The organism is Rhizobium sp. P2_G2 (assembly GCF_056403555.1).
In genome coordinates this window covers 1-41,722 of record NZ_JBFUFF010000063.1, presented here as the reverse complement: position 1 = coordinate 41,722, position 41,722 = coordinate 1, and the positions used below count along the sequence as shown (strand labels likewise).

At 59.6% G+C, this 41,722-nt stretch carries 46 protein-coding genes; 18 read left to right on the top strand and 28 right to left on the bottom strand.

The features are described from left to right. Positions 1 to 286: 286 nt before the first annotated feature. From AC1D06_RS29615 to AC1D06_RS29600, 4 genes are all read left to right on the top strand, one after another. The gene (locus AC1D06_RS29615) at positions 287 to 865 is read left to right on the top strand and encodes a hypothetical protein (RefSeq protein WP_477989468.1); all 579 of its coding nucleotides are present in this window, start codon (positions 287 to 289) and stop codon (positions 863 to 865) included. A 238-nt stretch (positions 866 to 1,103) separates the two neighbouring features. Then, entirely contained in the window at positions 1,104 to 1,490 is a 387-nt protein-coding gene (locus AC1D06_RS29610) for a hypothetical protein (protein WP_477989467.1), read from the top strand. Positions 1,491 to 1,499: 9 nt separating this feature from the next. Further along, positions 1,500 to 2,330 carry a competence protein CoiA gene (locus AC1D06_RS29605; RefSeq protein WP_477989465.1) on the top strand — a complete coding sequence of 277 codons (831 nt, stop codon included), beginning with the start codon at positions 1,500 to 1,502 and terminating at the stop codon, positions 2,328 to 2,330. 149 nt (positions 2,331 to 2,479) lie between these two features. After that, entirely contained in the window at positions 2,480 to 2,908 is a 429-nt protein-coding gene (locus tag AC1D06_RS29600; protein WP_477989463.1) for a hypothetical protein, read from the top strand. Positions 2,909 to 3,226: 318 nt separating this feature from the next. Here AC1D06_RS29600 and AC1D06_RS29595 read toward each other — a convergent pair whose 3' ends face one another. Continuing rightward, positions 3,227 to 3,361 (bottom strand): hypothetical protein, encoded by a 135-nt coding sequence (locus AC1D06_RS29595; protein ID WP_477989462.1) that lies wholly within the window; start codon positions 3,359 to 3,361, stop codon positions 3,227 to 3,229. 289 nt (positions 3,362 to 3,650) lie between these two features. Between AC1D06_RS29595 and coaD the strand changes: the two genes are divergently transcribed. The 5 genes from coaD (at position 3,651) to tgt (ending at position 7,635) form a co-directional block, all read left to right on the top strand. After that, positions 3,651 to 4,145: a pantetheine-phosphate adenylyltransferase gene (coaD, locus tag AC1D06_RS29590; protein WP_477989460.1), complete on the top strand. Its 495-nt coding sequence runs from the start codon at positions 3,651 to 3,653 to the stop codon at positions 4,143 to 4,145. Between the two features lie 22 nt (positions 4,146 to 4,167). Continuing rightward, positions 4,168 to 4,737, top strand: coding sequence for a peptidylprolyl isomerase (locus tag AC1D06_RS29585; RefSeq protein WP_477989458.1), 570 nt, complete (start codon positions 4,168 to 4,170; stop codon positions 4,735 to 4,737). Positions 4,738 to 4,812: 75 nt separating this feature from the next. Beyond that, complete coding sequence (locus tag AC1D06_RS29580; RefSeq protein ID WP_477989456.1) at positions 4,813 to 5,325, top strand: peptidylprolyl isomerase; 513 nt, start codon at positions 4,813 to 4,815, stop codon at positions 5,323 to 5,325. A gap of 100 nt (positions 5,326 to 5,425) precedes the next feature. After that, complete coding sequence (queA, locus tag AC1D06_RS29575) at positions 5,426 to 6,505, top strand: tRNA preQ1(34) S-adenosylmethionine ribosyltransferase-isomerase QueA (RefSeq protein ID WP_477989454.1); 1,080 nt, start codon at positions 5,426 to 5,428, stop codon at positions 6,503 to 6,505. After that, positions 6,505 to 7,635, top strand: a complete 1,131-nt coding sequence (gene tgt, locus AC1D06_RS29570) for a tRNA guanosine(34) transglycosylase Tgt (protein ID WP_477989452.1) — start codon at positions 6,505 to 6,507, stop codon at positions 7,633 to 7,635. Before queA ends, tgt begins: the two co-directional genes overlap by 1 nt. A gap of 95 nt (positions 7,636 to 7,730) precedes the next feature. On the opposite strand, the gene gfa is transcribed toward tgt, so the two are convergent. Beyond that, positions 7,731 to 8,303: an S-(hydroxymethyl)glutathione synthase gene (gene gfa / locus AC1D06_RS29565; RefSeq protein ID WP_477989450.1), complete on the bottom strand. Its 573-nt coding sequence runs from the start codon at positions 8,301 to 8,303 to the stop codon at positions 7,731 to 7,733. Between the two features lie 211 nt (positions 8,304 to 8,514). Here gfa and AC1D06_RS29560 point away from each other — a divergent pair, with 211 nt between their 5' ends. After that, a complete protein-coding gene (locus AC1D06_RS29560; protein ID WP_477989448.1) occupies positions 8,515 to 9,168 on the top strand; it encodes a dihydrofolate reductase family protein in 654 nt (217 codons plus the stop codon). Between the two features lie 25 nt (positions 9,169 to 9,193). On the opposite strand, the gene AC1D06_RS29555 is transcribed toward AC1D06_RS29560, so the two are convergent. Further along, entirely contained in the window at positions 9,194 to 9,622 is a 429-nt protein-coding gene (locus tag AC1D06_RS29555; protein WP_477989447.1) for a DUF4864 domain-containing protein, read from the bottom strand. 566 nt (positions 9,623 to 10,188) lie between these two features. Between AC1D06_RS29555 and AC1D06_RS29550 the strand changes: the two genes are divergently transcribed. After that, the gene (locus AC1D06_RS29550) at positions 10,189 to 11,823 is read left to right on the top strand and encodes a nidogen-like domain-containing protein (RefSeq protein ID WP_477989445.1); all 1,635 of its coding nucleotides are present in this window, start codon (positions 10,189 to 10,191) and stop codon (positions 11,821 to 11,823) included. Positions 11,824 to 12,229: 406 nt separating this feature from the next. Next, complete coding sequence (locus AC1D06_RS29545; RefSeq protein WP_477989443.1) at positions 12,230 to 12,811, top strand: DUF805 domain-containing protein; 582 nt, start codon at positions 12,230 to 12,232, stop codon at positions 12,809 to 12,811. Between the two features lie 7 nt (positions 12,812 to 12,818). Here the strand turns inward: AC1D06_RS29545 and AC1D06_RS29540 are convergent, their stop codons facing one another. Further along, complete coding sequence (locus AC1D06_RS29540) at positions 12,819 to 13,811, bottom strand: AraC family transcriptional regulator (protein WP_477989442.1); 993 nt, start codon at positions 13,809 to 13,811, stop codon at positions 12,819 to 12,821. A 99-nt stretch (positions 13,812 to 13,910) separates the two neighbouring features. Here AC1D06_RS29540 and AC1D06_RS29535 point away from each other — a divergent pair, with 99 nt between their 5' ends. Beyond that, positions 13,911 to 14,891, top strand: coding sequence for an SDR family NAD(P)-dependent oxidoreductase (locus AC1D06_RS29535; RefSeq protein WP_477989440.1), 981 nt, complete (start codon positions 13,911 to 13,913; stop codon positions 14,889 to 14,891). A gap of 19 nt (positions 14,892 to 14,910) precedes the next feature. On the opposite strand, the gene AC1D06_RS29530 is transcribed toward AC1D06_RS29535, so the two are convergent. The 14 genes from AC1D06_RS29530 to AC1D06_RS29465 all read right to left on the bottom strand — a co-directional run bounded on the left by AC1D06_RS29530 (position 14,911) and on the right by AC1D06_RS29465 (position 29,235). Then, complete coding sequence (locus AC1D06_RS29530; RefSeq protein WP_477989435.1) at positions 14,911 to 16,092, bottom strand: lipid-A-disaccharide synthase; 1,182 nt, start codon at positions 16,090 to 16,092, stop codon at positions 14,911 to 14,913. Continuing rightward, positions 16,089 to 16,961 (bottom strand): LpxI family protein, encoded by an 873-nt coding sequence (locus tag AC1D06_RS29525; RefSeq protein WP_477876916.1) that lies wholly within the window; start codon positions 16,959 to 16,961, stop codon positions 16,089 to 16,091. Before AC1D06_RS29525 ends, AC1D06_RS29530 begins: the two co-directional genes overlap by 4 nt. Before the next feature lie 12 nt (positions 16,962 to 16,973). Next, the gene (lpxA, locus tag AC1D06_RS29520; protein ID WP_477876915.1) at positions 16,974 to 17,789 is read right to left on the bottom strand and encodes an acyl-ACP--UDP-N-acetylglucosamine O-acyltransferase; all 816 of its coding nucleotides are present in this window, start codon (positions 17,787 to 17,789) and stop codon (positions 16,974 to 16,976) included. Further along, positions 17,786 to 18,253 (bottom strand): 3-hydroxyacyl-ACP dehydratase FabZ, encoded by a 468-nt coding sequence (fabZ, locus tag AC1D06_RS29515; RefSeq protein ID WP_477876914.1) that lies wholly within the window; start codon positions 18,251 to 18,253, stop codon positions 17,786 to 17,788. Before fabZ ends, lpxA begins: the two co-directional genes overlap by 4 nt. After that, positions 18,250 to 19,305 (bottom strand): UDP-3-O-(3-hydroxymyristoyl)glucosamine N-acyltransferase, encoded by a 1,056-nt coding sequence (gene lpxD, locus AC1D06_RS29510; protein WP_477989434.1) that lies wholly within the window; start codon positions 19,303 to 19,305, stop codon positions 18,250 to 18,252. The genes fabZ and lpxD overlap by 4 nt, the downstream gene beginning before the upstream one ends. A 48-nt stretch (positions 19,306 to 19,353) precedes the next feature. Further along, positions 19,354 to 21,681: an outer membrane protein assembly factor BamA gene (bamA, locus tag AC1D06_RS29505; protein ID WP_477876912.1), complete on the bottom strand. Its 2,328-nt coding sequence runs from the start codon at positions 21,679 to 21,681 to the stop codon at positions 19,354 to 19,356. Positions 21,682 to 21,876: 195 nt separating this feature from the next. After that, positions 21,877 to 23,004 (bottom strand): RIP metalloprotease RseP, encoded by a 1,128-nt coding sequence (rseP, locus tag AC1D06_RS29500; protein WP_477876911.1) that lies wholly within the window; start codon positions 23,002 to 23,004, stop codon positions 21,877 to 21,879. A 38-nt stretch (positions 23,005 to 23,042) separates the two neighbouring features. Next, positions 23,043 to 23,885 (bottom strand): phosphatidate cytidylyltransferase, encoded by an 843-nt coding sequence (locus AC1D06_RS29495; RefSeq protein ID WP_477989432.1) that lies wholly within the window; start codon positions 23,883 to 23,885, stop codon positions 23,043 to 23,045. Next, complete coding sequence (locus AC1D06_RS29490) at positions 23,885 to 24,616, bottom strand: isoprenyl transferase (RefSeq protein WP_477989430.1); 732 nt, start codon at positions 24,614 to 24,616, stop codon at positions 23,885 to 23,887. Before AC1D06_RS29490 ends, AC1D06_RS29495 begins: the two co-directional genes overlap by 1 nt. A gap of 39 nt (positions 24,617 to 24,655) precedes the next feature. Next, the gene (gene frr, locus AC1D06_RS29485; RefSeq protein WP_477989429.1) at positions 24,656 to 25,222 is read right to left on the bottom strand and encodes a ribosome recycling factor; all 567 of its coding nucleotides are present in this window, start codon (positions 25,220 to 25,222) and stop codon (positions 24,656 to 24,658) included. A 42-nt stretch (positions 25,223 to 25,264) separates the two neighbouring features. Next, complete coding sequence (gene pyrH / locus AC1D06_RS29480) at positions 25,265 to 25,987, bottom strand: UMP kinase (protein ID WP_477876907.1); 723 nt, start codon at positions 25,985 to 25,987, stop codon at positions 25,265 to 25,267. 197 nt (positions 25,988 to 26,184) lie between these two features. Continuing rightward, positions 26,185 to 27,111 carry a translation elongation factor Ts gene (tsf, locus tag AC1D06_RS29475; protein WP_477989427.1) on the bottom strand — a complete coding sequence of 309 codons (927 nt, stop codon included), beginning with the start codon at positions 27,109 to 27,111 and terminating at the stop codon, positions 26,185 to 26,187. Between the two features lie 247 nt (positions 27,112 to 27,358). After that, entirely contained in the window at positions 27,359 to 28,123 is a 765-nt protein-coding gene (gene rpsB / locus AC1D06_RS29470) for a 30S ribosomal protein S2 (RefSeq protein WP_477879966.1), read from the bottom strand. Between the two features lie 197 nt (positions 28,124 to 28,320). Then, entirely contained in the window at positions 28,321 to 29,235 is a 915-nt protein-coding gene (locus tag AC1D06_RS29465; RefSeq protein WP_477989426.1) for a hypothetical protein, read from the bottom strand. A 129-nt stretch (positions 29,236 to 29,364) separates the two neighbouring features. Here AC1D06_RS29465 and AC1D06_RS29460 point away from each other — a divergent pair, with 129 nt between their 5' ends. Together AC1D06_RS29460 and AC1D06_RS29455 are read left to right on the top strand one after the other, a co-directional pair. Further along, positions 29,365 to 29,946 (top strand): nitroreductase family protein, encoded by a 582-nt coding sequence (locus tag AC1D06_RS29460; protein WP_477879962.1) that lies wholly within the window; start codon positions 29,365 to 29,367, stop codon positions 29,944 to 29,946. Between the two features lie 4 nt (positions 29,947 to 29,950). Beyond that, on the top strand, positions 29,951 to 30,556 hold the full coding sequence (locus tag AC1D06_RS29455; protein ID WP_477989424.1) for a flavin reductase family protein: 606 nt from the start codon (positions 29,951 to 29,953) through the stop codon (positions 30,554 to 30,556). A gap of 5 nt (positions 30,557 to 30,561) precedes the next feature. Here AC1D06_RS29455 and AC1D06_RS29450 read toward each other — a convergent pair whose 3' ends face one another. Continuing rightward, positions 30,562 to 31,056 (bottom strand): aldolase/citrate lyase family protein, encoded by a 495-nt coding sequence (locus AC1D06_RS29450; RefSeq protein WP_477989422.1) that lies wholly within the window; start codon positions 31,054 to 31,056, stop codon positions 30,562 to 30,564. A gap of 131 nt (positions 31,057 to 31,187) precedes the next feature. Between AC1D06_RS29450 and AC1D06_RS29445 the strand changes: the two genes are divergently transcribed. After that, positions 31,188 to 32,327: a DUF2336 domain-containing protein gene (locus tag AC1D06_RS29445; RefSeq protein WP_477879956.1), complete on the top strand. Its 1,140-nt coding sequence runs from the start codon at positions 31,188 to 31,190 to the stop codon at positions 32,325 to 32,327. Between the two features lie 100 nt (positions 32,328 to 32,427). Here the strand turns inward: AC1D06_RS29445 and AC1D06_RS29440 are convergent, their stop codons facing one another. The 7 genes from AC1D06_RS29440 to AC1D06_RS29410 form a co-directional block, all read right to left on the bottom strand. Further along, complete coding sequence (locus tag AC1D06_RS29440; RefSeq protein WP_477989420.1) at positions 32,428 to 33,057, bottom strand: Fic/DOC family protein; 630 nt, start codon at positions 33,055 to 33,057, stop codon at positions 32,428 to 32,430. Positions 33,058 to 33,119: 62 nt separating this feature from the next. Next, positions 33,120 to 33,323, bottom strand: coding sequence for a hypothetical protein (locus AC1D06_RS29435; RefSeq protein ID WP_477879954.1), 204 nt, complete (start codon positions 33,321 to 33,323; stop codon positions 33,120 to 33,122). A 143-nt stretch (positions 33,324 to 33,466) separates the two neighbouring features. Then, positions 33,467 to 33,889, bottom strand: a complete 423-nt coding sequence (locus AC1D06_RS29430; RefSeq protein WP_477879952.1) for a hypothetical protein — start codon at positions 33,887 to 33,889, stop codon at positions 33,467 to 33,469. A 69-nt stretch (positions 33,890 to 33,958) separates the two neighbouring features. Further along, the gene (locus tag AC1D06_RS29425; protein ID WP_477879950.1) at positions 33,959 to 34,396 is read right to left on the bottom strand and encodes an HIT family protein; all 438 of its coding nucleotides are present in this window, start codon (positions 34,394 to 34,396) and stop codon (positions 33,959 to 33,961) included. Positions 34,397 to 34,478: 82 nt separating this feature from the next. Beyond that, positions 34,479 to 35,651, bottom strand: a complete 1,173-nt coding sequence (locus tag AC1D06_RS29420) for a GNAT family N-acetyltransferase (protein WP_477879948.1) — start codon at positions 35,649 to 35,651, stop codon at positions 34,479 to 34,481. Positions 35,652 to 35,660: 9 nt separating this feature from the next. Then, positions 35,661 to 36,377, bottom strand: a complete 717-nt coding sequence (locus AC1D06_RS29415; RefSeq protein WP_477879946.1) for a glycerophosphodiester phosphodiesterase family protein — start codon at positions 36,375 to 36,377, stop codon at positions 35,661 to 35,663. After that, entirely contained in the window at positions 36,377 to 36,844 is a 468-nt protein-coding gene (locus tag AC1D06_RS29410; RefSeq protein ID WP_477879945.1) for a RidA family protein, read from the bottom strand. The genes AC1D06_RS29415 and AC1D06_RS29410 overlap by 1 nt, the downstream gene beginning before the upstream one ends. Before the next feature lie 112 nt (positions 36,845 to 36,956). On the opposite strand from AC1D06_RS29410, the gene AC1D06_RS29405 reads away from it, so the two are divergent. Next, the gene (locus AC1D06_RS29405; RefSeq protein ID WP_477989470.1) at positions 36,957 to 37,787 is read left to right on the top strand and encodes a cell envelope integrity EipB family protein; all 831 of its coding nucleotides are present in this window, start codon (positions 36,957 to 36,959) and stop codon (positions 37,785 to 37,787) included. Between the two features lie 240 nt (positions 37,788 to 38,027). On the opposite strand, the gene AC1D06_RS29400 is transcribed toward AC1D06_RS29405, so the two are convergent. Beyond that, entirely contained in the window at positions 38,028 to 38,861 is an 834-nt protein-coding gene (locus AC1D06_RS29400; RefSeq protein ID WP_477879943.1) for a lysophospholipid acyltransferase family protein, read from the bottom strand. A gap of 99 nt (positions 38,862 to 38,960) precedes the next feature. Next, positions 38,961 to 40,952, bottom strand: a complete 1,992-nt coding sequence (gene thrS, locus AC1D06_RS29395) for a threonine--tRNA ligase (protein ID WP_477879941.1) — start codon at positions 40,950 to 40,952, stop codon at positions 38,961 to 38,963. A 329-nt stretch (positions 40,953 to 41,281) separates the two neighbouring features. Here thrS and AC1D06_RS29390 point away from each other — a divergent pair. Then, a partial coding sequence (locus tag AC1D06_RS29390) for a hypothetical protein (RefSeq protein ID WP_477989418.1) occupies positions 41,282 to 41,722 on the top strand: 441 nt, incomplete at its 3' end.

Below are 41,722 nucleotides of genomic sequence, written 5' to 3'. Positions count from 1 at the left end.
GTCATAGACCCTACTTCTCACGAGTTGGGGTCTCCGGCAAATCCGGCGCGGTTCACATCCCCAATATTGCAGACATCACCACTTTGGCCTCGTGTGGTCGGTAAGCGAGGTTGAGGGAGACCGCCAAGGGGGTACGCCACTCTCCCCGTAACGGTGTCTCTGCTACCAAGGCAGGATCACCCAACCGGACCGGCGATTTCCCGGTTGTCATGACGGTCAAATTAAGGTTACGCCTCCRATCACTCGCGAGCAAGCGCTCAGCGTAGAACCAATTTCGGAGGTGAAGATGGACGCTGTTGAGAACCTTGCTGAAGGACTGTCGGAAATATACGGCAGTATCAGTGAGATCACTTTTGCTCTCGGCCAAGGGCGCAAGGCTTTATCGTCAGTTGCGGCGCGACACTCAACCGCCACCTCCAAGATTTTTATGGGCAAAGGGAACCCAAATGATGAAGGCGCAACGTTCCAGCATCAAAGCTCGGTGAACGATGTCTTGAGCCGGCTGGCAAAAGACGAGGTACATGAGCGCTGGCTTCAACGTAGCGGAATAGTTCTAGCGTTTGAGCTTTGGGAACATGAAGCCAGACCGGCTATTGCCTCCGAAACCAAAAGGCTGAAGAAAGAAATTGTCTCCGACACATGGGGCGATATGCGGCATTTTAGGAACGCATGTGCGCACTTTAATACGAAACTCGAAGAGCAGCCGCTAAAGCTTGCCTATGGAACGAAAGGATTCCCGTTCAGCCTCACGCGTGATCAGTTTCATGATCTGTTCGACCAGCTTTTTGTGGAGTGCGGCAGGCTCTCAACTAGCTATTATGGTGTTGAGCGCGACTTCAATTTTTCGCGCCCGGCTCCTAAGTGATCGGTACGCCTTCCACGAAGAGGTAGGGCAGCCACTCCGACCCGGCCGCCCGCCGTCAGACTTAAGGACGCGGGCCGGCCGCTCATTTGACTTGCGGCGCAGAGCATGACAGCGGCCGGCTCAAATGCAACCCTTTCGAATGTTGCTCAAAAAGGTTTTTTCGCGAACTTAGTTCGGCTTTTGTTTTTGGTTCGTTTCCTGTAATTTGCCGCGTGTCATGCTTTGAAAGAAGGCCAGCGTGGTTACGAAAATCAAGCTTCCGAAGTCGCATCGAACCACGAAGGTCGCGGGCATCGATTTCGTTGTCGTGCCGTTTGACGATTATATCGAAATGATGAAGGCGCGGAAGTTCCTTGAGGCCAACAACCTTGCTCGGGTGAAACAGCAATTCGCCGGTAGACCATCTCGGATTGATCATACGCCGGGTATGGCTGACTTCATCAAGGCCCGCCTCGGCAAGATGATCTTAGGAGATATCCTCTCCGCCTTGGTCGAAGAGTTCGGACAAGAGGCGTGTCCGTCTTTGGCAGCACTCAGCCGTTTTTCAATCCGTTGCCGCGCGATCGCCGCAACCGAGGCTGGTTTGGCGGCTTTACAGAGCGATGCTGTTGAGGTCGTAGCTTAGGATTGCGCGTTGCTCACGGCTGGATACAGCGGCGGCCGAATAGAGGCGAGATTTGCGCCACGGAAGGGCAAATATCACTGCCCGGAGTGTGAACAGGCTGTCATCTTACACCAAGGCACCAAGATCGCAGCACATTTCAAGCATAAGCGCGCGGATCGGTGTCTTTGGGCTGCGGGTGAAACCCTCGCTCATCTTCGAGCGAAACAGATTGTCGCCGACGAATTTTCAAAGCGGGGGTTGGTCACCAAAATTGAATGCGTCGTGGACACGATGCCCGGAGATCGGCGGGCGGACGTGATGATATGGACGGCAGGCGAAACACGGCTGGCCTTTGAAGTCCAGCACACCGCGCTTGACCCTAGGGAGATTTCAATTCGCGCCGGGGCATATGCAAGGACAGGAATTCGGCAGTGCTGGATACCGTTCCTCCGGCAAAACGTGTGGGAAAAGGGCAGGGCCGTTGAAGGCGGCTGGAAGATGGCAAGATATTTGCCAAGGCCTTATGAAAGCTGGCTTCACACGTTTTATCGCGATGGTGTTTGGATGTATGACCCTGCAACGGAAAGCTTTTGGCTTGCCACACTTGCCCCGCATATGCTGCACAAGCCGGAGCGGTCCTATATCGATCAGAGCGGCGATGAAGTTTGGGGTGGCGGCTATGATTACGAGGCTGAAAACCTGCGGGACCTTTCGCTTGCCGGTCCCTACAGATTGAGCGACTTGGAAGTTGTCCGAAAGCATGTCCCTGATCGGCTCATCAGGCCGCACCATTGGCCCGACGCGTGGGTTGCTTTCTTCCGACCTCGGGGAAATGACGGCGGAGCGCAGTCGGAGGCTTAAAACTTGTTCGAATGGCTTGTGAAACGCCTTCGATAGCCTGTCGAATCATCCTTTACTGAGCTATACGAGTTCGTCTTTTGTTTTCCCTTCGTTTCGTGTATCTTCCCGGCCCGCACGTTGGGTGATGATAGTGAACCCCGGCTTCCCTGATGGAGTCGGACGGGCAGAGGAGCGATATCAGGGACCGCGATATTCCGGTATCTGATGGAACGGAGACTTTTATGGAGCAAGAGTCCAGGCGATCGGTGGTCGAGGTTTGTGGCACATGCGGCAAGCTCGCCTTCGCCGACGATTTGGTGACTATTCCAGCATCGGAATATCTCGCTCTGCGATCGGCTGCGGAGGCCGGCCGCGCACGCAAGAGTTTGTCGACCTATCGCGCTGTCTCTCAAAATACCATTGCTCGCCGGCCGGAGCTCGCCGATTTCATCGTGGAGTGTGCCGCGACGATGACGACGAAAGAAGTCTATGAAGCCTGTCTTAGGCGGTTTGGCAGCGAAACGCCGTCACGGTCCACCATTGTTCGCTTCATCGCGGACATGAAGAGCGCCGCGATTTTGCCCGCTCTCCGCCGCTAATTTTCGCCCGCTCGTGAACCTTCCCGAACATCCGTGAATAATCCCGGACATTCCCAGAAATCGGCCTCCATTCCAGAATAAATAAAACAGGTACAGCGGAGGCCGATAAGCGGCTTTTGCTTATATGCCGGGAACCGCCCACCCACGTTCAATCCGCCGGTCTAAGCCGGCTCGCCCGAGGCATCGGATCTTTGCTTAGGTGGCTATGGCAGGGTCGCACAACGAAAAAACCGGACGGCAGGGGAGCCGTCCGGTTTTTACACATGAGCGCGGGCTTGCGGGGAGGGGGTGGGGAGGGGACGCCCGCGCGTCTGGAACTTAGAACTGGAACGCGACACTGCGGGACTGCGCGTCCCTCGTGGCGTTGTTTTCACGCACTGCGTTAATGATCGAGGAAACTGCGGTCGCCACGAACATGACGGAAATCAGGCCTGCCATCAGGGTCAGCGTCATGTACATCATCGTCGTCGTCCTTTTCGTCTCTCGTCCGGGTGCGCTGTCGATGGAACCTTTATCCCACATCGCGCACCCGGTTTCTGTTTCCTTGGGAACATGCGCTTCTTGTTATCATTGCGCTGTCCTCCGAACTTGACGCTATATAACCATTGATGATCCGAACCGGCCCTGAATGGGGCGTTCATCCGCCGTTCAGGTTTCTGGCTCACCCGGAAACCATGGATTTTCGGTTGCGCCGATACCACATCCATGACAAAAGGCGGGACCATTTTCGGCAGCGCGCGCAATGACAACAGCCTTCTATCCCGGTTCCTTCGATCCCCTGACCAACGGGCATCTGGACGTGCTGATCCAGGCGCTCAACATCGCCTCCAAGGTCATCGTCGGCATCGGCGTCCATCCCGGCAAGGCACCGCTGTTCTCCTTCGAGGATCGCGCCTCGCTGATCCGCCTGTCGCTCGAGGACGTGTTGCCGGACCGGATCGGCGACATCCAGGTGATCTCCTTCGACAATCTCGTCGTCGAGGCGGCGCGCGCGCATGGAACCAAAGTGCTGATCCGTGGTTTGCGCGACGGAACCGATCTCGACTACGAAATGCAAATGGCCGGCATGAACCGGCAGATGGCGCCGGATATCCAGACGGTGTTCCTGCCGGCCGGCACGGCGTCCAGGCCCATAACCGCCACATTGGTGCGCCAGATCGCCGCGATGGGCGGCGATGTCAGTGCTTTCGTGCCGAAGCCGGTGCTCGCCGCGCTCGAGGAAAAACGCCAACGCTGAGCCCTAAAACAACGGAGCTTCCATGATCTTCCTGAAATCCATCGCCGCGGCTGCATTTCTGCTGTTCGCCGGCCTTGCCGCCCAGGCATATGCCAATCCCAACCAGATCACCATCCAGCTCAAGAACGGTCCGGTGGTGATCCAGCTGATGCCGAATATCGCGCCACAGCACGTCAAGCGCATCGAGGAACTGGCTGCCAAGCACCAATATGACAATGTCGCCTTCCACCGCGTCATCGACGGCTTCATGGCCCAGACCGGCGACGTCAAGTTCGGCAATCTGAAGAAGGGTTTCGATCCGAACGCGGTTGGCACCGGTGGCTCCGACCTGCCMGACCTGCCGGCCGAGTTTTCGCAAGTGCCGTTCGAGCGCGGCACGATCGGCATGGCCCGTTCGCAGGATCCCAATTCGGCCAATTCGCAGTTCTTCATCATGTTCGCCCCGGGCGATTTCCTCAACGGCCAGTACACGGTGGTCGGCAAGGTCGTTTCCGGCATGGAATTCGTCGACAAGATCAAGCGCGGCGACCCGAACAATAACGGTTCGGTCAGCGATCCCGACCGGATGATCAAGGTCACGGTCGGTAAATAACACCAGGCATTTACGGAGGGTTGCTGAGCAGCCCACGTTCAGAATGCGTCGAGACAACAAGCAAGGAGAAAACCCATGGCCGAGATCAAGGATCCGGAAAACACGCTCATCATGGAAACCACCAAGGGCAAGGTCGTCATCGAGTTGATGCCGAACGCCGCGCCCGGCCATGTGGCGCGCATCAAGGAACTGACCCGCGAAGGCGCCTATGACGGTGTCGTCTTCCACCGCGTCATCAATGACTTCATGGCCCAGACGGGCGATGTCGAATATGGCAAGAAGGGCGGCAAGTCCTTCGATCCACGCCGCGCCGGCATGGGCGGTTCGGAAAAGCCGGATCTGAAGGCGGAATTCTCGGCGATCAGCCATGTGCGCGGCACCTGCTCGATGGCCCGCTCGCAGAACCCGAATTCTGCCAATTCGCAGTTCTTCATCTGCTTCACCGATGCGCCGTGGCTCAACAAGCAATATTCGGTCTGGGGCCAGGTGATCGAAGGCATGGACAATGTCGACAAGATCAAGAAGGGCGAACCGGTGGTCGACCCTGACGAGATCGTGTCGATGAAAGTCGCCGTGGACGTCAAGTAATCCGTTTTCGATGGACATCGGCCGCTCCGGGGCTTATGCGCCGGGGCGGTTTTCTTTTATGGCTATACTCCCTTAGCAGGGGAGCGCCTTCGAGTTTCTCATGCGTGTTGACCTTTTCGATTTCGAGCTTCCCGAGGAGCGGATTGCCTTGCGGCCGGCAAACCCGCGCGATTCTGCACGCCTGCTGGCGGTCGATCCGAACACCGAAACGCAGTTCTCGGACCTCGTCGTCCGAGACCTGCCGGATCTGCTGAATCCCGGTGACGTTCTGGTCTTCAACGATACCAAGGTCATCCCTGCGCAGCTTGAAGGCACGCGCATTCGTGATGAAGGGGCGGCGTCCGTCTCCGTCACCCTGCACATGCGCGTTGGCCCAAACGCATGGAAGGCCTTTGCCCGCCCAGGCAAGCGTATCAAGGAAGGTGACCGGCTGCAGTTCGGCCATTCCGGCAATGCCTGCCTGCTCGGCGCACTCGACGCTACCGTGACGGAAAAAGGCGAGGCGGGTGAGGTGACGCTGACCTTCGATCTGTCGGGCCCTGCGCTGGACGAGGCGATCGCCACGGTCGGCCATATTCCGCTGCCTCCTTACATTGCTTCGAAGCGCCCCGAGGACGACCGGGATCGCGCTGACTATCAGACGATTTACGCCAGGGAAGAGGGCGCCGTCGCAGCCCCTACCGCCGGCCTTCACTTCACGCCGCAACTGTTTGAAAGACTGGATCAAAAGGGCATTGAGCGCTGCTTCGTCACGCTGCATGTCGGGGCAGGGACCTTCCTGCCGGTCAAGGCCGACGATACGACCGAGCATCGCATGCATCACGAGATCGGCCACATCGATGGCGCCACCGCTGCAGCGCTCAATGCCGCCAAGGCGCGTGGCAATAAGGTGATCTGCGTCGGTACGACGTCGCTGCGGCTGCTGGAAAGCGCGGCGGACGATAACGGGCGTCTCTCCGCATGGTCCGGCAGCACCGACATCTTCATCACGCYGGGTCACCGCTTCAAAATCGTCGACCGGCTGATGACCAATTTCCACCTGCCGCGTTCGACGCTGTTCATGCTGGTCTCGGCCTTTTCCGGCCTCGAGACCATGCGCAGCGCCTACGATCACGCCATCCAATCCGGCTATCGCTTCTACTCCTATGGCGATGCCAGCCTGCTGACACGGAAAGACTGATGTCCGAAAAATTCGAATTCAAGCTGATCAAGACCGACGGCAAGGCACGGCGAGGGGAGGTGCGCATGCCACGCGGCACCATCCGCACGCCTGCCTTCATGCCCGTCGGCACCGTCGGCACGGTCAAGGCCATGTATCTCGATCAGGTGCGCGACACCGGCGCCGACATCATCCTCGGCAACACCTATCACCTGATGCTGCGGCCCGGCCCGGAGCGCGTCGCGCGCCTCGGCGGTCTGCATGAGCTGATCCGCTGGCCGTATCCGATCCTCACCGATTCCGGCGGCTTCCAGGTCATGTCGCTGTCGGGCCTGCGCAAACTCGACGAAAAGGGCGTGACCTTCAAAAGCCATGTCGACGGCTCGCTGCATTTCATGTCGCCGGAGCGTTCGATCGAAATCCAGGGCATGCTCGATTCCGATATCCAGATGCAGCTCGACGAATGCATAGCGCTGCCCGCGGAATCCAAAGAGATCGAGCGCGCCATGGAAATGTCGGTGCGCTGGGCCGAGCGCTGCAAGGTGGCCTTCGGCGACCAGCCAGGCAAGGCCATGTTCGGCATCGTCCAGGGTGGCGACCAGGCCGGCCTGCGGGTGAAAAGCGCGCAGGCGCTCGCAGCACTGGACCTCAAGGGCTATGCGATCGGTGGTCTCGCTGTCGGTGAGCCGCAGGATGTGATGCTGGAGATGATCGACACGGTCAACCCGCATCTGCCGACCGAAAAGCCGCGTTACCTGATGGGCGTCGGCACGCCCGACGATATCCTGAAATCGGTGGCGCGCGGCATCGACATGTTCGATTGCGTGATGCCGACGCGTTCCGGCCGCCACGGCCTGGCCTTCACCCGCCGCGGCAAGATCAACATCCGCAATGCCCGCCACGCCGAAGATATGCGGCCGCTCGACGAGGAATCATCCTGCCCGGCAGCGCGCAACTATTCCCGCGCCTATCTGCACCATCTCGTGCGCTCCAACGAGGCGCTCGGCGGCATGCTGCTGACGTGGAACAATCTGAGCTATTATCAGGATTTGATGAACGGCATTCGTGCGGCGATAGAGCAGGGTCGGTTCGCCGAATTCGCAGCGGAGACCCAGGAAAACTGGGCGAGGGGTGATCTGGCCCCGGTTTGAGCCGCGTCCGCCGCCGGCCCCATAAAGCATAGGGCGAGAGCAATTGCCTCGCCCTCGCCCAAGCTGTTTCCCTCATTCGGGAAAAATGATCCCGCTTATTCCTGGAATGTGCCGGCGTTCTTCGCGGCAACAGTCGCCAGGTAGTCCATCAGCGGCGGGTTGAGGCAATCATAGGGCTCGAGGCCAAGTTCTTTGAACCGGGCGCGGATGCCATCCATTTTCGACGGGCCGACGCCGGATTCGATCACCGACGAGACGAATGCCGCGAAGCCCGGTGCAGACCAACCGCTTTCGGCAAAACGTTCCGGATGGATGAAGCTCAGGCCCTTGAAGGCATGTTCGCGCTCGACCGGGCCATACATGTGCACGCCGCATTCCGTGCAGGCATGGCGCTGGATCAGCGCCGAGGGATCGACGACTTTGAGCTTGTCGCCGTTCTCGACCACTTCGACATTGTCCGTGCCGGTCACGGCAACGACGGAGAAGATCGCGCCGGCCGGCTTCCAGCACTTGGTGCAGCCGCAGGCATGGTTATGAGCGACGTCACCCTTGATCTTCAGCCGCACGGTGCGCGTCGTGCAGAGGCAGGAGAGCGTGCCGCCGGCGAAAGAGCCGCTGCCGGCCTTGACGCCGCCGTCGATAGAGGGATGCAATGCTACGGATGCCATGGAAAATCCTCCCAGATTTGCTTTTGAATATACCGTCCCAACAGGCACTCTTTCATGAGAGCCGATGTTTGGCAACATCATCCTCAGCACCAAAAAGGATGGCATGACGTCGCGCATAGACAAAATTCTCGGCAAGCGTTGTCGGGCAGGGTGCTTCGCCACCGTCCTTGAGCCGTGAACGGTCGAGACGGGCCGGAAAAGGAGAAACAAGATGCGTAGAATTGTTGCAGCGACATTCGTCAGCCTCGACGGCGTCATGCAGGCGCCCGGTGGGCCGGAGGAAGACCCGACAGGCGACTTCAGGTTCGGCGGCTGGACGTTCCCCATCTTCGATGAGGAGACGGGCGCCGCGCTCGGCGGCATATTCGAAAAACCGTTCGACCTGCTGCTTGGCCGCAAGACCTATGACATTTTCGCCGCCCATTGGCCGCATGCCGGCGACGACCCGATCGCGACCGCGTTCAACAGCGTGACGAAATATGTCGCAACCCATTCGCACGCCACGCTTGCCTGGCAGAACAGCAAGTCACTGGGTGATGACATTGTAGCTACACTCAAATCAATCAAACAGAGCGATGGTCCGGACCTGCTGATCCAAGGTTCAAGCAATCTCATCCAGACGCTGCTGCAGCATGCCCTGATCGACGAGTTCACACTTTTGATCTTTCCCGTCGTGCTGGGCAACGGCAAGCGGCTGTTCGGCAACGGCACCACGCCGTCGGCAATGAAGCTCACCAAATCGCGAAGCTTCGGCAGCGGCGTGATCGTGGCCACCTACGAACCTGACGGCGAGGTCAAGACCGGCTCGTTCCAGCTCACCGATCCGTCGCCCGAAGAAATTGAGCGACGCAAGAATTTGGCCTGAACAGCGCAAGGATCGGCATCCGGTCTCAAATATCCTTGCTGACCGTGTCCGCCACGATGGCGACGCCGTCGATCTTATAGCTGCCATCCGGCTGGCGCGACAGCTTATAGAGCGCGCGCCAGTTCCTGCCGTCCGTGCCGGTGATCAAAAGTTCATGGATGACGGTCGCACCGTCATCGACGGACTTGCTGCGGCCGAAAGCATAGTTGCCGGGATGATAGACCGGCGCGTAGCTCTTCTTGACTATGTCGAAGAAGACGGTCTTGTCGGGGAACTTTGTCTTGATGCCGGGCGCGGCAAAGGAATAGGCCGTGTCGGCATCATTCTTCAGAAAGGCATCGATCTGGGCTTCGATCACCTTGCGCGATGCGGTGATGGCAACGTCTTCGGCGTGGAGCGGCACAGCAGCAAGTGAAAGGGTGAAAGCGATGAGACAGGCAGGCATTGCACGCATGGCGGACCTCCAAATCATTTGCTCGTCGAAACCAGATCACAGGGAGCCGGCGAGCATTGTATACGGAGAGGCGGATATTCAAGATCACTGTCGCGTGATTGGACAATCGACGCCGAGTGCCACAGCCTATACGCAGGGTAGGGGATCAGCCACCGTCCTGCAAATGTATCACGAACACTTCGGTTGGCGTTATAGCCAACGAATTTTGGTGACAACGCGTTGAGATAATGCGCCTCCAAATAAATAGCTGCCAAAATAACTATTTGTGGTCACCATCGCTCGCAAGTGTAGCCTCCCTCGCCATTGAATTTTCCTTGACTGGCTTTCTGAAATCGACTGCACTTTACTACAGAGGTGCCAGTCGAGACGCGGCGGGATTACTCAGTCAAAACACAATCAAGGAGCGACAATAACTATTTTTTCGCGCCCGTACTCTCGATCTGGACATTGGGGCGGTCATGGTGCGATAGTTAAGCATTAGCTAACTTACCGACCAGCCGCCTTGAGCTGCATCATCGGTTTGCGGCGGTCGCGCTGGAGGGTTCCAACCTGGGGAGGATTGGAGCATGACCGCTAGGAGCATCGGAGGGCATATCCATCTGGGCGGTGGCTTTACGCCAGAGGAAAAGGCAAAGATCAGGACCGTAATCAAGGACGCCTATGAGAATTCGGCGAGCGCCAAGGCCATGTTTAACCGCCTGGGTGTCTCGGAGCCAGATCTTACGATCAAGAAGGGCGACGGTTTCCATGGCAACCCGGATACCAACGTCGTTACCATCGATCTCGGCAACTATCTCACGGATCGCACCGTCATCGATGCACATGGAAAGGCGGTAAACTATACTCTGCAATTCGCGCTGCTTCATGAAATCTCGCATGCGCTGAACAATCTTCACGATCCGACGCCGCAGCAATTGGCAGCACACGATTATGTCGGGGACAATGTGCGCTACGAAAATCTCATGCGCGACGAACTCGGCAAGGACGCGAGAACGTCCTACTACAATATCATGAAGAACAATGAGTTTGCCGACCGGCAACCCGGTTTCGACAACGGCTATACGCACGGAGCGAAGATCGACCTCGGGGTCATTTCAAATCACACGACCGGTGCAGTCATCGATACAACGAGCCTGGGATCGTCCAGCGACCTCCTGATAGGMGGAAGCGTGGCGAACAACATGTTCACGTCCGGCGCGGGCGTGGATTTCCTGTATGGTTTCAAAGGCTTGGACAAATTGGACGGAGGCGACGGAGACGACTTTCTGTTCGGTGGCGACGACAACGATATCCTGATCGCCGGCACGGGCAGCAACACGCTCGATGGCGGCACCGGCAAGGACCTAGCCGAACTCACCGGCTTCAAGTTCACGAATACGCTCACCGTGGCCGGTGACACCCGCACCTTCGTCAATCAGATCACTGGCGAGCAAAATGTCCTCAAGAATGTGGAAACCGTTCGCTTCACGGCATCGAGCTTACCGTTGCCCACGGCAATCACGTCCACCTTCGTCGCCCCCGACAGTGCAACAACGCTTGTGCAGAACGATGACGGCTCGCAGGAAGCCTCTTTGACGCAAGCGTTCGAAAAGGGGTTCAAGTTCTTTGGCACGAAATACACGTCGGTCTTCGTCAACAACAATGGCAATCTGACATTTGGCGGCGCGCTGAGCGGCTACACGCCCGGCACGATCGGCGGGAATTCGGGTTTGCCGATCATCGCCGCTTTCTGGGCGGACGTAGATACCCGCGGCGGCGGCGGGACTGTGTCTTACGGCTACAACGCTTCCCATGACAGCTTCGTCGCCACATGGAGCAACGTCGACTATTTCAACGCAACGGCCACGGACCATGCCAGCCTCAAAAACTCCTACCAGATTGAGATCTTCGACCAAGGGGCCGGCGATGCCGAAATCGTCATCCGCTATGGCGACCTCAATTGGACGACCGGCGATGCCTCCGGCGGCTCGGGCGGCCATGGTGGCACGGTCGCACGTGCTGGCGTCAATTCCGGCAACGCGGCCTTCCAATATGAAATGCCCGGGTCGGGAACTGAGGCCGCAATGCTCAGCCTCAACGCGACGAGCAATTGCGATCGCGCCGGCGTCTGGCGGTTCTCCGTTCACAATGGCACGATCATAGAGGATGCGGGCGCGCCCGACGCCCACCACAGTGTGGATATGGACTGGGCCATTCTCTGAGCCTCTCGCTGCAGCTGCAGTTAGCAGCGGTTATGCCTCAGACCACGAGAGCGTCGTACCACGTCACTCAAATGCGGGGAGAGTGACATTCTTACTTTGCTGAGTCAGGACATTCTAACTTTGCGCCTACATCCAATGATCGCATAAGATAGATTATGGAACTTACGGATGGTTCTGATCCCATTGCTTTTTCACCTGAGCCGCCGTTTGCAACGTTGTGAATGTCTTCAAGGTTCGTATTGGCATCTCAACACGGGTCATCACAGTTTCGCGATAAACCTATCCGGGCCTCTCGCGTTCTGCGTTATCATGATCGCGGAGCCCAAAACGGCACACCCGGAAATTTTTGCTTCACGACTATTCAATTCTTTTGCCGCAGACTAGCCGGAAATAACAGGGCCATTTCATGCTCGGTTTTATTTTCGGCTTTAACGCCCGTCTTGGACGCCTGGCCTATTTTCTCAGCTGCATTGCCTTCGGCGTCGGCGTGACCGTCCTTGCCATTCTTCTTGTTGTGGGTCTTTCTCGCGACGGCGCTGCGGACGCCGCACACCGTCCAGACATGGCAGTGGCGATCGCCATCATCGTCCTCGTCATACTGGCGATATGGTTGGGAACTTGCCTTGTGTCCATGCGCGTCCGGGATATTGGCTGGAACCCGGCAATCGTCCTGCCGGTCTTGTGGGCAATCATTGCTGCCGACGCCTGTGTTGCCGTGCTTGTCCCCGATTGGGCCTTGCCCGGCGAGCGATTTGGAACAGTCTTCGGCGCGGCGATCAACTTCGTGTTCAATCTTACACTGACCTTCTGGCCGGGTGCCGGCTATGACGCATCGGCAGTCAGCGTCCCCGACGCATTCAAGCCGCGCAGCGAGCCCGCCATGCACCCCTCCGCCGCCGCGGCAAAGCCGGCGCAGCAGCCCGCACCGGCGACGCGACAAGCACCAGCCGGCAGGAAAACCTTCGGTCGCCTCGGGCAGCAGCACTGAGACGGCGTCAGGACGCCATTGGCAGCGGTCCATATTTGGCTGGCGCGACGATCACCTGTTCGCTTGCCATTTCAGCCGTCGTCGACTCGTTTTGTCGCCGGGCCGTCCGATAGCGGTTCGGCGCCACGCCGACCACGCGCTTGAAGGCGTTGCTGAACGCGCTTTCCGATGTGTAGCCGAGCTGGTAGGCCAACGCCGAGACCGGCAGGCTCGCATCGCGCAAGGCGCGTTCTGCAAGCCGCATCCTCCAGGCGATCAGATAGCTGAGCGGCGCCACGCCGGTCACCGACTTGAAGCGCAGCGCAAATGTCGTGCGCGACATGCCGACAGCCTTGGCGAGTTCGCCGAGTTGCCAATTGCGGCCAGGATCGCCATGCATCATTCTCAGCGCCGGCGCAATCTGCCTGTCGCCGATGGCTTTCAACCAACCGACCGGCAGCTCGGCCGCCTCGATATGGGTCCTGAGAACCTGCACGAACATCAGCTGCGCCAGCTGCCGCGACGCCACGACCGACCCCGGCTGGTCGGCAACCATTTCACGATAGAGCTGGTCGAGGATCCAGCGTAGCGCCACCGCTTCGATCGAGCCGGCGCGGACGTGGATCATGGCCGGCAACATGTCGAGCAGCAGATCGCTGGCATCTGCATCGACCGCGACATGGCCGCCTAGATAAAAGAAATCCTCGCCCTCGCCGACCCGCGCGATCCGGTCGACACGATTGCGGAATAGCGTGACAGCATCTGCAGGCGGAAGCGCAAGATCGCTCGCGAGACGGAACGGATGGCGGCCGTCGAACAGCACGACATCGCCCGCTTCAAGCCGGACCGGCTCCGCCTGGCGGTGAATCTGCAGCCAGCAGCTGCCCTTGACGATCGCGCCGCATTTGATGGCGCTCGGCTTTGGAAATTGCAGTGACCAGTTCTGCCCGGCGAAGAAACCGCCGGACATCAGGCAGCGCGCGTCGAGAAGCGTGAGCATGTCGGAAAGTGGATCGGACATCATAAGCTGAACGATGGCGCAAGTAATTCGGATTTGCAAGCATTCAGAATCCCGACGCGGAGGCGTAAACAGGCTCCCAGGACGAAAGGAGACCAATTCATGACCACACCACAGGCGCCTATCGGTTCCGGTTTCGGAGCCGCCTCGACCGCAGAAGAAGTGATCCGTGGCATCGATCTCGATCTGACCGGCAAGACGGTGATCGTCACAGGCGGCTATTCCGGCATAGGACTGGAAGCAGCCCGCGTCTTCCTGGCGGCAGGCGCCGAAGTGATCGTACCGGCGCGCGACCAGCAGAAGGCTAGGGCGGCTTTAGCCCCCTTCCCTGCGATCAAGCTCGAAACGCTCGACCTGATGGACCCATTGTCGATTGATGCGTTTGCCGCCCGCTTCCTCGCGTCGGGCCGACCGCTGCATATCCTGCTCAACAACGCCGCCGTGATGATGAACCCATTGACGCGCGACGCTCGCGGCTATGAATCGCAGTTTTCGACCAATCATCTCGGCCATTTCCAGCTGACGGCGCGGCTTTGGCCGGCGTTGAAGAAGGCATACAAGGCGCGCGTCATTGCCGTTTCATCACGCGGCCATGTCTTCTCGCCGGTCGATTTCGACGATCCGAATTTCGAGCGCCGCGCCTATGATCCACGCGTCTCCTACGGCCAGTCGAAGACCGCCAATGCCTTGTTTGCGCTGAAACTTGCCAGCATCGGCCTGCCCTATGATGTCAGCGCCTTTTCGCTGCATCCGGGCGGTATTCTTGCCACAAACCTGGCGCGGCATCTGCCGCCCGAGGCGATCAAGGCGTCGGGCTATGTCGATGAAGAAGGCAATTTCATCATCGATCCTGAGCGCAACATGAAGACGATCGAACAGGGCGCTGCGACCAGCGTCTGGTGCGCGACGAACCCGATGCTCGAAGGCAGGGGTGGCGTCTATTGCGAGAATTGCGATATCTCCGCCGCCCACCCGGCCGACTCCACCGACTTGCTCGGCGTCCGGCCCTGGGCCATTGATCCGGTCGCAGCCGATCGGCTATGGACGTTGAGCGAGCAGATGACTGGTGCGCGCTTCGACTAGAGTTCGCTGGCCGGCGCCGTCATTGCGACGGCACTGGCTTTCTGTTCGCGAGAAGATCGAGGACAATGCCGGCGCCATGCAGGCCCGGCGGTTCGATCGTCGACATGCGCTCGAAGATCGTGTCGAAGCCGGAGAGCATGGCGGCGCGTTCCGGCGTATCCGTGCTCAGGCGCTCCATCCAGCGAGCCAGCGCCGTCGGGCGGATGAACTCGTCGAAATATTCCGGCACGACCGGATAGTCTGCGATCAGGTTCGGCAGCGCGCCGCTCCACGCCTTGATTCGGTTCAGGACCATGCGGATGAGCACATCGGTCTTGTAGGTGGAGATCGTCGGGATGCCGGTGAGCGCCAGTTCGAGCAGCACGGTGCCGGATGCCGCGAGCGCAGCGTCTGCCTGCTCGAACACCTGCCACTTCGCGGCTTCGCCGACGAAAATCTCCGGCTTTTCGGACCAATCGGCGGTGATATCGCGGACATTGCGTTCCTGGTGCGGCACGGTCGCGAGCAGAAGCCGGAAGCGATCGCCCCTCTCCCGCATGATCCGCACCGTTTCGCCGAACAGCGGCAGCAGACGCTTGACCTCGTGGTTGCGCGAGCCAGGCAATAGCAGGATGTTCTTTTCTGCAGGCAACGCCTTGCGACGCTCGATCAGCGTTGTCCGCGCCGCCAGCAGTGACGGCAGCGCGCGCAAGCGGTGGCCGATATAGGTGGTTGGCGGTCCACCAAGCCGCACCATGGCCTCGGGCTCGAAGGGCAGCACGGCCAGCACATGGTCGACATAGCCGCGCATGCGCGGCGCGCGATATTCCTTCCAGGCCCAGACGCTCGGACAGACATAATCGACCACAAGCAGGTCCGGCAGCRTTTCCCGGACCTTCTTCGCGACGCGATGGGTGAAGTCGGGGCTGTCGATGATCAGCAGCATGTCGGGCCGCGCCGCGATGATCGCATCGGCTGTCTTGCGGATGAGCGATAGAAGCCGCGGCAGGTTCCTGACCACGGCGACGAAGCCCATGATGTTGATCTCTGCGAAATCGAAGAGCGACACCAAGCCCTGCTCGGCCAGCGCCGGCCCACCGACGCCAACAAGCGCGACTTCCCGCCCGGTCCTGGCTTTAAGCGCTGCAATCAGGTCGGCGCCCAGCAGGTCGCCCGAGGATTCGCCGGCAACCACGGCAACCTTCAGCGCCGGCCCAGTCATGGCTCACCGCCGATCGATGCCGGATCGATGCCAGTGACGAACATGCCATGGCTATCCGCGAAGGCCCTCACCTCCTGAGCGTCGAGCAGCAGCGATCGCCCAGCCTCGAGCGCCACGCCAGCCAGTCCGGCAGCCTCGGCATTGCGGATGGTCGCCAGACCGGCTGAGGGCAGGTCGACACGCACATCCTGTTGCAGCTTGCAGAGTTTTACCAGCACCCCGCGGCGACTGGCCGAAATGCGTCCCGCCGCCTTGAGATCAGCGACACGCCCCACCATGGCGTCGGTGCCTTCCGGCCCTTCGAGCGCCACCACCCTGCCCCCGACGGCGACGGCCCCCTGCCCTATGTCGAGGCTGCCGATCATTCGCGCCGCTTTCACGGCGGCAGCGATGTCCCTGGCGTCGGCGTCGGACGGCGCAATCTTTCCAACGGGCCCGATTTCGGCGAGCAGCGACGGTGCCACGTCCTGGACGCTGATCACCTTGCGCTTGCCGTTTTCGAGCAGCGCGATCACCGCGGTGAGCACGGCATTGTCGCCGCCGCCGGCAAGCAGCCGGATCATTCGCGGGATCCTGAACAGGCTGCCGATGCCGAGCCGCATTTCGCGGAGTGGCGGGCGACGCGATACGCCGCCGGACATTATGATCCGGTCGACGCCAAGCCTGTCTGCTTGTTGCTTGAAATGCGAGATTTCGCCGATGCCGATCTTCATGTGGTCGAAACCAGACCAGTCCACTGCCGGTTCGCCCTTGAGCACGAAGATAAAAGGATTGTCGTCCCTGTCGCGCGCCGCTTCGGCGACATAAAGCGGCAGCTTGCCGCTGCCCGCGATGATCGCCAGCCGGCCGCGTTCAACCTGCTGGCCCATCAGGTTCTCCGGTCAGGGTTTCGGCCGGTTGGGTGACGACAGCGCCCGCTCGGCGTCAGCCGCGATGAAGTCGAGGATTTCAAGCACTTCCTTGCAATCGAGATATTTTTCTCGGATCGCGGCTGCGGCGACACGAACGGCTTCCTCGCCCTCGAATATCTCCTTATAGGCCTTGCGGACCTTGTGAATCGTCTCGCGCGAAATGCCGGCGCGGCTCATGCCGACAACGTTCAGGCCGCTCAGCACGCCCGGATTGCCGTTCAGAATGCCGTAGGGGATCACGTCATAGGCCACGCCGGTCAAGCCGCCGATGAAGGCCTGGCGGCCGACGCGGCTGAACTGATGCACGGCCGAACCGCCGCCGAAGATCGCCCTGTCCTCGACCGTCACATGGCCGGCAAGCAGGACATTGTTTGAGAGGATGATGTGATTGCCGAGCTTGCAGTCATGGGCGACGTGGCTATAGGCGAGAAACAGGTTGTTGTCGCCCACGGTCGTGATGCCGCCGCCATCAACCGTGCCGGTGTTCATCGTCACACCTTCACGGATCGTATTGTTGCTGCCGATGACAAGGCGCGTTTCCTCACCACTGTGATGGACGCTTTGCGGATCGGCGCCGATCACTGCATTCGGGAAAATCCTGTTGCTGTTGCCCAGCGTCGTCAGGCCGGTGACAACGACATGGCTCACGAGCTCCACATCATTGCCGAGCACGACTTTCGGGCCGACATGACAGAAAGGGCCGATCGTCACATTGTCACCGATCACCGCGCCGTCTTCGACGATCGACAGCGGATGAATACGCGCCGACTGAGATATAGTGGTCATTCTTTGCCCTTGGCCATCATCATGGCACCGACATCAGCCTCGGCGACGAGCTGTCCGTCGACCTTCGCGTCGCAATGATACTTCCAGATATTGCCGCGCTGCTTCTGCTTCGTCACATGGAATTCGACGCGGTCGCCGGGAACGACCGGCCTGCGGAAGCGGGCATTGTCAATGGTCATGAAATAGACGAGATCGGAACCGCCGCCGCGTTTGAGTGCGCAAATCGCGCCCGCTGTCTGCGCCATGGCCTCGACGAGCAAGACGCCGGGCATGATCGGCTGATCCGGAAAGTGGCCGGTGAATTGCGGCTCGTTGAAAGTGACGTTCTTGATCCCAATCGCAGAATCATCGCCGTTGATCTCGATGATCCTGTCGATCATGAGAAACGGATAGCGATGCGGCAACAATTTCATGATTGCGGTAATATCCAATGCGGTGAGGACTTTGCCGTTTTCCTCGCTCATTTGGTCCGTTCCCCCTTACCCTTGTAATCCGATCTCTGCATGATCTCCGCGATGTCGCGCATGAAACTCTTGTACGGCCGCGCCGGAATGCCTCCGTATTGCTGTCCAGCCGGAATGTCGGTGATCACGCCGCTCATCGCCGCGATCTGCACGCCCGAGCCGATGGTGATATGGCCCTTGATGGCGCAGGCGCCGCCGATCTGTACCCCATCGCCGATGATGGCGCTACCGGCAATTCCGACACCGGAAACAATGGCGCAATGCCTGCCAATCCGGACGTTGTGCGCGATCTGCACCTGATTGTCGATCTTCGTGCCTTCGCCGATGACGGTGTCATCCATGGTGCCGCGGTCGATGGTGGTGTTGGCGCCGACCTCGACATTGTCCTGAATGATGACCCGGCCGATCTGGACGATCTTCTCCATGCCAGCACGGCCCGGCGCATAGCCATAACCGTCCTGGCCGATGCGGGCACCGTTGTGGATAATAACGCCGTTTCCAAGATAAGCGCAGATGACGCTGGCACCTGCAGCGATCGAACAATTCCGGCCGATCTTGACGTCATGGCCGATCACGGCCGCAGCCCCGATCCTAGTTCCCGAACCGATCCTGGCATGAGCGCCGATGACAGCCATCGGTTCGACCGTGACATTTTCCTCGAGCACAGCCGTCGGGTCGACAAAGGCGCTCGGATGAACGCCCTCGCCGCTGACATTCGGCTTTGGCTGCATGGCATCGGGATGCAGCAGCGCCCCAGCCTTGGCAAAGGCGGTATGCGGATCGACGCCAATGAGCACGGTCACATGCGACGGGATCCGCGCAGCCAGTGCTTCGGCGCAGATCACCGCCGTAGCCTCGCAGGTATCGAACTCGCCGAGGCCGCGCTTGGAAAGGATATAGCAGATATCGCCGTCCTTGGCGCGATAAACGGGAGCGACGGCTCTGACCTGCCTGCTGGCCRCATCCGGATTCATCAAGCGCAGATCGAGGGCATGGGCAAAATCATCAAGCCGCATGCCCCCATGAGGCGGAAAGAACTCCGAATGGGTCATCACATACCATTCCAGAGCGCGCCTCTAAAGCCGCCCTGGACCGAATTGTTAGAACGAGGTCGAGATGCCGAACTTCAGACGCTGCTGAATGTCGAAGTCCTGCTTCATGAAGGGAATGGCATAGTCGACACGCAGCGGGCCGAACGGCGACGCCCAGATCAAGCTCGCACCGGCCGAAGCGCGCAGGTTCATATCCACACCCTGCGGATCCTTGCCCTTGACCTTTACATCGTTGCCATAAAGCGTGCCGGCATCCATGAACAAGCCGCCGCGGAAGCCGGAATCCACCGAAACACCCGGCAGCGGGAACGTCACTTCGGCCGAAGCCACAAAGTAGGTCGTGCCGCCAAGCGGGTCCTGGTTGCGAATCATGCGCGGACCGATACCGGTATCGGCAAAGCCACGGATATCGTTGGAGTCCAGGCTGAACTGGTCGAAGACATGCAACTGGCCGCCATTGAGCGCGGTCACGTAGCCGGCCGAACCCGACAGCGATCCGACCATGTCCCAATCATCCGACATCGTGTAATAACCGCGCACCTTGCCGCTGACTTTGTAGAAACGCGAATCTCCACCAAGGCCGGCGATTTCGTTGGTCAGCGAGGCGACGATACCTTCATGCGGCAGCGTCTGCGTGTCCAGCGTATTGTAGTTCAAGGAGTTGGAAACCGACGAGGTGACCCACGGGCTCCGGTGCACCAAATGACGATAGGGTTCGGACAGAGCACGTATGTTGTCCGAGGTATAATCCATCGATTTATAGTTGTAGCGGAACGTGGTCGTCAGATCGTTGTTGATCGGCGCCGTGACGCGCAGCGAGAAACCATTGTCCTGATAGTCGTAGTTGTCGTAAATCTGGCTTTCCGACCTGAAGATATCGAAGCCCGCCGCGAGCCGGTAACCGAGGAAATACGGCTCGGTGAACGAGAGCGTATAGTTGCGCGTCAGCGCACCGCCGCTTGCCGACACGCGAATATACTGACCGCGGCCGAGGAAGTTCTTTTCTTCGATCGAAGCTTCGACGATGAAGCCTTCGCCGCCGGTCGCATAACCGGCGCCAATACCGAAATTGCCGGTCGACTGATCGGCGACATCGACGATGACGACGACGCGGTCCGGCGCGCTGCCCGGCTGGGTGGTGATATTGACCGAGCTGAAATAACCCAGACGCTCAAGCCGGCGCTTGGCCTCTGCGAGCTCCTGTTGATTGAACGCATCACCTTCGCTGATATCGAATTCGCGACGGATGACGTAATCGCGCGTCGACGTATTGCCGCGAATTTCGATACGCTCGACATAGCCGCGCTCGCCCTGGTCGACGAGATAATCGACGGCGATCGTCTTGTTGGCCATGTCGCGGTTGCCGCGCGGCGTGACGCGTGCAAACGGATAGCCCGCCGCGGCAACACGCTTCGAAATCGCATCCAGAGAATCCTGGACGTCGCGTGCACGATAGGTGCTGCCTTCCTGGCTGTCCGCAAGGCTCTTCAGATCGTCGGCATTGACACCTTCGACCGTGCTCTCGACCTGAACCGGCCCGAACTTGTAACGCTCGCCTTCGTCGACGACAAAATTGATCGTGTACTTGTTGGTCGACGGATCAAGCTGTGCATTGGACGAGATGACGCGGAAATCCGGATAGCCGTGGTTATAGTAGAACTGGCGCAGCGCCTCTTCGTCGGCACGCAGCTTGTCCGCGTCATAAATGTCCGTGCGGGTGATGAACGAGAACCAACCGGTCTGCTTCGTCGCGATCACGGCGCGCAACCGGAAGCCGCTATAGTGCGTATTGCCGGTGAAGTTGATGTCTTCGATCTTGGTGCGATCGCCCTCATTGATGACGAAAGCGAGGTTGACGCGGCCATTGCCGACCGGCGCGGTCTGCGTGGTGATCTGCACGTCGGAGCGGCCGATCGCGGCATAGGCGCGACGAATGGACTGAATATCAGCCTCGACGATGGCCTCGCTGTATGGGCCAAGCGGCTGAGTCTTCACCAAAGTGACGAGCTTGTCGTCCTTGATCTTGCGGTTGCCGTTGAAGACCACCTGATTGATCAGCATGTTCTCGTTGACGGTGACCACCAGCGTGCTGCCGGAGACATTGATGCGCACGTCGGAGAAGAAGCCCGTCGCATAGAGCCGCTTGATCGACATATCGATATCGGCGGCCGAGAAATTCTTGCCAGGCGTGATCGTCAGGTTGGCGCGGACCGTGTCAGCGCCGACGCGCTGGGCGCCCTTCACCTCGATATTGCGGATGACCGCAGCCTCAGAAATGGTCGGCGTCACCAGCACCATGGTTCCAGCAGAAGTCAAGACGCTGGCCGTAATCGCCAGGATCGATACCGCGTTCCGAAATCTAGAACTACCATTCATTTTAACGTCTTACCTTTTCCGTTACACGGCTACCGGCATGCGGCCGCAGAGGGCCACTTTTGCCGTTTTACCTGCTTTTTCCTTACAAGCAAGTGAGTTGGTTAAATTCTATTTACTTCGTTTCAATGCGTGGCCTATCGGCCACTTTAGCATCGAAACAAGGTAAATTTTCCCTTGCTTATCCGAAACTTCCCCTTACCCGAGCGAAGCGGCTATATCGTTCCAGGTTGCAAAAACCATCAGACACAACACAAGCGCAAGCCCCACCTTGAATGCAACACCCTGCGCCATTTCTCCGAGGGGCCGTCCCCTCAGCGCCTCGATCGCATAAAACAATAAATGGCCGCCATCAAGTACCGGTATCGGCATCAGATTAAGTAACCCGATCGATACCGACAGGAACGCTGCCAAGCTCATCAGCGGGACAAATCCAAGCGTGGCAACCTGTCCCGAAACTTGGGCGACGCGGATCGGACCGCCGATCTGGTCCGGTTTCAGCCGCGCGGTAAGCAGATTGCCGATATAATCGAAGGTCCCTGTGACAATATTCCACGTCTCCATGGTCGCCTGGGCGACCGCTTCCAAAGGCGAATACCGAATCAGATGCCGGCTACCGTCAGCCGCGCCTCCCTCGACTCCGATCGTTGGCACGTCGATCTTGTTGCCAAAGGGATCCTTGCGCGCCATCACTTTCGGCACGACACGCAGGCTGACATCCTTGTCCATGCGTTTGACGGTCAGCACGATCGGGATATCAGGGCGTGCCGTGACATAGCGGACCAGGTCATCGAAGGTGTCGATCGACCGGCCGTCGGCAGCGAGGATATAATCGCCCTTCTGTATACCGGCGACCGCGGCCGGCGAGTTCTGCTCGACTCCAGTGACCACCGGATCGACGATATAGCGGCCGACAGTCATGAAGATCAGCGACAGGATGAAGATCGACAGGACGAAATTGGCGATCGGCCCAGCGGCGACCGTGGCCGCCCGTTTCCACAGTGCTGCGCCGAGAAAAGTCTTGGCGCGCTCCTCCGGCGGCAGTTCCTCGACCGCATCGAAATCGGGCCGGCTCGATGCATCCTCATCGCCATAGAATCGCACATAGCCGCCAAGCGGCACGGCCGAGACCTTCCAGCGCGTTCCACGGCGATCGGTAAAGCCGACAAGCTCTGGGCCGAATCCGAGCGAGAAGGCCATGATCTTGATGCCGCACCAGCGGCCGACCAGGTAGTGGCCCATCTCGTGAATGACGACGATGATCGAGATGACCAGGACAAACGCCGGTATCATCAGCACCAACGGGTTTTCAGCCAAACCGCTCATCATCCCAACCCTTTATTCCCCTGTCCGACGCCTGGAGATCATTGACCGATCACCAGGCTGCCGGCGTCCTTCACCAGGCTGCCGCTTGCGACAGCCAGGGCCAACCCGCCTAGAAATGCCACAAAGCAGGCAAAAACAAGTCCGTCAACCCGGTCCATCACACCGCCATGGCCGGGAATCAGGCGACTCGAATCCTTGACGCGAAAGCGTCGCTTGATCCAGGATTCGAAGAGATCGCCAATCTGCGAGGCGACCGACAGCAGAAGGCAGATGGCGGCAAGCCCCAGACTGACCGGCTGATGCGCCAAAAAGATCACCAACAACCCGCCCGCGACACCCGCCACCGCGCCACCGATCGCGCCGGACCAGGTCTTTCCCGGCGAAATGGGGGGCGCCAGCTTTGGCCCGCCAATGGCACGGCCGACGAAATAGGCCAGAATATCGGTCGACCAGACAATCCCGAACAGAAAGAGAATTGTGATCAGACCGCCGCCCGTCGTTCCGCGCAATGCCGCCAGCGACAGGCCGGAAAGACCAGAATAGAACAGGCCGCCGGCCAGCCAGTAGCCGCGCCGCCGGATCGCGGCAATGATGATCGCAACAACTGTAAAGCCAATGAGCAAGACCAGGCTCGATATGTAGCCGCTTCCGGCGCCGTGAAAGATATATTCGACGGCAACCACGACGACCCCGGCAAAGCCGAAAGCAGTGAGCCGGCTTCTGCGCGACTGGCCGGTGATCGTCACCCATTCATAGAAGATCAGGATGGAAATCAGCGCCGCCAGCAGGCTGAACACCATGCCGCCGATCCAGGTCGCGGCAAGCACCACGACAGCGAGCACGATGCCGGAAATGATGCGTAGCCTGAGCTCTGGGCTCATTATGACACCGCGGCGGCGAGACCGCCGAATCGCCGTTCGCGCCCAGAATATTTGGCGATTGCAGCATAGAAGGTCTCGCGGCTGAAATCCGGCCAGAATTCCGGCACGAACAGAAGTTCGGTATAAGCCGACTGCCAGAGCAGGAAATTGGAAAGCCGTTCCTCGCCGGAGGTCCGGATCAAGAGGTCGGGATCGGGCATGCCATAGGTGTCGAGCTCGCGATCGAGCGCCACCGCATCGATTTGCTCGGGCCGCATCGCGCCGCTCTGCACCTTCAATGCAAGCTTCCGGGCGGCGCGTGCGATCTCGTCGCGCGAACCGTAATTGAAGGCGATGACGAGCGTCAGCCCGGTATTGTTGCGGGTGGTTTCCTCCGCTTCCAGGAGAAGCGGCAGGATATCGCCCCTGAGATTGTCGCGCGAACCGATCACGCGGATGCGGACGTTTTGCGCATGCAATTCGGCGAGGTCGCGGCGGATGAAGGCCTTCAACAGACCCATGAGGTCGTTGACCTCCGTTTCCGGCCGGGTCCAGTTCTCCGAGGAGAAGGCAAAAAGCGTCAGATAGGAAATACCGACGTCGCCTGCGACCCTCACCGCCTCGCGGACAGCTTCCACACCCTTGCGGTGGCCCATGGTGCGCGGCAGGCCGCGTTGTTTGGCCCAGCGGCCATTGCCATCCATGATGATGGCGACATGAGCAGGGACCTTCGCGGTCAGATTTGCATCCATCTGTAGCYTCTGCCTCCTGATCGAGGAATAACCCCGACATTAAACCTGCATGATTTCCTTTTCCTTATCGTGAAGCAAGCGATCGATCTCTGAAATCGTCTCGTCCGTCATCTTCTGCACTTTTTCGGAATTGGAACGGCTCTCGTCCTGGCTCATATCGCCGTCCTTTTCGGCTTTTTTAAAGCCATCCATGCCATCGCGGCGCACATTTCGCACCGCGACCTTGGCCTTTTCGGCATAGTCATGCGCGACCTTGACCAGCGACTTGCGGCGCTCTTCGTTCAGCTCCGGCAGCGGGATGCGCATGTTCTGGCCTTCGATGATCGGGTTGAGACCGAGATTGGACTCACGGATCGCCGTTTCCACCGCCTTGACCATCGAGCGGTCCCAGACATTGACGGCCAGCATGCGCGGCTCGGGTACGGTGATATTGGCCACCTGGTTGAGCGGCACGCGCGAGCCATAGGCCTCGACCTGCACCGGATCAAGGACATTGGCGGAGGCACGGCCGGTTCTCAGCGAGGCGATGTCAGCCTTGAACGCGGCGACGCCGCCTTCCATGCGGCGCTTCAGCTCTTTGAGATCGATATTGGAATTCGTAGCCATTTTCTGTCTCCCTGACCGGCGCCCGACCGCCGGCACACTTCTCTAGTTGTCTTTAACGATCGTCCTGCGGCCACCGCCGGTCAGGATCTTCGCGAATTCGCCCTTCTCATGGATCGAAAAGACGATGATCGGGATGTGATTTTCGCGCGCAAGAGCGACGGCTGCAACATCCATGACAGCCAGGCCTTTTTCAAGCATTTCCGTGTGCGTGAGCGTATCGAAACGGGTCGCATCCGGCACTTTCTTCGGATCGGCGGAATAGATGCCGTCGACCTGGGTCGCCTTGAAGATCGCCTCTGCCCCCATTTCAGCGCCGCGCAGGGCGGCAGCCGAATCGGTGGTGAAGAACGGATTGCCGGTGCCGCCGGCGAAGATCACCACGCGGCCGAGCGACAGATGATAGAGCGTTGCCCGCTGCGAGAAGCTCTCGCAGATTTCCGGCATGGCGATGGCCGAAAGGACCACGGTGTCGATGTCGAGCTTGCGCAGCGAGGTGGCAAGCGCCAGCGCGTTGATCACGGTCGCCAGCATGCCCATATGGTCGCCGGTCACGCGGTCTCCGCCCTTGGACGCCACCGCCACGCCGCGGAAAATGTTGCCGCCGCCGACCACGACGCCGACTTCCACCCCGAGCGCCCGCGCTTCGGCGATATCGCCGGCAATGCGGTCGGCCACCGTCACATCGATGCCGAAGCCCTGCGAACCCATGAGGGCTTCACCGGATGCCTTGAGCAGAACCCGTTTGTAGATCGCTTCTGATGTCATGTTTTCCCCGTTTCGCCGGACCTGGTTGCCGCGCGCCCGATGCTTCAGGCGGGCGTGGCCAATCTCAGTGCTGCCAGTTGCGGCGAGATTGGAGCTTAGACGCGAGAGTCTTGAAGTTCTTCGAGCCGGATACACGAAGGGCATCGCGTTGTCACGCGATGCCCGACTTATTTGCACGGTTMTTGATGAACCTAATGTTACTTCTTCACCGCAGCCGCGACTTCGGCGGCGAAATCGGTCTGTTCCTTCTCGACGCCTTCGCCGAGCTGCAGGCGAACCATGCCGGTGACTTCGATCTTCTCGCCGGCGAGCTTCTCGGCATCCTTGACAGCCTGGCCGACAGTGATGTCGGGATTGATGACGAAAGCCTGCGACAGCAGCGCCACTTCCTCGAAGAACTTGCGCATGCGGCCATCCACCATCTTTTCGATGATGTTGTCCGGCTTGCCGGAGGCGCGGGACTGTTCGATGAACACGTTGCGCTCACGTTCTGCGACGGCCGGGTCGACTTCTTCCGGGCGGATGGCCAGCGGATTGGTCGCGGCAACGTGCATGGCGATCTGGCGGCCGAGCGAGTAGAGCACTTCCTTGTCGCCCAGCGACTTCAGGGCTACGAGCACGCCGAGCTTGCCGATGCCGTCGCCGGCAGCATTGTGGATATAGGTGGCGACAAGGCCATGCTCGACATGCAGCAGGGCGGAGCGGCGCAGCTGCATATTCTCGCCGATCGTGGCGACAGCGTCCTTGATCGTGTCCTCGACGGTCTTGCCGGTGGCCGGGTAGATCGCCTGGGCGACCGCCTCGACGGTGCCGTCGGTGCCGATGGCGACATTGGCAACGCCGCGGACGAGTTCCTGGAAGGCTTCGTTGCGGGCAACGAAGTCGGTTTCGGAATTGACTTCGACGGCCACGGCCTTGGTGCCGGCGCTGACGACGCCGATCAGGCCTTCCGCAGCGGTGCGGCCGGACTTCTTGTCGGCCTTGGCGATGCCCTTGGCGCGCAGCCAGTCGATGGCTGCTTCGATGTCGCCGTCGGTCTCGGTCAGCGCCTTCTTGCAATCCATCATGCCGGCGCCGGACTTTTCGCGCAGGGTCTTGACCAGGTCAGCGGTAATAGCAGTCATTTTGAACCTCTTTATTTGGCGAAGCGCGGTTCATTTCGGGTGGAACGACGCGGACTTCGCGCATGCGGACGGAGTTTAGCCAAACGCGTGACAGGCATGTGACAGGCTGGGAAGCGGCCTTTGGATATCAACACCATGCGGCAAGCGCCGGATAAGGGAAGGGCAAAGGCCATAGTCGCGAAATGCGTCATGGCCTTTGCCCCGAAAGTGAGTGGGGCAGGACAGCGCCCTGCCCTGCTGTTGCCTATCAGGCTTCGGCTTCTGCGAGAGCAGGTTCTGCAACCGGCTCTGCGGCAGCGCCAAGGTCGACGCCGGCAGCGCCCTGCTGGCGGCCGAGGCCGTCGAGAGCAGCGCGGGCGAACAGGTCGCAATAGAGCGCGATGGCGCGCGAAGCATCGTCATTGCCCGGGATCGGAAAATCGATCAGGTCCGGATCGCAATTCGAGTCGATGATGGCCACGACCCGGATGCCCAGGCGCTTGGCTTCGTCGATGGCGATCTTTTCCTTGTTGGTGTCGATGACGACCATCAGGTCCGGCACGCCGCCCATGTTGCGGATACCACCAAGGGCCTTGTCGAGCTTCTCGCGCTCACGATCGAGGTTGAGACGTTCCTTCTTCGAATAGCCGGTGGCGTTCGAAGCGAGGATTTCGTCGACCTTGCGCAGGCGCTGGATCGAGTTGGAGATCGTCTTCCAGTTGGTCATCATGCCGCCGAGCCAGCGGGAGTTGACGTAATACTGGGCCGAACGCTTGGCGGCGTCGGCGATCATTTCCGAAGCCTGGCGCTTGGTGCCGACGAACAGCACGCGGCCGCCGTTTGCAGCGGTGTCCGAAATGACCTTCAGCGCCTGATGCAGCAGCGGAACGGTCTGAGCGAGATCGATGATATGGATGCCGCTACGGTCGCCGAAGATATAATTCTTCATCTTCGGGTTCCAACGGTGGGTCTGGTGACCAAAGTGAACGCCTGCTTCAAGCAGCTGGCGCATGGAAAAATCCGGCAATGCCATGCCTTGTTACTCCTTTTCCGGTTGAACCTCCGTGGAGCCTGAAGCAGGTTTTTGGCCTGCCACCGGGTGGAACTGACCGGATTTCTCCCGGAAAGCGCCGAGCCCCACGTGTGGAATGAGGGGCGCCATAAACCGAAATGCCTGGAAATGCAAGCGATCGGCGCGATTTTTCCTGTTTGGGCATCTTTTCCGCCGGATCACTCCTGCAGCATCACCTCGATGTCCTCATTGCGGCCAGGCACGACGGTGAAATCGCGCTGATAGATCTTCTCCTTGTGGCGGGCGACGGCCGTGTATTTGCCTTCCGCCAGAATCACCACCGGAAAGGCGCCGACGCTTTCACTGACCGAGTCGCCGGAAGCTGTGAGGATCGACCAGGCGGTATCGGCGATCGCCTCGCCGCCTTCCTGCGACACCAGCTTGAGCGTGATTTTGGCCGCCCGGTGCTGCAGCGTCGCCTCGACCAGCTTGCCGGCATCGACGCGGATGTCGGCGCGGATCGTGGCGTTGACATTGCCGTAGTTGGAAACGATGTGATAGGTACCGGCATTGAGACGGATAAGCTGGTCCGGCTTGACGTCGGCCATGACCATGTTGCGCTCGCCATCCTCGCGCACATCATTGGAAAAAATATTGAAGGTCAGTTCGCCTGGCGGAATGCGGACATCCGAGCCCGATACGGCGTTGAGCACAAGGCCGCCGGCGTCCAGCACGAAGGTCTGCGGACCAAGGTCGCCGGTTTCGGGCACGACCAATTTCTTGGTGGTGCCGGCGCGGCCGAAGGCGACATTGACGAAATATTCGCCGGGCGCCAGGTCGAACTCGGTCGACCCGCCTTCCGACGAAGCCAGCATCGGCAATTTGCCGTCTGCGCCGGCAATCGGCTGGAACACCCGCCAGGTCAGGCCATAAGTCACCACCGCGCCCTTGTCGGTCAGCCGAGCGTCCATATGCACCGGCTTGCCGTGCTTGAGCGGCGTATCCTTTTCGAGCACGGGCGAGAAACTGTTGGAATGCAGGTCGGGGACCGGCTTCTTCTGGTCCGTGTCGAGYGCGAAGGCCTGCTGTGCCGCGCCTGCGCCGCCGACGAGGGCTGCGAAGAAGACCGCCACGAGGGCAATGGCTCGGCACGAGTTAAACAAAACCGGAATACTCTTCTTTTCCAGGGTTGACACGCTTTACAGCGCGGCCCACTTCTCCCGCAAACACCAGGCGAATTCAAGAGCCGCAAACGAGGCATTATGAAGACCGACATCAAGCTGATCGATTACCTCTCCACCCGCCGTTCCATGCCGGCGTTTCAGATGAAGGCCCCGGGCCCCTCGCAAGAAGAAATCCTCGACATCCTGACATTGGCGAGCCGCGTGCCGGATCACGGCAAGCTGGCGCCCTGGCGTTTCATTGTCTTCCGCGGCGCCGAACGGGAGCGGATCTCGTTGGAATTGTCGAAGATCGCGCGTGGCGACAAGCCGGACCTGTCGGAGGAAATGATCAAGGTCGAAGAAACACGATTGACGCGGGCGCCGGTCGTCGTCGCCGTCGTTTCCAAGGCCGCACCGCATTTCAAGATTCCGGAATGGGAGCAGTTGATGTCTGCCGGTGCGGTCTGCCTCAACATGCTGATGGCGGCGAACGCGCATGGTTATGTCTCGAACTGGCTGACCGAATGGATGGCTTATGACGAGCGTGCCTATCCGATCCTCGGTGTCCAACCGGGCGAGAAGGTTGCCGGCTTCATCCATATCGGCACGACGGATTTTCCGGTGACGGAGCGTCCCCGGCCCGAGCTCAACGACATCGTCACCTGGGTCGGCGAGGGTTGAACCTATGTTCTATGCCGCCGATACCCGCGACCACGGCATGCGCTACGATCCGTTCAAGGCGATTGTCGTGCCGCGGCCGATCGGTTGGATCGGCACGCGCGGCATGAACGGTTCGCGCAATCTCTCGCCATTCTCCTTCTTCAACGCGCTCTCGGACGATCCCAAGATCGTAATGTTCGCCGCCGGTTCCGGCAAGGACAGTCCACGCAATGCCGCCGAGACGCGCGAATTCACCGCGAGCTTCGTCAGCCGCAACCTCGCGGCACAGATGAACCAATCGTCGGTCGCCGTCCCCTACGGCATAGACGAATTCGAGATTGCCGGGCTTACGGCCGAACAGGGCCGGATGGTCGCAGCACCCTATGTCTCGGGCGCCTATGCGGTGCTCGAATGCAAGGTGACCCAGGTTATCGAGCCTGTCGATCTCAACGGCGCGGATGCCGAGGTCACCATGGTGCTCGGCCAGGTCGTCGGCATTCATATCGACGAGGCGATCATCCGCGACGGCCGGCTCGACATGTCGCTGGCGCGGCCGGTCGGGCGGATGGGCTATATGGATTATACCGAGGCCAGCGACGTCTTCGAAATGATCCGGCCCAAGCGGCCCTGAGCACCCTATTCGATGACCGAGATGCCGTCGAAACCGAAGGCGCTGGCATCCTGGTCCATTTCCTGCGTATCATAGGCCGGCACGCCAAAGGCGCGCGCAGCAACAACCACGGAAATACGGGCGTGGCCGGCAACAGGAGAGTCGTGCGTGCAGCCGATGCCGTCGCAGAATGCGGCACGATTCCATGTCAAGCCGGCAAGCCGTGCGGATTTTCCACCAAGCAAGGAGAGCTGCATCAGGGCTGCGGCGGAATCCACGCTGGCGACGATCAACGTGGCGCCGGCGTCACGCGCCTCACTCGCCTCGGCCACAGACAGAGCCATGTCACAGCGCTGCAGGTCCTCCGATCCCCGACAATCCGCCAGCAGGATGCACTTCGTCCCGGAGGCAACGGCAGCGGCGGCATCCGATTCGAAACCCTCGTCGCGTAGACTGAGGACCGGCATCGTCAGATTGGCCTCTTCGTCCCAGAACACCACGAGATGACAGGTTCTTGGCATGCTTGCGGCTCCAAAGCGGGCGATGATTGCGGCGCCGACAGGGTTAACACGCCGCCAACAAACATGGTGAACCAATCTTAAACTTTTTGCCGCTAGGGTCCTTCTATTGGCATTCAGTGACGAGGTGGCCCGTGATCATCCAGACTTTCATCCGTTGGGCGGATACTGCAAAGTCGGCCGATCGTGCCCGTGCCGCCAATGCGCTCGGCCGCGCCTGGCTCGAATCGGACATGGACGACGAAGAACGGCAGGCGGCGCTGATGGCTTTGACCTGGCTGCTCGACGACCCCTCCCCCAAGGTACGGCTGGCGCTGGCCGAAGCGATCGCGGATGCGGAGGATGCACCGCGCTCGCTGATCCTGCCGCTCGCCTCTGACCAGCCGGAAATTGCCTGCCACATTATCGCACGTTCGCCAGTGCTCACCGATGTCGACCTCGTCGATCTCGCCGCCCGCGGCGATGGGGTCACCCGTGCGCTGATCGCGTCGCGCTTCATCGTCAGCCAGCCGGTCTGCGCGGCCATCGCCGAGATCGGCGAGGCACCTGAGGTCGAGGCGCTGCTCGACAATCCTGGCGCCGTCATCAGCCGCCAGAGCCTGCGCCGTATCGCCGAACGGCTCGGCACCGAGCCCGGTATCCGCGAACGCCTGCTCGAGCGCGACGAACTGCCGGTGGATGCCCGGCACCTGCTCGCCGTTTCCATTTCCGACGCGCTGTCGGCAAGCGGCCTGGTGCGCCACGTGATCGGCGACCTGCGCTTCGAGCGCATCCGCCGCGAGGCCTGCGAGGCGACGACAGTGGCGCTCGCCGCCGAGGCCGAGACCAACGATATTCCGGCGCTGGTCGACCACCTGCGCCGCGACGGCCGCCTGACGCCGAATTTCCTGATGCAGGCGCTCTGCAGCGGCAAGCTGGATTTCTTCGCCTCGGCGATCGTCGAACTGACAGGGCTGACCGAGCGGCGCGTGCGTTCGATCCTCGCCGACGGTCGCTTCCATGCGATGCGGGCGCTGTTTGAAGCAGCAGGACTCGGCCGCGACATTTCGGAAATCTTCGTCGAGGCGACGCTGCAATGGCGGCGGCATATGCGCGGTGAGGACCAGAAGCTGCTCGGCAACATCGCCAGCCGGCTGGTGGGCAAATTCCGCCGCTCCCGCAAGACCGAAGGGGTGGCCGACGAACTGATCGACATGATAGAGCGGCTGCAATTCGCCGAACAGCGCCAATCCGCCCGCGCCTTTGCCTCGTTCCTGGCGATCGAAGCGGCGTGAAACTATCCATGTCGAGTTCGATTGCCGCACTGTGCGGACGCAGTTGTAGCTCGCCGCCTTGTCGACGAATATCCTAGACGACCGTCTGGCGATACCTACTTCAGAAGGGCGGGCCGGCGCTGGAGTGGCCCGGTTCTAATGGTTTGATGCAACTGCGTATCAACGCCGCGAGCGGCTTGCAGTCACCTTCAAGAAACCCAGTCTTCGCCGTGTCGTTCCAAGCCTGTTTATCTTCAGCCCTCAGTTCGAGTGAATATCCAGCATTTTCCGCGACCATCTGTAGAAAAAGACGTTGCACTCTTCCATTCCCTTCTATGAAGGGATGCGCAGCGTTGATTTCATTAATGAAGTCGGCAGCGGCCAGGGCGAAATCGTCAGCGTCCATACCAATGAAACGGTTTCCAGCCTCAAACTTCCGAAATTGCTGTTCGATATGAAGTGCTATGAATCGTGGCGCAGCGAATGGTGCTTCCTTGTTGCGCCCGGTCGTGTAGGTTCGCTCGCGACCTGCCCATTCATATATGTCTTGGAAAAGGTGTCGATGAAGTGCCTTGAATCCCTCGTAGCTAAGCTCACGAGCAGAGGGAGGAATGTTCTTGGCACGCTTTGCAACGATGACAGCCTCAGCGCGAGACAAATCTTTCCAATTTCGATGCCCTGGCTTGTTTATCGGCACGCGTGGCTCTTCGCCAGGATACATATAGCGTTCGTAAATTGCTTTCTCGTTCAAACTTATTTCTCTACAAAGAAATGCCCCGAAGTGGGAGCGGGTCGCTAATGTATGACCCGCGACTATGCCATTGAAAACGTTTTCGGCTTCGTCAATTCGAGCAGGCGTTTAATTTGCTCCTCGTCAGGGATGCCTTCACTGTCCCATTGTGCAACGAGCGCGGCAATCTCTTCATCTTTCTCAATGCCCTCGATTGCGTTGTTGGCATGCATCTGTTCGACTCGCCACGCTTGCGCTTCGGGACTCTGGTCGGAGGTCCGATACATGTTGCTTCCCTTCCATCACCTCAAAATACAGCAGTATCATACGCCAATCAGGTCAAAAACTCAACAATTCATAGGCCGTAGGACCTGTCGGGTTCTACGTCACGCCGTTACCCGGACTGCTCCAAGCCGCTTTTTTGTCCACACTAATCGGCGACCTTCTTCACCACCCAGGAATACGTGTCGGTGACGATATGCACGGGAACGATGAGTGTCGACTTGATGCCGCTCTTCGAAGGAATGGCCCGTTTCATCAAAGCTATGGCACGCCCGGCAAGCCCCGGCCCTTCGGCTTGATCGGCATCCGGCGGTAGCGAACGGCTCACCATCTCGGTCGATTGTTCGCGCGCCTCGTCCTCGGAATCCGTCAGCGCCGTCGTGCCGGCGGTCTGGCAGACGGCAACGAGGTTCGGATAACGGACATTCTTGTATGTCGCCAGCGTCTTGTCCGATGCGGCATCGCAGGTGGCGATCGTCGGCCATTGGTGCGGCAGAGTGGCGACCGGCTGGCAGTGGGCGCCGGAATCGTCGCAACCGAGAATGCTCATCAGCACGAATGCAGCCTTCATTGCTTTGTCCTGGAGCCAGATGTGGCTCTAAGTTGTCCGCGCTGAAGATCGCATCCGAACGTGATCATTTCATGAAACGTATTTCAGCGCCTCGCGGATCATTTCAGCATTATGCGCCAGCACACCGCCGTCTTCCATCTTACCGGTATGCGGCCTGAGCGCCACGCCTTCCTTCATCGGCACGACGTGGAAATGCAAATGGAAAACGGTTTGGCCGGCAACTGGTTCATTGAATTGGAAGACACGCACGCCATCGGCATGGAAAGCCTTCTTGACGGCGCGGGCGATCTTTTGGACTGATGGCATCAGCCACATGAACGTCGTCGGATCGGCATCGAAGATGTTGCGAGACGGCGTCTTGGGAATCACCAGTGTGTGGCCCTCAGCCTGGGGCATGATGTCCATGAAGGCGAGCGTATGTTCGTCCTCATAGACGGCATGGCACGGAATCTCGCCTCTCAGGATCTTGGCAAAGATATTGTCCGGATCATAGGGAACCCCGTGCATGGCAAATCATCTCCATTCCATGAGATCGAATTTGCGCTGAAAACCATATGGTTTCAAGTCCGTAATCGGATTTGGCGCAGGTTCAGTCCTGCTCTTCGTGCAGGTTCTTGCGGAAGGGGCCGTGCTCGGTCAGGTATTCGCCGACGGCCTCGACCTCGCGCCGTTCCTCGCGCAGATAGTCTTCGATCGCGCGGCGCAATCCGGCATGGGCGACATAATGCGCCGAATGCACTGTCGCCGGCAGATAGCCGCGCGCCAGCTTGTGTTCGCCCTGTGCGCCCGCCTCGACCGTCTTAAGCTTGCGGTCGATGGCGAAATCGATCGCCTGGTGATAGCAGACCTCGAAATGCAGGAAGGGATGATCCTCTATACAGCCCCAATGGCGGCCGTAGAGCGTGTCGGCGCCGATGAAATTGATGGCGCCGGCAATATAGCGGCCGTTGCGCTTGGCCATGACCAGCACGATGTCATCGGCCATGCGCTCGCCGATCAGCGAATAGAATTCGCGCGTCAGGTAAGGACGGCCCCATTTGCGGCCACCGGTATCCATGTAGAAGGCGAAGAACTGGTCCCAGATGGATTCGGTCAGGTCGCTGCCGGTCAGCCAGTCGACACTGATGCCGTTTTCCAGTGCGGTACGGCGCTCCTTCTTCAGCGCCTTGCGCTTGCGCGACGCCAGCGTTTCAAGGAATTCGTCGTGGCTGGCATAACCTTCATTGTGGAAATGGAACTGCTGGTCGGTGCGATGCAGATAGCCATGCCGCTCCATCACCTGCCATTCTCCGTCGGGCGCAAACGTGACATGCGCCGAGGAAATGCCGAGCGCATCGGTCTCCGCCTTGACCGCCTCGGCAAGCCCGCCGAGTGTTGCGGCGCGCTCCTGGCCGTCCGCGACGAGAAGCCGCGGACCGGTGGCCGGCGTGAACGGCACGGTGCATTGCAGTTTCGGATAATAGCGCCCGCCGGCGCGTTCGAACGCGTTGGCCCAGGCATGGTCGAAGACATATTCGCCCTGGCTATGGCTCTTCAGATAGCCGGGCACGGCGCCGCGTAGCACGCCATCGACATCCTCCAGCAGCACGTGGTGGCCGAGCCAGCCGGTGCGGCGGACGGCGGAATCCGATTCCTCCAGGCTGGATAGAAAAGCATGCGAGATGAATGGGTTATAGTTTTCGCTGCCGCGCGTCGCGCCCCCGAGCCGGGCCCAGCGATCCGCTTTTATGTCCTTGAAGCTGGAAACGGTTCGGATGGGCAATGCTTATCCTCATGCGGCCTTGGGATCGAAACCTTCGAAGGTGATCTGGTCGGCATTGTGGCGGGAATGCTCGGCCTGCTCGGGCGTCCGCACCGTCCAGCTGATGACTGGAATACCTCTTTCACGTTCCCCTGTGATGAAGGCGTTCGGCAGATCCGCGATATTGTAGGAAATGAAGTCGAGGCCATGGCCCATCGCCTTGCGATGTAGGGCGAATTCCTTCTCTGTCATACCTTCTGCGGTCAGACCGACGGCGAAAGGGCATTCCATCTCTTTCAATTCTTCGAGCAGCCACGTGTCGAAGCTCATCAGCGCCACGTCGCCTTTATAGCCCTCAAGCGTTTCCAGCACSGCGGAGACAAAGCCTTCGTCATCCCCCTTGCGGCCCTTGAGTTCGGCGACGATCGGCACCCTGCCCTTGACCAGCGACAGCAGCGACTTGAGCGACGGCACCTTGTCCTTGGTGCCGCCGACCGAGGTCAGGCTGAGTTCCGCCGAGGTCTTTGAGCGGATATCGACCCGCATGTTGCAAAGCCGCTGCATATCGTCGTCATGAAAAATGATCGGCGCTGCATCCGCCGCATATTGCAGGTCGCATTCGATCGCATAGCCTGCAGCAATCGCGCCCTCGGCGGACGACAGCGTATTTTCCCAGACAGCATGATTGCCGTCATGCAGACCGCGGTGCGCGATCGGCTGGCGGGTCAGGAAGGCGAGATCGGGCATTACCTGACTTCCATGACGACGTCGATTTCCACCGACGCGTTGAGCGGCAGTGCCGCCATGCCGACGGCGACGCGCGAATGCTTGCCGGCATCGCCCAGCACTTCGACCAGGAAGTTGGAGGCGCCATTGGCGACCAGATGCTGTTCATAGAAATCCGGCGTCGAGGAGACCATGCAGGTGATGCGCACGATGCGGGCAATGCGCGACAGGTCGCCGCCGAGCGCCGCGCTCGCCTGGGCAAAGATGTTGATGGCGCAGAGTTCCGCCGCGCGCTGGCCCTCGGACGTGGTGACGCCGGCGCCCAGCTGGCCCGTCACTGCCAGCTTACCGTTCTCGATCGGCAACTGGCCGGAAATGTAGAGCAGGTTGCCCGTCTGAACATAGGGCACATAATTGGCCGCCGGTGCCGCGGCGACGGGCAGCGTAATGCCCAGCTTTTCCAGACGTGCGTCGATATCCGCCTTCATTTCCTCACCTTTGCGTAATTTTGTCTTTTAGGAATCCCGCGGATCAGCTAATCCGCATAGAATGCGCTTTACTTAATCGCATTCAGGTGCGGTGCAACAGGAGAATTTAATGATTTTTCGCCGACGCGTTCTCGCCTGCCTGCTCGGCTCGAGCCTCGGGGCGGCGGCCCTGCCGGCGCATGCGCAGAACCTCAGCGGACTGGTGCCGCACCGCGCGGTCTATAATCTCGAACTCGCCGACGCGTCGGAACGCTCGGGTATTACAGCCATGTATGGCCGCATGGTCTATGAGTTCACCGGTTCGCCCTGCGAGGGCTATCGCGTCAACTTCCGCYTCGTCACCCAGGTCGATTCGGGCGGCGAAAAGAAGCTCACGGACCAGCAGAGCACGACCTTCGAGGATTTCAAGAACGGTCGCTTCGAATTCGATTCCAAGACCTTCAACAACGACCAGCTCGCCAAGGAAGTCGCGGGCATGGCCGAGAAGAGCAAGGACAAGATCGATGTCGATCTGACGACGCCGATCGAAAAGAAGCTGAGCCTGACCACGGCGCGGTTTCCGACCCAGCACACGCTCGATGTCATCAGCCGCGCCGAGAAAGGCGAGCATTTCTTCGAGGCGCGCGTCTTCGACGGCTCGGACAATGGCGACAAGACGCTGATTACGTCGACAGTGATGGGCTCGCCCGTCGACGTTACCCCCGATGATCCGGATGCCGCCAATGCCGGCAAGCTGAAGACGGAGAAGACATGGCCGGTGACAATCGCCTATTTCGACGACACGCCCACCAGTGATGGCACGCCGAGCTATCGCATGTCGTTCAAGCTCTATGCGAACGGTGTCTCACGCGATCTGCTCATGGACTACGGCGACTTTTCCCTCAAGGGCACGCTGGTGAAGCTCGACTTTCTGCCCGAGGACAGCGCTTGTAAGAGCAATTGAGTTAGGCCTGCGCAGCAAGAGCGGCTTGCTTCCTCTTCTCCCCAGCGGGGAGAAGGTGGCCGGCAGGGCCGGATGAGGGGGCCGCCCCATCCGCGAGGCCCCTTCATCTGTCCTTCGGACATCTTCTCCCCGCTGGGGAGAAGATGGAATGCGCCGCCGGCGCCGCGGCCAAACGCAGCGTTTCGCTTCTACGTGATTGTCTTCGGGAAAAGCCGCCCAAAATCATTGCGGGATTTGCTGTCACGCCGTCGCCGGCTTGGCATCCTTGGGGTCGAGCGCGAAGACGCAGTCGTAGAGATATTGCAGCACCGCCTTGCGGTCGGTGATCGCGGCGATCTCGTTCCACGGCACGATGGCGCCGATATTGGAATAGATCGTCTCGCCGGACAGCCGGCAGAATTCGCGGATCAGGAACGACAGCCGCAGCGTCAGCGACAAACGGCTGGCGAGATGGAAGAGCCAGCTGTTCTGGCCTTCGAAATAGATCGGGATGACGCTGGCCTTGGCCGACTGGATGAGTTTTGCGGGAAACATCTTCCAGGGCAGGTCCTCGGCCTGGCCAAAACCTTTGGGCGCGGTGGCGACGCCGCCGGCCGGGAAGACGACGATGGTGACGCCTTCCTTGAGCAGCTTCAATGCCTCGTTGCGGGTGGCGATGTTGGTCGCCAGCGCCTCTCGCGTTTCATCGAAGGAGATCGGCAGCGAATAGGGCCGCATTTCCGGTACTTTGAGCAGCTGATCGTTGATCAGAACCTTGAAGGGACGGCCGAGCTGTTCGGCCAGCGCCAAAACGGCGATGCCGTCGGCAATGCCGTAGGGGTGGTTGGCAACCATGACGATCGGCGTATCCGGCAGGTCCTTGGGCGGCCAGTTGCCCTTGACCGACAGCCCGATGTCGATGAGTTCGAGCATGCGGCTGAAGACATGATCGGTCTTGCCAACAACCTCCGTCCGCCAGGTCTTGTAGATCTTGACATAGCGGTGGCGGCCCGAGAGATTTTCCACCGTGTGGATGACCAGCCGCTTGAATAGCGGATCTGCATCACTCGCGTAGGACAGTTCCTTGAATTGCACGGCCGATTCACCCGGTTGGATCTATGACAAGCCAATAAGAATGTTGTGTAACAGGCTGACGACAGCCGCATGTCAAATGCGGCTGTCCCCCGTTTTGTTTCATGCAATGCTTCTGCGCCTGATATCGGGAGGTGTCGCCTCTCCGACAAGGGCGTCAATCGCTTCGTCCAAGGCCATCGGCATCTGCTGCTGCGAGCCCAGCCGGCGGATATTGACGGTGTTTTCCTCCGCCTCACGCTTGCCGCAGACGATGATCACCGGCACCTTGGTCACGGAATGCTCGCGAACCTTATAGTTGATCTTCTCGTTGCGGAAGTCGGTCTCCACCGAAAGACCCGCGGCACGCAATCGATCCGCGACTTTTTGCCCATAGGCGTCGGCATCCGAGGTGATCGTTGCCACCACGACCTGCAGCGGCGCGAACCAGAGCGGCATATGGCCGGCATAGTTCTCTATCAGGATGCCGAGGAAGCGCTCCATCGAGCCGCAGACGGCGCGGTGGATCATCACCGGCTGGGTTTTTTCCGAATTGTGATCGATGTAGAAGGCGCCGAACCGCTCCGGCAGGTTGAAGTCGACCTGCGTCGTGCCGCACTGCCATTCGCGGCCGATGGCGTCCTTGAGCGTATATTCGAACTTCGGGCCATAGAAAGCACCCTCGCCCGGCAGAATGCCGGTCTTGATGAAGTTCGACTGTTTTTGGATCGTGTCGAGCACGCCCATCATCACGCTTTCGGCGCGATCCCAGAGCGCATCTTCACCGACGCGCTTGTCCGGCCGGGTAGAGAGCTTGATGGTGATCTCCTCGAAGCCAAAATCCTTGTAGACCGAGAGGATCAGATCGTTGATCTTCAGGCATTCGGCGGCCATCTGCTCGTCGGTGCAGAAGATATGCGCGTCGTCCTGGGTAAAGCCGCGCACGCGCATCAACCCGTGCAGGGCGCCGGACGGCTCATAGCGATGCACGTTGCCAAATTCCGCAAGTCTTATCGGCAGTTCGCGGTAAGACTTCAGACCATGCTTGAAGATCTGGATATGGCCGGGGCAGTTCATCGGCTTGAGCGCAAAGACGCGATCGTCGTTGGTGTCATCGCCGGCGACCGTGACCTTGAACATATTGTCGCGATACCAGCCCCAGTGCCCGGACGTTTCCCAGAGCGACTTGTCAAGCACTTGCGGCGCATTGACTTCCTGGTAGTCGAGCGCGAGGCGCCGGCGCATATAGGCGACCAGCGTCTGGAACATCCGCCAGCCCTTGCCGTGCCAGAAGACCACGCCCGGGCCTTCTTCCTGGAAATGGAACAGGTCCATTTCGCGGCCCAGCTTGCGGTGGTCGCGGCGCTCGGCCTCGGCGAGCTTGTTGAGATAGTCGTCGAGCTCGGACTGTTCGGCCCAGGCGGTGCCATAGATGCGCGTCAGCATCGGCTTGGTGGAATCGCCGCGCCAATAAGCGCCGGCCACCTTCATCAGCTTGAAGGCGGTGCCGATCTGCCCGGTCGACGTCATGTGCGGACCGCGGCAGAGGTCGAACCAGTCGCCCTGCGAATAGATTTTCAGGTCCTGGCCTTCCGGAATGGCATCGACCAGCTCGACCTTGTAGCCCTCGCCCTTGTCGGCGAACACATCCTTGGCCTTCTGCCGCGACCAGACCTCCTTGGTGAAGGGCTTGTTGCGGGCGATGACCTCCTTCATCTTCTTCTCGATGACCGGCAGGTCTTCGGGCGTGAACGGCCAGTCCTCGCGCGTATCGGGATGGATGCGCTTGAAATCGTAATAAAAACCGTTCTCGATCACCGGGCCGATGGTCACCTGCGTGCCGGGCCAAAGCTCCTGCACCGCCTCGGCCATCACATGCGCCGCATCATGGCGGATGAGTTCGAGCGCCTTGGGATCGCTGCGGGTGACGATCTCGATGCTGCCGTCCGACACCGGATCGGCAAGGTCCATCAGATTGCCGTCGATCGCAATCGCTACGGCCTTCTTGGCCAGCGATTTGGAAATCGATTCAGCCACATCCTTGCCGGTCGCGCCAGCCGGAAAGCTGCGCACGGAACCATCGGGAAATGTGAGGGAAATTTCGGGGGAAGACATTTTTTGCAAATTCTCCTTATCCAGTCCCGCCAACCAATGCGGGTGGTTCTTAGACAAAGGCCGGGATTCGCCGACGCTTGCGCGGCGGGATATAGAGGGATTTGGGGGGAATGGGAAGGCTCTACATTATCAACTTCACTTACTGCGTACGCGCGACGCATTAAATCGATTGAACTGAGCCTTATCCCGAGAGCGTCGACGCTAACGCTTTCTTAAAGAGCAACTCTATGCAATTTTAGCGAATGAATATTGGGTACACCAAATAGCACTTGCAGACAGACCTTCCCTCTGCAACTTTGTGCATTGAAATGTTGAGAATCGGGCTACATATGAAAAAACGACTATCTTTACTTGCTCGAGGCCTCTTTCCCGAAACATTGCCGCCCTGTTTTACGTCTATCGACGCCGCTCGTGCTTTTCACGGGATTGTTAGCGACTTGGACCAGGCAAAATTCAGAAAACGACCTACGCACTACGTACGTTACAACGGAACGAAACATGATCGGAACCGGAGGTTCTTTGCAACTCCAAATATTGTCTCCTATTTTCACGTCTCAACTTTCATCCATCGTTACTGGAAAGATTTCAACGCAAGATATCAGGCTTCGCCTTACTCGTTGAGCGCGCCCACTGTTTTGGATGAGAGCGCTGATCGAGCTATCAAGGTTGCCTCGTTGTCGGAATTGTCCGCGAAATCCTCAAAACAACTCGCATACGCGCCGGTAGTGTTAAAAACCGACATCTCTCAGTTCTACGCGAGTATCTATACC

What these genes read in the sequence shown, in the direction of transcription:
- tgt (WP_477989452.1), top strand. Translation starts at nt 6,505, where the DNA reads ATGTCCGAAAAATTCGAATTCAAGCTGATCAAGACCGACGGCAAGGCA.
- AC1D06_RS29580 (WP_477989456.1), top strand. Translation starts at nt 4,813, where the DNA reads ATGGCCGAGATCAAGGATCCGGAAAACACGCTCATCATGGAAACCACC.
- tsf (WP_477989427.1), bottom strand. Translation starts at nt 27,111, where the DNA reads ATGACTGCTATTACCGCTGACCTGGTCAAGACCCTGCGCGAAAAGTCC.
- AC1D06_RS29560 (WP_477989448.1), top strand. Translation starts at nt 8,515, where the DNA reads ATGCGTAGAATTGTTGCAGCGACATTCGTCAGCCTCGACGGCGTCATG.
- AC1D06_RS29545 (WP_477989443.1), top strand. Translation starts at nt 12,230, where the DNA reads ATGCTCGGTTTTATTTTCGGCTTTAACGCCCGTCTTGGACGCCTGGCC.
- thrS (WP_477879941.1), bottom strand. Translation starts at nt 40,952, where the DNA reads ATGTCTTCCCCCGAAATTTCCCTCACATTTCCCGATGGTTCCGTGCGC.
- AC1D06_RS29525 (WP_477876916.1), bottom strand. Translation starts at nt 16,961, where the DNA reads ATGGGCCAGCAGGTTGAACGCGGCCGGCTGGCGATCATCGCGGGCAGC.
- rseP (WP_477876911.1), bottom strand. Translation starts at nt 23,004, where the DNA reads ATGAGCGGTTTGGCTGAAAACCCGTTGGTGCTGATGATACCGGCGTTT.
- AC1D06_RS29615 (WP_477989468.1), top strand. Translation starts at nt 287, where the DNA reads ATGGACGCTGTTGAGAACCTTGCTGAAGGACTGTCGGAAATATACGGC.
- AC1D06_RS29555 (WP_477989447.1), bottom strand. Translation starts at nt 9,622, where the DNA reads ATGCGTGCAATGCCTGCCTGTCTCATCGCTTTCACCCTTTCACTTGCT.
- AC1D06_RS29425 (WP_477879950.1), bottom strand. Translation starts at nt 34,396, where the DNA reads ATGCACGGGGTTCCCTATGATCCGGACAATATCTTTGCCAAGATCCTG.
- AC1D06_RS29455 (WP_477989424.1), top strand. Translation starts at nt 29,951, where the DNA reads ATGTTCTATGCCGCCGATACCCGCGACCACGGCATGCGCTACGATCCG.
- AC1D06_RS29435 (WP_477879954.1), bottom strand. Translation starts at nt 33,323, where the DNA reads ATGTATCGGACCTCCGACCAGAGTCCCGAAGCGCAAGCGTGGCGAGTC.
- gfa (WP_477989450.1), bottom strand. Translation starts at nt 8,303, where the DNA reads ATGGCATCCGTAGCATTGCATCCCTCTATCGACGGCGGCGTCAAGGCC.
- AC1D06_RS29535 (WP_477989440.1), top strand. Translation starts at nt 13,911, where the DNA reads ATGACCACACCACAGGCGCCTATCGGTTCCGGTTTCGGAGCCGCCTCG.
- coaD (WP_477989460.1), top strand. Translation starts at nt 3,651, where the DNA reads ATGACAACAGCCTTCTATCCCGGTTCCTTCGATCCCCTGACCAACGGG.
- AC1D06_RS29495 (WP_477989432.1), bottom strand. Translation starts at nt 23,885, where the DNA reads ATGAGCCCAGAGCTCAGGCTACGCATCATTTCCGGCATCGTGCTCGCT.
- AC1D06_RS29450 (WP_477989422.1), bottom strand. Translation starts at nt 31,056, where the DNA reads ATGCCAAGAACCTGTCATCTCGTGGTGTTCTGGGACGAAGAGGCCAAT.
- AC1D06_RS29595 (WP_477989462.1), bottom strand. Translation starts at nt 3,361, where the DNA reads ATGACGCTGACCCTGATGGCAGGCCTGATTTCCGTCATGTTCGTGGCG.
- frr (WP_477989429.1), bottom strand. Translation starts at nt 25,222, where the DNA reads ATGGCTACGAATTCCAATATCGATCTCAAAGAGCTGAAGCGCCGCATG.
- lpxA (WP_477876915.1), bottom strand. Translation starts at nt 17,789, where the DNA reads ATGACCACTATATCTCAGTCGGCGCGTATTCATCCGCTGTCGATCGTC.
- pyrH (WP_477876907.1), bottom strand. Translation starts at nt 25,987, where the DNA reads ATGACATCAGAAGCGATCTACAAACGGGTTCTGCTCAAGGCATCCGGT.
- AC1D06_RS29490 (WP_477989430.1), bottom strand. Translation starts at nt 24,616, where the DNA reads ATGGATGCAAATCTGACCGCGAAGGTCCCTGCTCATGTCGCCATCATC.
- AC1D06_RS29600 (WP_477989463.1), top strand. Translation starts at nt 2,480, where the DNA reads ATGGAGTCGGACGGGCAGAGGAGCGATATCAGGGACCGCGATATTCCG.
- rpsB (WP_477879966.1), bottom strand. Translation starts at nt 28,123, where the DNA reads ATGGCATTGCCGGATTTTTCCATGCGCCAGCTGCTTGAAGCAGGCGTT.
- AC1D06_RS29460 (WP_477879962.1), top strand. Translation starts at nt 29,365, where the DNA reads ATGAAGACCGACATCAAGCTGATCGATTACCTCTCCACCCGCCGTTCC.
- bamA (WP_477876912.1), bottom strand. Translation starts at nt 21,681, where the DNA reads ATGAATGGTAGTTCTAGATTTCGGAACGCGGTATCGATCCTGGCGATT.
- AC1D06_RS29430 (WP_477879952.1), bottom strand. Translation starts at nt 33,889, where the DNA reads ATGAAGGCTGCATTCGTGCTGATGAGCATTCTCGGTTGCGACGATTCC.
- AC1D06_RS29540 (WP_477989442.1), bottom strand. Translation starts at nt 13,811, where the DNA reads ATGTCCGATCCACTTTCCGACATGCTCACGCTTCTCGACGCGCGCTGC.
- fabZ (WP_477876914.1), bottom strand. Translation starts at nt 18,253, where the DNA reads ATGAGCGAGGAAAACGGCAAAGTCCTCACCGCATTGGATATTACCGCA.
- AC1D06_RS29410 (WP_477879945.1), bottom strand. Translation starts at nt 36,844, where the DNA reads ATGAAGGCGGATATCGACGCACGTCTGGAAAAGCTGGGCATTACGCTG.